At 35.4% G+C, this 57671-nt stretch carries 51 protein-coding genes, 1 tRNA gene and 2 pseudogenes (2 of these 54 running past the window's edge); 28 read left to right on the top strand and 26 right to left on the bottom strand.

Annotated features, from left to right (window positions below; genetic code table 11):
- The 7 genes in view from LEP1GSC059_RS14495 to LEP1GSC059_RS14465 are tightly spaced (at most 45 nt apart) and all read left to right on the top strand, a layout consistent with a single transcriptional unit that may run on beyond the window.
- Positions 1–631: the final stretch of a FapA family protein gene (locus tag LEP1GSC059_RS14495; protein WP_017214397.1), read on the top strand. 1355 nt of this gene lie to the left of the window's left edge; 631 of the gene's 1986 nt are visible here — the last part of the coding sequence; the start codon falls outside the window, past its left edge; the stop codon is at positions 629–631.
- A gap of 8 nt (positions 632–639) precedes the next feature.
- A complete protein-coding gene (locus tag LEP1GSC059_RS14490) occupies positions 640–993 on the top strand; it encodes a hypothetical protein (RefSeq protein WP_002177475.1) in 354 nt (117 codons plus the stop codon).
- A gap of 45 nt (positions 994–1038) precedes the next feature.
- Complete coding sequence (locus LEP1GSC059_RS14485; protein WP_017214396.1) at positions 1039–2091, top strand: hypothetical protein; 1053 nt, start codon at positions 1039–1041, stop codon at positions 2089–2091.
- A complete protein-coding gene (locus LEP1GSC059_RS14480; RefSeq protein WP_002177472.1) occupies positions 2091–2372 on the top strand; it encodes a DUF370 domain-containing protein in 282 nt (93 codons plus the stop codon). The genes LEP1GSC059_RS14485 and LEP1GSC059_RS14480 overlap by 1 nt, the downstream gene beginning before the upstream one ends.
- Complete coding sequence (locus tag LEP1GSC059_RS14475; RefSeq protein WP_081099767.1) at positions 2369–2932, top strand: guanylate kinase; 564 nt, start codon at positions 2369–2371, stop codon at positions 2930–2932. Before LEP1GSC059_RS14480 ends, LEP1GSC059_RS14475 begins: the two co-directional genes overlap by 4 nt.
- A complete protein-coding gene (locus LEP1GSC059_RS14470; RefSeq protein WP_017214395.1) occupies positions 2929–3432 on the top strand; it encodes a hypothetical protein in 504 nt (167 codons plus the stop codon). The genes LEP1GSC059_RS14475 and LEP1GSC059_RS14470 overlap by 4 nt, the downstream gene beginning before the upstream one ends.
- The gene (locus tag LEP1GSC059_RS14465; protein WP_017214394.1) at positions 3426–3767 is read left to right on the top strand and encodes a hypothetical protein; all 342 of its coding nucleotides are present in this window, start codon (positions 3426–3428) and stop codon (positions 3765–3767) included. Before LEP1GSC059_RS14470 ends, LEP1GSC059_RS14465 begins: the two co-directional genes overlap by 7 nt.
- Before the next feature lie 208 nt (positions 3768–3975).
- Here the strand turns inward: LEP1GSC059_RS14465 and LEP1GSC059_RS22225 are convergent.
- The 5 genes and pseudogenes from LEP1GSC059_RS22225 to fliI all read right to left on the bottom strand — a co-directional run.
- Positions 3976–4274 (bottom strand): annotated as a pseudogene (locus tag LEP1GSC059_RS22225) (SH3 domain-containing protein); the annotation flags it as partial.
- A gap of 142 nt (positions 4275–4416) precedes the next feature.
- Entirely contained in the window at positions 4417–4809 is a 393-nt protein-coding gene (locus LEP1GSC059_RS14460) for a hypothetical protein (RefSeq protein WP_002177524.1), read from the bottom strand.
- Positions 4810–4822: 13 nt separating this feature from the next.
- Positions 4823–5470, bottom strand: a complete 648-nt coding sequence (locus LEP1GSC059_RS14455; protein WP_017214391.1) for a periplasmic-type flagellar collar protein FlbB — start codon at positions 5468–5470, stop codon at positions 4823–4825.
- A gap of 158 nt (positions 5471–5628) precedes the next feature.
- Positions 5629–6195 (bottom strand): flagellar export protein FliJ, encoded by a 567-nt coding sequence (gene fliJ / locus LEP1GSC059_RS14450; RefSeq protein ID WP_002177532.1) that lies wholly within the window; start codon positions 6193–6195, stop codon positions 5629–5631.
- 3 nt (positions 6196–6198) lie between these two features.
- Positions 6199–7563, bottom strand: a complete 1365-nt coding sequence (gene fliI, locus LEP1GSC059_RS14445; RefSeq protein ID WP_002177530.1) for a flagellar protein export ATPase FliI — start codon at positions 7561–7563, stop codon at positions 6199–6201.
- Positions 7564–8347: 784 nt separating this feature from the next.
- On the opposite strand from fliI, the gene fliF reads away from it, so the two are divergent.
- The 4 genes and pseudogenes from fliF to LEP1GSC059_RS14425 all read left to right on the top strand — a co-directional run bounded on the left by fliF (position 8348) and on the right by LEP1GSC059_RS14425 (position 12311).
- The gene (gene fliF / locus LEP1GSC059_RS14440; RefSeq protein WP_017214389.1) at positions 8348–10048 is read left to right on the top strand and encodes a flagellar basal-body MS-ring/collar protein FliF; all 1701 of its coding nucleotides are present in this window, start codon (positions 8348–8350) and stop codon (positions 10046–10048) included.
- A complete protein-coding gene (locus tag LEP1GSC059_RS14435) occupies positions 10048–11016 on the top strand; it encodes a FliG C-terminal domain-containing protein (protein WP_017214388.1) in 969 nt (322 codons plus the stop codon). Before fliF ends, LEP1GSC059_RS14435 begins: the two co-directional genes overlap by 1 nt.
- A gap of 3 nt (positions 11017–11019) precedes the next feature.
- Positions 11020–11943, top strand: a complete 924-nt coding sequence (fliH, locus tag LEP1GSC059_RS14430) for a flagellar assembly protein FliH (protein ID WP_001096786.1) — start codon at positions 11020–11022, stop codon at positions 11941–11943.
- A gap of 6 nt (positions 11944–11949) precedes the next feature.
- Positions 11950–12311 (top strand): annotated as a pseudogene (locus tag LEP1GSC059_RS14425) (hypothetical protein).
- Here LEP1GSC059_RS14425 and LEP1GSC059_RS14420 read toward each other — a convergent pair.
- A complete protein-coding gene (locus LEP1GSC059_RS14420; RefSeq protein WP_017214386.1) occupies positions 12248–13186 on the bottom strand; it encodes a hypothetical protein in 939 nt (312 codons plus the stop codon). The pseudogene LEP1GSC059_RS14425 and the gene LEP1GSC059_RS14420 sit on opposite strands and share 64 nt — an antisense overlap.
- A 302-nt stretch (positions 13187–13488) precedes the next feature.
- Positions 13489–14034, bottom strand: a complete 546-nt coding sequence (locus LEP1GSC059_RS14415) for a hypothetical protein (RefSeq protein WP_017214385.1) — start codon at positions 14032–14034, stop codon at positions 13489–13491.
- 450 nt (positions 14035–14484) lie between these two features.
- Here LEP1GSC059_RS14415 and LEP1GSC059_RS14410 point away from each other — a divergent pair, with 450 nt between their 5' ends.
- Positions 14485–15546 (top strand): saccharopine dehydrogenase family protein, encoded by a 1062-nt coding sequence (locus LEP1GSC059_RS14410; protein WP_002177459.1) that lies wholly within the window; start codon positions 14485–14487, stop codon positions 15544–15546.
- 286 nt (positions 15547–15832) lie between these two features.
- Here the strand turns inward: LEP1GSC059_RS14410 and LEP1GSC059_RS14405 are convergent, their stop codons facing one another.
- Genes LEP1GSC059_RS14405 through LEP1GSC059_RS14380 form a run of 6 tightly spaced genes read right to left on the bottom strand, consistent with a single transcriptional unit; the run spans position 15833 to position 23575 of the window.
- A complete protein-coding gene (locus tag LEP1GSC059_RS14405; protein WP_017214384.1) occupies positions 15833–16975 on the bottom strand; it encodes a M23 family metallopeptidase in 1143 nt (380 codons plus the stop codon).
- On the bottom strand, positions 16968–17966 hold the full coding sequence (locus LEP1GSC059_RS14400; RefSeq protein ID WP_020980987.1) for an N-acetylneuraminate synthase family protein: 999 nt from the start codon (positions 17964–17966) through the stop codon (positions 16968–16970). Before LEP1GSC059_RS14400 ends, LEP1GSC059_RS14405 begins: the two co-directional genes overlap by 8 nt.
- A gap of 15 nt (positions 17967–17981) precedes the next feature.
- Complete coding sequence (locus tag LEP1GSC059_RS14395; RefSeq protein WP_017214383.1) at positions 17982–19937, bottom strand: LTA synthase family protein; 1956 nt, start codon at positions 19935–19937, stop codon at positions 17982–17984.
- A gap of 11 nt (positions 19938–19948) precedes the next feature.
- Entirely contained in the window at positions 19949–22054 is a 2106-nt protein-coding gene (feoB, locus tag LEP1GSC059_RS14390) for a ferrous iron transport protein B (RefSeq protein WP_017214382.1), read from the bottom strand.
- Positions 22041–22286, bottom strand: coding sequence for a FeoA family protein (locus tag LEP1GSC059_RS14385; RefSeq protein ID WP_002177498.1), 246 nt, complete (start codon positions 22284–22286; stop codon positions 22041–22043). Before LEP1GSC059_RS14385 ends, feoB begins: the two co-directional genes overlap by 14 nt.
- The gene (locus LEP1GSC059_RS14380) at positions 22283–23575 is read right to left on the bottom strand and encodes an ABC1 kinase family protein (RefSeq protein WP_017214381.1); all 1293 of its coding nucleotides are present in this window, start codon (positions 23573–23575) and stop codon (positions 22283–22285) included. The genes LEP1GSC059_RS14385 and LEP1GSC059_RS14380 overlap by 4 nt, the downstream gene beginning before the upstream one ends.
- Before the next feature lie 170 nt (positions 23576–23745).
- Between LEP1GSC059_RS14380 and LEP1GSC059_RS14375 the strand changes: the two genes are divergently transcribed.
- Positions 23746–25749, top strand: a complete 2004-nt coding sequence (locus LEP1GSC059_RS14375; RefSeq protein WP_002177528.1) for a helicase — start codon at positions 23746–23748, stop codon at positions 25747–25749.
- Between the two features lie 385 nt (positions 25750–26134).
- Here LEP1GSC059_RS14375 and LEP1GSC059_RS14370 read toward each other — a convergent pair whose 3' ends face one another.
- The 3 genes from LEP1GSC059_RS14370 to LEP1GSC059_RS14360 all read right to left on the bottom strand — a co-directional run bounded on the left by LEP1GSC059_RS14370 (position 26135) and on the right by LEP1GSC059_RS14360 (position 30713).
- A complete protein-coding gene (locus LEP1GSC059_RS14370; RefSeq protein WP_000454661.1) occupies positions 26135–26404 on the bottom strand; it encodes a hypothetical protein in 270 nt (89 codons plus the stop codon).
- A gap of 80 nt (positions 26405–26484) precedes the next feature.
- Entirely contained in the window at positions 26485–29025 is a 2541-nt protein-coding gene (locus LEP1GSC059_RS14365; RefSeq protein ID WP_017214379.1) for a methyl-accepting chemotaxis protein, read from the bottom strand.
- A gap of 578 nt (positions 29026–29603) precedes the next feature.
- The gene (locus tag LEP1GSC059_RS14360) at positions 29604–30713 is read right to left on the bottom strand and encodes a tetratricopeptide repeat protein (RefSeq protein WP_002177490.1); all 1110 of its coding nucleotides are present in this window, start codon (positions 30711–30713) and stop codon (positions 29604–29606) included.
- Positions 30714–31141: 428 nt separating this feature from the next.
- Between LEP1GSC059_RS14360 and ilvB the strand changes: the two genes are divergently transcribed.
- Positions 31142–32851: a biosynthetic-type acetolactate synthase large subunit gene (ilvB, locus tag LEP1GSC059_RS14355; RefSeq protein WP_002177473.1), complete on the top strand. Its 1710-nt coding sequence runs from the start codon at positions 31142–31144 to the stop codon at positions 32849–32851.
- Positions 32848–33333, top strand: coding sequence for an acetolactate synthase small subunit (gene ilvN, locus LEP1GSC059_RS14350; RefSeq protein ID WP_002146836.1), 486 nt, complete (start codon positions 32848–32850; stop codon positions 33331–33333). The genes ilvB and ilvN overlap by 4 nt, the downstream gene beginning before the upstream one ends.
- A 478-nt stretch (positions 33334–33811) precedes the next feature.
- On the opposite strand, the gene LEP1GSC059_RS14345 is transcribed toward ilvN, so the two are convergent.
- From LEP1GSC059_RS14345 to LEP1GSC059_RS14335, 3 genes are all read right to left on the bottom strand, one after another.
- A complete protein-coding gene (locus LEP1GSC059_RS14345) occupies positions 33812–34219 on the bottom strand; it encodes an acyl-CoA thioesterase (RefSeq protein WP_002177438.1) in 408 nt (135 codons plus the stop codon).
- A gap of 741 nt (positions 34220–34960) precedes the next feature.
- Complete coding sequence (gene hemW, locus LEP1GSC059_RS14340; RefSeq protein ID WP_017214375.1) at positions 34961–36124, bottom strand: radical SAM family heme chaperone HemW; 1164 nt, start codon at positions 36122–36124, stop codon at positions 34961–34963.
- Positions 36121–37863, bottom strand: a complete 1743-nt coding sequence (locus LEP1GSC059_RS14335; RefSeq protein WP_051196109.1) for a glycoside hydrolase family 3 protein — start codon at positions 37861–37863, stop codon at positions 36121–36123. Before LEP1GSC059_RS14335 ends, hemW begins: the two co-directional genes overlap by 4 nt.
- A 61-nt stretch (positions 37864–37924) precedes the next feature.
- On the opposite strand from LEP1GSC059_RS14335, the gene LEP1GSC059_RS14330 reads away from it, so the two are divergent.
- The 5 genes from LEP1GSC059_RS14330 (at position 37925) to clpX (ending at position 41949) form a co-directional block, all read left to right on the top strand.
- Positions 37925–38557: an arylesterase gene (locus LEP1GSC059_RS14330; RefSeq protein WP_002177496.1), complete on the top strand. Its 633-nt coding sequence runs from the start codon at positions 37925–37927 to the stop codon at positions 38555–38557.
- 62 nt (positions 38558–38619) lie between these two features.
- Positions 38620–38691 (top strand) — tRNA-Gly (locus LEP1GSC059_RS14325).
- Between the two features lie 34 nt (positions 38692–38725).
- Positions 38726–40081, top strand: a complete 1356-nt coding sequence (gene tig / locus LEP1GSC059_RS14320) for a trigger factor (RefSeq protein WP_002177563.1) — start codon at positions 38726–38728, stop codon at positions 40079–40081.
- Complete coding sequence (gene clpP / locus LEP1GSC059_RS14315) at positions 40078–40674, top strand: ATP-dependent Clp endopeptidase proteolytic subunit ClpP (protein WP_002146840.1); 597 nt, start codon at positions 40078–40080, stop codon at positions 40672–40674. Before tig ends, clpP begins: the two co-directional genes overlap by 4 nt.
- Before the next feature lie 12 nt (positions 40675–40686).
- Complete coding sequence (gene clpX, locus LEP1GSC059_RS14310; RefSeq protein ID WP_017214373.1) at positions 40687–41949, top strand: ATP-dependent Clp protease ATP-binding subunit ClpX; 1263 nt, start codon at positions 40687–40689, stop codon at positions 41947–41949.
- 8 nt (positions 41950–41957) lie between these two features.
- On the opposite strand, the gene LEP1GSC059_RS14305 is transcribed toward clpX, so the two are convergent.
- The 4 genes from LEP1GSC059_RS14305 to LEP1GSC059_RS14290 form a co-directional block, all read right to left on the bottom strand.
- On the bottom strand, positions 41958–42485 hold the full coding sequence (locus tag LEP1GSC059_RS14305; protein ID WP_051015939.1) for a hypothetical protein: 528 nt from the start codon (positions 42483–42485) through the stop codon (positions 41958–41960).
- A gap of 10 nt (positions 42486–42495) precedes the next feature.
- A complete protein-coding gene (locus LEP1GSC059_RS14300; RefSeq protein ID WP_002177469.1) occupies positions 42496–42894 on the bottom strand; it encodes a hypothetical protein in 399 nt (132 codons plus the stop codon).
- A 1027-nt stretch (positions 42895–43921) separates the two neighbouring features.
- Positions 43922–46213 (bottom strand): inorganic phosphate transporter, encoded by a 2292-nt coding sequence (locus LEP1GSC059_RS14295; RefSeq protein ID WP_002177427.1) that lies wholly within the window; start codon positions 46211–46213, stop codon positions 43922–43924.
- A gap of 156 nt (positions 46214–46369) precedes the next feature.
- Positions 46370–47416, bottom strand: coding sequence for a serine/threonine protein kinase (locus tag LEP1GSC059_RS14290; RefSeq protein ID WP_002177497.1), 1047 nt, complete (start codon positions 47414–47416; stop codon positions 46370–46372).
- 110 nt (positions 47417–47526) lie between these two features.
- Here LEP1GSC059_RS14290 and LEP1GSC059_RS14285 point away from each other — a divergent pair, with 110 nt between their 5' ends.
- The 7 genes from LEP1GSC059_RS14285 (at position 47527) to pgsW (ending at position 53624) form a co-directional block, all read left to right on the top strand.
- The gene (locus LEP1GSC059_RS14285; protein ID WP_002177514.1) at positions 47527–47925 is read left to right on the top strand and encodes an RNA recognition motif domain-containing protein; all 399 of its coding nucleotides are present in this window, start codon (positions 47527–47529) and stop codon (positions 47923–47925) included.
- Positions 47922–48311 carry an FKBP-type peptidyl-prolyl cis-trans isomerase gene (locus LEP1GSC059_RS14280; RefSeq protein ID WP_002177436.1) on the top strand — a complete coding sequence of 130 codons (390 nt, stop codon included), beginning with the start codon at positions 47922–47924 and terminating at the stop codon, positions 48309–48311. The genes LEP1GSC059_RS14285 and LEP1GSC059_RS14280 overlap by 4 nt, the downstream gene beginning before the upstream one ends.
- Positions 48312–48419: 108 nt before the next feature.
- Positions 48420–49541: a sensor histidine kinase gene (locus tag LEP1GSC059_RS14275; RefSeq protein WP_017214369.1), complete on the top strand. Its 1122-nt coding sequence runs from the start codon at positions 48420–48422 to the stop codon at positions 49539–49541.
- 61 nt (positions 49542–49602) lie between these two features.
- Entirely contained in the window at positions 49603–50859 is a 1257-nt protein-coding gene (locus tag LEP1GSC059_RS14270; RefSeq protein ID WP_002177552.1) for a SpoIIE family protein phosphatase, read from the top strand.
- Position 50860: 1 nt separating this feature from the next.
- Positions 50861–52084, top strand: coding sequence for a poly-gamma-glutamate synthase PgsB (gene pgsB / locus LEP1GSC059_RS14265; RefSeq protein WP_020980945.1), 1224 nt, complete (start codon positions 50861–50863; stop codon positions 52082–52084).
- The gene (gene pgsC, locus LEP1GSC059_RS14260; RefSeq protein ID WP_017214367.1) at positions 52072–52530 is read left to right on the top strand and encodes a poly-gamma-glutamate biosynthesis protein PgsC; all 459 of its coding nucleotides are present in this window, start codon (positions 52072–52074) and stop codon (positions 52528–52530) included. The genes pgsB and pgsC overlap by 13 nt, the downstream gene beginning before the upstream one ends.
- Positions 52527–53624 carry a poly-gamma-glutamate system protein gene (gene pgsW, locus LEP1GSC059_RS14255; RefSeq protein WP_017214366.1) on the top strand — a complete coding sequence of 366 codons (1098 nt, stop codon included), beginning with the start codon at positions 52527–52529 and terminating at the stop codon, positions 53622–53624. The genes pgsC and pgsW overlap by 4 nt, the downstream gene beginning before the upstream one ends.
- A 57-nt stretch (positions 53625–53681) precedes the next feature.
- Here the strand turns inward: pgsW and LEP1GSC059_RS23740 are convergent, their stop codons facing one another.
- Both LEP1GSC059_RS23740 and LEP1GSC059_RS14245 read right to left on the bottom strand, forming a co-directional pair.
- On the bottom strand, positions 53682–54539 hold the full coding sequence (locus LEP1GSC059_RS23740) for a hypothetical protein (protein ID WP_017214365.1): 858 nt from the start codon (positions 54537–54539) through the stop codon (positions 53682–53684).
- Positions 54540–54752: 213 nt separating this feature from the next.
- A complete protein-coding gene (locus LEP1GSC059_RS14245; protein WP_017214364.1) occupies positions 54753–55736 on the bottom strand; it encodes an alpha/beta hydrolase in 984 nt (327 codons plus the stop codon).
- 555 nt (positions 55737–56291) lie between these two features.
- Here LEP1GSC059_RS14245 and LEP1GSC059_RS14240 point away from each other — a divergent pair.
- Complete coding sequence (locus tag LEP1GSC059_RS14240; protein ID WP_001164880.1) at positions 56292–56768, top strand: cyclic nucleotide-binding domain-containing protein; 477 nt, start codon at positions 56292–56294, stop codon at positions 56766–56768.
- A 70-nt stretch (positions 56769–56838) separates the two neighbouring features.
- On the opposite strand, the gene LEP1GSC059_RS14235 is transcribed toward LEP1GSC059_RS14240, so the two are convergent.
- On the bottom strand, positions 56839–57671 hold the 3' portion of the coding sequence (locus tag LEP1GSC059_RS14235; protein WP_020980971.1) for a PAS domain-containing hybrid sensor histidine kinase/response regulator. It continues 2221 nt past the right edge of the window; only the last 833 of its 3054 coding nucleotides appear in the window; its start codon lies off the right edge, out of view — the gene reads right to left on this strand; it ends in the stop codon at positions 56839–56841.

Genomic DNA, 57671 nt, shown 5'->3' with positions numbered 1-57671 from the left:
CACCGAAAAGGACGTTATGGTTCAAGAGGGAGTTTTACATTCTTTTGTGAGTGCTGGAGGAAAAATTCTCTGTAATGGAAAACGAGGCCAAATTGTAGGTGGAACGGTTCGGGCTTCCGAGCTGATCGCTGCCAGAAGTATCGGTTCTTCTGCAAATCCAGCGACTGAACTTGTTGTAGGTATTGATCCTAAGGTTCTAAAACAGATTGCCGACTACGAAGCCAAGATGCACGAAAGTCAGGCCAAACACGAACAAGTTTTCAAAAGTTTAAAAACTCTTCAGGCCAGAAAAGAATCCGATCCGGCTTCTTTTACGGAAGAACACGAAAATCAACTTTCTAAAATGCAGAAGGCAGTGGATAAACTCGATTCTAGAGTCAAAGAGTTTGAAACGGAAATTAGTAATCTTAAAAATTATATGGAAGAAAAGTCGTCTCACGGTAAGATCAGTATCGAAAAAGTTCTCTACGGCGGAGTGACTATGAGAATCCGAAACTCTGATTTTAAAACTAGAAACGAGATTAAGAACAAAACTTTCGTAGAAGAAAATGGAATGATTCGCCAAGTTCCTTATGAAGATCCTGAGCCGGATAAAAAAGACTGGAGAAAAAAACGAAATCGTGGTAATTAAACCTTAGAATGAGGTTGAGCGATACTTTTTTAGGTTATGGTCAGGCTCCGGATATGATCCGGAAGCAGCAGGTGGAGAATCCTTTCACCATGCCTCATATGATCTCCGAAACTTCTCGGATGGTCAAAGAATATAACGACACACGCAAATACGCCGTTGAATTGTATACCGACGTTTTTTCTCTTTCTCCTGAATCTAGGGAAAAAATGGCTTCGGCAAGAAATCAGAAAATAGATCAGATCAAGGATCGATTGAAAACATACAAATCGGCCTCGGACGATAAGTCTTATACGTATTCTTCCAATGGCCAAAAGGCGTCTAACGTTCCGTCCAATCGAGGTAAAATCGAATTTTTTGCTTAAACTTTTTCCGAAGGAATGTTGTTGGAGACGTACCGGGGGAAAAGTATGGAACTATTTGCAGTATTGGCAATCAACGCGGTTGTTTCCGTTGTTTTATATTATACGATTACTTCAAAAGTAACCGAAAGAATTCGTACCCATATGTTGGGAAAGATTAACGGAGAAATTAGAGATTTTATAGACGAGTTGGAAACCGAGTCTCTTAGACAAGTTGATCTTATGGGAGCGAGAATTCTCACTTTTAAAGAGATCACTTCTAAGGCTGAAGAACTGGTCAAAAGAATTGAACAGGCAACTTCTTCGGATATTCTCGAAAAGATCCAAATTGTACATAAAGATTCTGTAATTAATGTTGAAAACAAAGAATCTGAGAATTCATATTCCCTCAAAAATGGAAATCATACTGGAATTTCTAGTTTTGTTCAACAAGGAATCGGTCATATCTATAAAGAAAATCTGGATCTGACTAGGGAGGATGTAGAAGATTTTTCTAATTTGCAGAAGGTTTCTAATTCTAAAATCCATACTTCTTATATTCAAAAATCAGAAACTACTCCTAAGGTAACAAAAAGAGAAGTTGTATCCAAAAATAAATCGGAGATTCTTTCACAAGGTTCTACTTCCAATCTGGTTTTAGAGACGATCGGTAAGGGTGTTCGTAAATTTTTTGGCATTCAAGAAATCAAAACGGTTCGTGAGGAAGATGAAACGTTTGGGAACGATTTTTTTCCGGGAACTAGGAATTCCACTTTGGATATTTCATTGGATGAAAATCCGTTTACGCCCGTTTCCGAATCGAAGTTGAGCGAAACCTCTTCTCTTGTTTTTAAGGACAATCTAAAACCGAAAGAAGCTGACTTTGGTAGAATTTTACAAGAAAATATTGTAGGTTATCAGCCTATCAAACCGGATTCTACAAAAATTTCCGCCGAAGCAGCGTTACTCGAAATTGGAGAAGATTCTACAAAAATAGAGAAAGTTGTTTTCCTTTTAAAAAGAAAATATACTCATGAAGAAATTTCGGAAGTTTTGGATCTCGCTCTGGGTGAGGTGGATATTATTGAAAGGTTCAGGTTGGACAGAAATAGGAGGTTCTGATGTCCCAATTTAGCGTACTCAACGTAGGATTCGGGAATATCGTTCTGGTTTCTAAAATCGTAAGCATCATTCATTCGGATTCTGCATCTGCTAAAAGAATCCGAAACGAAGCAAAGAGCAACAACAGCCTAATTGATGCGACTCAGGGTAAAAAAACCCGTTCGATTATAGTGACGGACAGTAACCATCTTATTCTTTCCAATCTTAGAGTTGAATCTCTGACTAGAAGAATTGAATCCAGAGATAATTCGATCGCTTCTGAAGAGGAAGATTTAGACTGAACTCTCCTAAACTTTTTGTTCTCTCCTCGGTTGCAGGTGGAGGAAAATCAACGCTCATTCAAAAACTCAGGGAAAGGCATCCCGAGATTTTATTTTCGATTTCGTGTACGACCCGCGCTCCTCGTCCCGGCGACAAAGAGGGCATAACGTATTATTTTCTGACAAAAGAAGAGTTTGAAAAAGGAATTTCCAAGTCAGCATTTTTAGAATGGGCCCTCGTTCACGATCAATACTACGGCACCCCGTTGAAATTCATAGAAGAAGCGTTTCAAAACGGTTCCTCCGTGATCATGGACATAGATGTTCAAGGTGCAAAGATCATCAAGGACAAACTTCCAGACAAGATCGTTACGATCTTTATTCTTCCTCCGAACGAAGTGGAATGGGAGAGACGTCTTAGAGGTAGAGGAACCGACTCCGAAGAAAACATTCTGAAACGAATCCGGAACGGCAAAGCCGAACTGGAAAGACAAAGTGAATTCGATTTTAAAATCGTGAACGACGATTTGGAGAAGGCGCTCGTCGAGTTGGAAGGGATTATTCTAGGAAATTTAAAATGAGAAATAAGAAAAATCGTATGTTACTATCTTTTTTAATAATTTTATTTTTTCTTTCTTTTGTATCCGTCAATGCGAGTTGCGTTTTCCTTGCGCATCGGGATGTCGAAGGTCTGTATTTTTCAAAGAATGAAAATTCGAAATTTATCCGTCCTGTGATGATTCTTTCGGAAGGAAACGGATATTCCGTTCAAGTGTTTAACTATCTGTGGAAGATGGATTCTTTCGGTTTGGGAAAAATTGACCTTTCGAAAACGTTTCAATTTGTCGATGTCAATGATCGAGATGAGGATTTAAAATTTCGTTCGTTTCAAATCGATCCGGCAAAAGCTACGGTCTGGATCGAATACGACGAAGAAAAAATCGAATTCATTCGAACCAAGGATCCGATTCTTCTCGGCGTTTTGTCTCAGATCAAAAAAGGAATCAACTTTACGATTCCAGTTCATCCGAAGATGAAAACTTATCTAAGAGACGAATTGTCGTTCGAGGCGCTTTGTTAGAAAAAAGAGGGGAAGCGGTAGAAAAATGCAAAAGACATTCCTTTCAATTTTTTTCAGGTCCTCCCGATCCGCATCAACCGAAAAATACCTTCTTGTTTGCGGCGAAACACGCATACGATCCTGAATTTTCAGACTGTGTCCAACATTTAAATCCGAAAAAATTATACTTAGCCGACGACCATGATCGGGGATATTTATACTACGACGAAAAGGGAAAAATCGTCGGCATGCTCATGTATGGGGACATGTATGTGGTAGAGGATTATCCTTTGGAAAAGGCTTTGCGTATTATGAGATCCTCGGAAAGAAAACAGAAAGGATTTATGTCAGAATAGTCGGGAAATTGTATATTATAAAATAATTATGCTTTTAAGATTTAAGAGTCATTCGACTTTGAATCGTTTGCGAAAAACATCCATTCTATTTTTTTTATCTTATTTTTACTCCGTTGTTCTGGCGTAAAAAGAACGTATGTTTTCCCGGAAGAACAAAACATGGAACGTTTGAGTGGAGTGTACGATTTAGAAAATGAAAAATACAACGGGAGATCGATTCAAATCCTATATTCTTATCAATTTCTAATTTAAAATTACTATTCTCTTTTGCAATGGATGAGGGTATCGATCGGTTACATTTTCTCCAAATATTCTTTTCTTCTTTTTCTAAAGCTCCAGAGAAAACCTAGCCTTCTAATCCATTTTTGGTGATAATTTTAAAAAATGGCGCGTTAATTGTATTGTTGTTTATAATATTCTCTATTTTATGATTAGAAATTTCACCATTCCAAGAAACGATTTCACCTTTGCTTAACTCACCGATTGAGGAGTTTCTCTAATTTTCATCCCGTTTAAGATGGAAAATAGTTTAATACTAGATTCTCCTGAAGTTTGCAAAGAGTTTAAAAGTAAGATTGTTAAAAAGAGTTTTTTAAAATTAAAGCTTCACCTAACACATAAAATACGAAGTGATTGTTTTAAACTCACGTTATCTGCAATCTGGAGAATCTACTAAAATAAACGGCATGGTGGTCGGAGTTCCGTTTGCTTTGAGTTCTCGGTCTTTCAGATAAAAGCCACAAACGGAAACGTAACTTCCTACTTGGACGTTGGAAATTAGAGAAGTTGAATCCGAATCCAGAGCGACCGGTTTACCAGAAAAATAAACCAAAAAACGAATCGAATTTCCTTTATATAAAATTTCCGAAACGGTTCCAGATATTTGAATCGTTTTCCCGAAGGCTGCAGATGGATTGGAGACTAATTCGTAACCGTTTACCTTGGGAGGCGGGGAATTTGTTTTCTTTTTGGATTCAATAGAGGTTTCAACTAACACTAAAAATACGAAAAGAATAAAAAACGATTTTATTTTAAAATTCATAGTTTCTCCAAATTTATGGATTCGATTCTATTGCATCGTCTGGAATACCTGGGGTTTTGATTCCACTATATCTACTGAGCCATTTGTTTGTAATCATAGCGCGTCTATCCGCAGGAAAAAGTGTTAAAAGATAAGTAGTGATTGTAGGTCTTCCGTCTTCTTCTGCGTCCTTATCCATCTGAATAAAAACGTCTATAATATCTCCATCGGGCCAGTTTACAAGCATTCCAATTGCGGATTCGGGAGGCATGTTTCCTACTTTATCCGCAAGAACCTTAACTAGTTTTTGGCGACTATTTTTTTCGGAGTCTGCAGATTTCATTTCTTTTTCTTTTGCAATGAGGCCCTTGCGCATTTCTTCCAACTTTTCCATTTCGGCTTCAAGTTTTCCTTTTTCGGCGATCAGTTCTACTTTTCTTTTTTCAAGTTCGTCTAATTCTTCCGCAAATCTTTCTTGAGCTTTAGAAAATTCTAATTTTTGAAGTTCGCTGGGAGATTCGTTGTCTTGATTTACGAGAGCAGGTTCTTTACGAAGAAATGGAAAAATTTCAGAGGCGTTGATGATTTGGAAATAATCGAAAACGAAAAAACCGATCGCCAATAAAAAAAGAATGAGAAGTACTAGATAGATAGCTCTTGCTTTGTCGCTTAAGGATGCCATGTTAAACCTTTAGATCGATTCGATTCCCGTTGATTTTATTTTCCAAATCTTCCGCTTTCTTTTGAAAATCGGTAATTTTCTTCTGAAGGCTAAGCATAGAATCTGTCGTTTGGTTAGAATTTCCAACTGCGACATTTAAGATTTTCTGAAATAAAGATTCATTTTTTATATCTGTCGTATAGTTTTTTGATTTCGGATGCGCCTGAATCGTCGTTAGGCGATTCGGGGTTTGATCCAGTATCGTATGTAAAGACTCTCGGAATCGATTTAGAGGATTCATTGATTTTTCTCCGTTCAATGGATTTTAGTTGATTGTAATGTTCTTCGAGTTCGAACTTTTCTTTTTTAAAATATAATTTTTTGTAATCTTTATATTGATTCTCTTTAAGAATCTCTAAAATTTTACGATCTTTTTGAGCGAGTATTAGTTCTGCTCTTTTAGAATCTAACTCTGATTTTCTATTTTCTATGTCGGATTCTAAATTTTCGTTTTGGGTAATGAGAGAGCGGATATAACCTTGATGAAGTTGGTAATCTCTTAAAGAGGCCCCTTGAAGAGAATAAGATTCTCCCGTAAGAAGTTCGATTTGTTTTTCGTTTTCTAAAATGGAGTTGCGGATCTGGTTGATTTCACCTGTAACTTTCGAGAATGCCTTTAGTTTTTCATCTTCTTTTTTTTTGCGAAGATTTAATACCGGTTCTAGACTAAATTGAAAACGTTTCAAAATCTAGAATTCCTCTTCTTCCTGTTCTTCCTCTAAAACTTCTTTCAGACCTTGTAAAGCTTGAGAATAAGTACTACGTTCCTGAATTTTCTGTTTTAAATAACGATCTATTTTGTCTTTTTTACGAATCGCAAGATCTACCTTTGAATCGGAACCGGAAACATATGCGTTTAAACGGATCAATTCTTCTGAGGAGTTATAAACGCTGATCAGTTCTCGGATCATTCCCGCTCTTAGGTTTTGATCTTCTGAAGCAATCCTTGCCATTACTCTGGAAAGGGAAGCGGGTATGTCGATTGCAGGATAATGATTTTTTTCGGCGAGTTTTCTATTCAAAATGATATGTCCGTCTATATAACCTCGAACAGCATCTGCGATTGGATCTTCCATTTCATCTGCTTCTGTTAGAACCGTATAAAATCCTGTGATAGTTCCTCCCGATTTGGAAGTTCCAGAACGTTCAACAAGTTTTGCTAATTTAGAAAAAACTGATGAACTAAATCCTCTCGTAATAGGAGGTTCGTGATTAGAAGCGGAGATCTCACGATTGGCCTGCGCAAATCGAGTTAAAGAATCCATCATAAGATTTACGTGTTTTCCTTGATCTCTAAAATATTCCGCGATGGAAGTTGCAAGTAAAGCGCAGTTTACCTGTTCCATTTTGGGTGCGTCGGAGGTTGCGGCTAAGACGACGGATTTTTTTAGTCCTTCTTTTCCGAGATCGATTTCAATGAATTCGTTTACCTCTCTACCTCTTTCTCCTACGAGAGCTATTACGTTTACGTCTGCGTCGGTATAACGCGCGATCATCCCGAGTAGACTGGATTTACCTACACCGGAACCGGAAAAGATTCCGACTCTTTGTCCTCTTCCGATTGTGAGAATTCCATCGATGGCTCGAACCCCGGTCATGAGAATGTCTCGGATGATCGGGCGATCTAAAGGATTGGGAACCTCGTTATCTGGAGCGCGTTCTTCTTTAGTGATGATATGACCTTTTTTATCGATCGGTCTTCCTACCCCGTTTAAAACTCTTCCAAGTAGTTCTTTTCCAACGGGGATGGCAAGTTTTCTGCCGGAAGAAAATACAAACGCTTCCGGATAAATTCCTTCTATGGGGCCAAGGGGCATAAGAGTATAAACGTGGCCTTCAAAGCCTACGATCTCACATTGGAGATAACCTTCTTTTCCACTTTTTTGGACGTCCATTAATTCCCCAATTTTAGAATCGGGTGGGCCTTCTGAATAGATTACGTTTCCAGAAACTCGAGTGACTTTTCCGGATTTCCGGATCGTTTCGGTTCGATCCATGATTAGGAAATATTTAGACATTACGTCTACTTTCTCATGAAATTTCTTTTCTATCATAAGGATTATCTCTTGGTATCTATAATTTACAAGAAAGTCAAGTATCTATGAGAAAATAAAAAAATTATGTCACTATAATTCAGTTTTTAGAAAAAAGCGGAGATCGTAGCTCGGCTAAAAAATCTTCGGTTTCAGTTTTTGATTTTCTTTGGTTTTTTAATCTGAAGAGATTTTACTACAATCTATCTCAAAAAATACTTTGTCTTTGCTTCAATGTCGCCTGATTATTCTAAGATGGCTTCTACTCAGACGACATATAGAAATAGCACTCAAAATTAACGATCGAATTTATCAAAGATGCAGAGATTTTCAAAAATTGTGTCTAACCAGAATTGTTAGATTTTTCGAAGGAATTCTAATTTTCGAAACTAACCATCATAATATGATTTTCATGTGTTCCTAATCGTAATAAAAATTACAATCTTATCGATCTAAGATAAATTTTTTAAAAGTTTTTCTAATATAATTTTTCCAGACTTGATTAGAGTTGTTGAAAGTGTCGATTAACAAAACTGCTTCAATCGACCGTTTTTATAAAACAGATGGGGAATTCATTTTTTAACAATTCTATTGATTTGAGTTCAAATCGTAAGAGTATGGAAACATCTACACAAAAGTTCAGTACTAAAAACATCTCAAACACATTCAAAATGGTGAATGTATTATTTATTTCGCTTAACATTTGTGTACCGAAATAAAATTTTCTAAAAAAATTGAAAAGAGATTGTACTCTATTTCCGATATTTGATTATGTCCCGTATTGTAAATTCGGTGGAGATCCGTTATGCCAGAGCAGTTACAGAAAATTTTAAATAACATCCGGGAATTTTTCACAACCCTGGATACTACTAAAAAACTTATTCTGGGAGGGGTGGCTCTAACCGTTTTAATTGCGATCGGAATTCTCTCCACGATTTCTCTTCAAAAAAACAGAGTGGTTCTGTTTAAGGATTTAACCAGCAAGGACTTTGCAGAAGTCACTAAAAAACTGGATTCTCTCGGTTATCAATATGGTAGTTCCGATACGAGCGTGATCACAGTCGACCCAGAACAAAGACAAGAGATCGTCACAAAACTCGCTCAAGAAAATTTAATTCCAGCCGGAGTTCAAGGTTGGGAACTTTTTAACGTAGACAAATTTACCGAAACTCAGTTCGACAAGGACATCAAAAAATACCGTGCTTTAAAAGGTGCAATTGAACAATCTCTTATGACTCTGCGTTCGGTGGACAAGGCCTACGTCAATATCGCCTTTCCGGAAGACGAACTTTTTAGTTCTAATTCATCTCCAGTAAAAGCATCCGTTATTTTACATTACATTCCAGGAGTGGAATCTCTTTCTAGGAAAGAAGTCAAAGGGATTGTAAATTTGGTTTCCAGAGCGGTTCCTAAATTAAAACCGGAAAATGTGAGTGTAGCCGACGCCGATGGTAAAATTATCAGCGACTTTGAAGAAGACTTAGAAAAAGAGAGACTTGAACTTAGGATCGTTCAAGAAAAATTAAGGATTGGAGAAGAACAAAGAATCCAACGTTTGATCGATATGAGAAACACACTTCGCTGGCTTTTAGGTGGAGAAGACAGAGTAGACATTACACGTTTTGAATATAATTTAAATTGGGATAAAGAGTCTTACAAAGATAATTCGGTTTCGCCGGTTGTTGCAATTCCAGATAATCCAAACACTCCTTATTCTGAACTAAAACTCGTAGACGGTTATTCACTCAAAGTTTCTTCGAAAGAAACCAAAGAAGATTTTAAAGGTAGAGGTTTTACTCCGGACGGTCCCGCAGGAACTGAACCAAACATTGCTCCCGGTTATAAAGATACGGATTATCAAAAAGCGGAATATAGCAAAGCCGAAAACATCAATAACTATGAATTTAACAGAAGAGTTTCTGAAGTTCAAAAACAACCTTGGAAAGTAGAAAAGGTAAACTTATCCGTTGTTATAGACGGGGTCTGGGAAAAGAAAGAGAAAGAAGACGGGACCGGTTACGATCGTAAATACGTTCCGGTTTCGGAAGATGAACTCAGACAGATCCGTAAAAATTTAGAATCTGCAGTCGGAATCGATAAGGCCAGAGGAGACCAAATTTCTGTTGTCACAATCCCAAAAGACAGATCGGCTCAATTTTCTGCGGAAGACGAAGAACTGCGTAAACAAAAAGCGATCCGTCAGATGATCATCGCGTCCTTAATCATCATTTTACTTTTAATCGTAAGCATACTGGTTTACAGAGCGGTCAAAAAAGAAATCGCAAGAAGAAGAAGACTCAGAGAAGAAGAACTTGCAGCCCAACAACAGATGATGAGAGAAGCAGCTCTTCGAGTTATGGACGAAAGCGGCGCCGAAGTGGAGCTTTCTCTCGACGAAAAATACAGAAGAGAACTTCTCGAAAACGCGATCAACCTCGCCAGAGAAAAACCGGAAGAAGTCGCACAACTTCTCCGCACTTGGCTCTCTGAAGAGGAAGCAGGTTGATGAACAACCTGTCTTCCAGACAAAACAGGGCTGGAAGTTTACTCCGAATTTTAGGAGAACATCTTCCTCCGGAAGTTTACAAACATCTAGGTCCGGAAGAAACTGGAAAACTTTTAGAAACGTTTCATAAAACCGGAAAACCAGATTCGAAAGAAGAGAGAAAAATTCTCTCTTCTTTTTTAAATTCTCTTTCTAAAATTCAAAAAGAAGAAACCATAGATCCAGAAAGTTTAAATCTTATCCGGGAACTGGAAGCGCTTCTCAAAGAAGAAAAAGAAGAAAGAGACCTCTTACAAGAACTGAAGACAAAAAACTCGGAAGAAATTTCCAGGATCGTTTCGGGCGAAAAACCGAACATGATCGCGCTCGTTCTTTGTTTTGGAAATCCAGACGCGGCGGCGGCTGTATTAAATGATTTTCCAGAAGTTATAAAAGAAGAAATTCTGATCCAAATTCACGATTTAGATCTTTCTAGCGAATATGAAAAAAATCGTTTGGAAAGATTTTTAAAATTCAAATTAGAAGCAATTGCTCTCGAAGAAAAAAGTCTACCGATCCATAACCCCAAAGGAAAAAAAGCGGCTGATCTTTTAGGTAGGTTGCGTCCAGGAGATTCTCAAAAAATATTTGCTCGAATCCGCGAGAAGCGCCCCGGTTTTGCCGAAAATATAATGGAACATTTCTTTCGAATGGAAGATCTATTATTTTTAGAAAGAGAACCTTTGAATCGTTTTTTTTCTTCCTTCCATCCGATCGTTCTTTCGTGTGCTTTAAAGGGTACGGAAACGGAGATACAGTCTAGAATTCTTGAAAAATTAGAACCATCTCTCTCCGCTTCGATCCGTTTGGAATCTGATTCTATGGGACCGATCAGTCTTGCAGAAATGGAGACTGCTCAAAACGGAATTTTGGAAAGACTACGGGAAGAGATCGAGGAAGGAAGTATTAAATTTTGGAGAGCGACTTAAGTCATGGCCAAACTCGTCTTTAAACCCATACAAATTTCGGATATGAAAGATCAGGTAGAATTAGCAATTCCTGATAAATATAAAAAATTTCATAGGGACGAAGACGCAGAAGAGTTTGAGGTAGATCAAGAAGGAAATATCATTGAACAGTACCAAGGACCTTCGATCGAAGAAATTGAAGCGGAGTTAAATCGTTACCGAGAAGAAAACGAAGAACAGGTTCGTAAACTTTTAGAAGACGCCAGAAGAAAGTCAGAAGAGATCGAGGAAGAAGGACGTAAACGCGCCTTTCAGATGATCCAAGATTCTAAAGAAAAAGTAAAGTTAGAAGAAGATACTGGTAAAGCCAAAGCAGAACAGATTCTTGATAGAGCCAAGATGGAAGTCGAAAGGATGATCAAAGAAGCCGAAATGAAGGTGGCTGAGATTGAACACGAGGCTTACTTAAAAGGTTACGATGCCGGTCGAGAAGTTGGTTTTAAAAAAGGTCAGGGAGAAGTTAGACGTTTGATTGATCGTCTGGGAACTATCGTAGGTAAAGCGATAGACATTCGGGAAGAAATCATTCAAGCTTCGGAAAAACAAATGGTGGAGATGATTTTAATCATCGCACGTAAAGTCATTAAAGACGAAATTATTGAAAGAAAAGAAATCGTTCTCAATAATATTAGGGAAGCATTAAAAAGAATCAAGGACCGCGACCGAGTGGATATTCGAGTCAACTTTGCGGACTTGGAACTTACAACCGCTCATAAAGACGAGCTGATCAAACTTATGGAATCTCTCCGCAAGGTTAATATCTATGAAGATTCTAGAGTGGATCGAGGTGGTGTTATCATCGAAACAGACGTGGGTGCGATCGATGCTAGAATTTCTACTCAGCTCAAAGAAATTGAAGAAGCGATTCGAAATGCGGAACCGATTTAAAATACGGTGAATTTTGAACCCTATTTTTTGAAATGGAAAGTATTCTTAAAAGTAAATAAGCAAGAGAAAGCATTTAAAATTTTATCTAAGATAGAAGAGACCTTTGATTATAAAATCGTAAGTCTTACTTATGAAAAATATTGGAAAGACAAATCTCTTTACGAAGCTAGTTTTAGAACTTACTTAAATTCTAAAAATATAGAGAATGCCGTATTTCAGTCTTTATTACTTTCTCAAAAACTAGGGTCCGATTGGCAAATTATTGGGCCAATTGAAATACAATCAAACTTGAAGGAATTTGCAATCAACCAACTTTTTTAGGTTTAAATTGGGTAAGCTTTATAATAGATACCGAAAAAGATACATAAAGAATGTTGAATAGAAGCATAAAATAAGGAAACTCTAAACCTTCAACTCCAGCTACATCGTAAAAAAAACGATTGGATTGTTTAATTTGATAACCATTTTCACTTTCATAAATTATAAATTCATAATACGCATAGTGGTCGTTTGATAGTTGGTGTGTGGAATATCCCACATAGTAGATTTTATTCCCGTCAAAATCTATAAATTCAAATATATCTACTGCATTAAAAAAGCATACTCGGTTATATTCAGCTTTTCGCTGATCAAAGGTATAATTTTTTTGAATGAAATCGTGAATCTTTATACCCTTGGAAATATTCAAACGAAATGAAGTTTTATTTAAGGCTTTGCGCCAGTTTGTTTCATCCTGATTCTTGGATAGGTGTATAAAAATATCGTCTAAAAAGTATTCGATTCTATCTTGTGTGGCATCGTAATCAAATCGTTTTGAGCTAGTAAGTTGCCAGTCACGATCTTTCGATTTCAGATTACAGGCGGGAAAAATATTTGGTTCAAGAGACAATTCAGATTCCAATTGTTTTACTTCTTTGATTGAATTTGGTATTGATGGGCGCGAAAGATAATAACCCCAATGAGATTGACTCCAAAATAAAATCATTACTCCGATCGATAAATATACAGTGGTGATAATCCTATGTTTGGTTGTATCAAAATAAGTAGAAGGAATCAGTTGGTTTAAAAATGCGGCTGCAATTGCTGGAACTAAGTATATTAATATTACCCAATCCAATGAGTCGGTAGGATGATACTGCAGATTGTATAATTCTTCTGAAAAGGTGGCAGTCAGTAATAAAAGAGAATGTAGAGGTATAAAGAAGAGTAAATATCTACTGATCTGAGCAAAAATCTTTTTCATAATTTCTAAAATGAAATTTAATTTTCCGATAAAGACACAATTAAAAAAGAATAAGTGGTCATACAAAGTAAATTATAAATATAAAAACTTGCTAAGAATCTTAAATGTGTAAATTAGAGCTATTCTTTTTGAATTTAAACAAGTCTCAAAAACGTAAAACGAGAATAGAGTAAGACTATTTTATTTTTTTAGGTCAAATTGAAATACTTTTTATAATTCGTTTTTGAATTTAACATCAATTTTGAATGGGATTTAAAATCGAATTCTATTTTTTACGAATCTAAGTTTGGAAATTCAAAAAACTATTTTTGAAATAAATATAGAATTTCATTTTCCATTTCTTCAAAGAATGAATTGGATAAATGATTTGAATTGATCTTCAAAATGTTTTTGAGTTTAAATTCTTCTTTTAACGATCCTTCATACCAATGAATCAATAACCCGAATTCGTTACAAAGATTTATCGAGAAAAATTTCAAAATCAACTGATGCCAAAATTCCGTTTCTGATAAATTAGATTCTTTTGAAGTATTGGTTTTTTGATTAAATTCAGAACGAACTTTTTCCGAAAGCCACCGATCGATTTTGGTTTTACTCCAACCTTTTTTTTCCAATTTAGAAATTGTAGATTGATGAGATGTGTTTTTTGCTCTGTTACGTTTTCCTAATGCAGTTTCACAATCGCAATTGTTTGTGGTAGGCCGAAAATAGAAATAACGATTTGACGTCTGACTTAAAATGTTTGGATTTATAATTTCTTCAAAACCTAAATTGTAGTTTTGTAAAACTTCATGCGTTTTAATTAAATTTACGTGATTTGGTATGGTCGCAGTGATATAATAACACATGGAAGATATTTTAAAAATTGAATTGATCCATACAAGTTGTTTTTATTTTAAAACATTGTTAAATGTAGTAATTAATTATTGTTTATGGGTTATAGGTTCTTTCGAAAGTTTTGTTTGTTGCAAAACATATAAATTTAAACCGTTCTTAAGATGGTTTTAAATTTAAAATCACTTTCAAAGTTTTTAAAGTATGTATATAAAAAATGATCGTTCAATTGAGTTTCTGTATGAAATGGCGATTGAGTAGTTATTACAAAAAGTAAATTATAAAAATAGAATTATTTTTAATGGTAATTGTGTTTTATTTAAATTTAAATCTCTGAAATTTGAGTTTAGATTTAAGTTATGCAATAGGGGACTAATCCTAAAGTCATTGGAATCGATTTTAAGATCGTTTTCAAATTCCTGTCTAAACTTGACTAATTCTTGTATTTAAGGTAAATTTGGTTTATGGCCGCTAAAAAAAAGAACTGGCTTCTATATGGAGCTAATGGTTATACGGGGAAATTAATTGCTAGAAAAGCCGTGAAAAGAGGACAAACACCGATCCTTGCTGGAAGATCCGAATCTAAAATTCGTTCTGTTGCCGAAGAACTAGGTCTTCCGTTTAAAATATTTTCTTTGGAAAATCTGAAAGAAATTCAAAACCAGATTTCAGGAAGTTCTTTAGTTCTAAATTGTGCCGGTCCATTTATAGAAACAGCCATTCCAATGGCAAAAGCTTGTATAGAATCTAGAGTTCATTATTTGGATATTACCGGAGAAATTCCGGTATTTGAAACGTTATATTCCTTATCCCCTAAAGCACTTGCAAAAAATATAATGTTACTTCCGGGAGTGGGATTTGACATAGTACCCACGGATTGTCTTGCGGTAATGCTCAAAGAAAAACTTTCTAAAGCACATTTTTTAGAATTAGGATTTACCGGTTTTACTGACTTATCCAGGGGAACTTTAAAAAGTGCACTGGTTCAGCTTCCTTATGGATCTAAGATAAGAAGAAACGGAAAAATCGAAACGATTCCACAGTTGAGTTTAAAAAAAGTAGTGGAGATTAACGGGCATTATGCGGAATTTTTTGCGGTTCCTTGGGGAGACGTTTTTACTTCATTTATTTCCACGGAAATCCCAAACATCACAGTATATTCTTCTTTTCCGGAATTACAAACTAAGATTTTGAAATTATTACGACCTGGTATTTTTTTCTTAAAAAATACCACAATTTTAAAAGGAATACAAAAAATTGTAGAAGTAACTGCAAGTGGTCCAGATGAACAAAAAAGAAAAAAGGGAGAAGTGCTTCTTTGGGGAGAAGTTTGGAGCGAAGCGAATTCTAAGAGAGTTTCCATTCGTATGCGTTGTACGGAAGCGTATGAATTTACCGTTGAATCTGCGTTAGCTGCCGTTTCTAAAGTAGAAAAAAAGAAATTCCATGCAGGTTTTACTACTCCTGCAAAAGTATTTGGCTCTAAGTTTGTATTAGAAATTCCGGGAACTAAAATTTTATCTTAGATTTTGAATATAAGTTAGAGTTAAGTTGATTCCATTTTTAGATTTCTTAATCAAAAATTGGAGTTTCTTTACTTTTGTAAAAGTGGCGAGAGAGAAAAAATGTAAAAAAAGTAAATAAGTTTTTTAGAATATATTGTTCTGCTTAAGTGATTCTAGGATTTAAAAATATATTTATTTTTTATAAAATATTGATTGTTTAATTTTATCAAGCGCCTTGTAAAAACTTGGAAAATAGTTTTCTACGAATTTGTATTCGGAAAGTTTATCTATTGATTACGTTCAAAAATCAATCCACTCCGTTTCTTTTGAAAAAAAACTGAAGCAGTTTGCGAACTTGAATGGGAATAAGACCGTTTCCTAAAAATTCACCGTCTACCCAGATTTCAAAATGTAGATGAATATTTTCTGCGAGACCTTTCGCTTCTTCTAATAAACCTGAATTTCCAACGGTTCCGATCGGTTCTTCTTGTTTAACTTTTTCGCCTACTTTTATGTTTTTATAAATCGAAGAAAGATGATTGAAGCTAGTCATTACACCGTGACCGTGATCAATCCATACCTGCCTTCCTCCAAAATCTTTTTCTACATAAGTTACAGTTCCTTTTTGGGATTGGGTAGTATGGTATTCATAATCGGACAAAGTCATAGGGGAATATAAATGATCTGCTCTAACTACAACTCCATCCGCGGGAGAGATTGCCTCGTCTTGGAAATTTAAGTTTCGAACTTGGCCATCTATATCTCTTTTTTTGTATATATCGATTCCCTTATGAACTCCGTTTCGATAAGTTCTAGGAGCGTTCGGCAGTTGAGAGTCAAAATCGGGAATGAGTCCACCCGGAACTGGAAAAGAATAACCTCTAAACCTAGGTTCAATTCCGTTTAAAAGTTTTTGATTTAAAAAAAGTTTAAGATCGCTGACTACAACTTCACGATTTGTGGAGTCCGGAAAAAAAATTCTCAAAACGGATGCGTCTATATTTTCAAGTTTATGAAAATTATATAGTTCTACGTTTTGATTTGTAAAAATGGTTCTCCAGTCGTCTCGGATTAAAACTTGGATCTCGTATTTTTTTACGGCTCTTTCTTTTCTAAAAATAGGAACTGTAATTTCTAAACCGTTGATCAATCTTTTCGAACCGAAGTCCACGATGATCCATTCAGGGCCGGAACGATTGGCAGAATACCAATGTGTGTTTGGATCTGAATCAAAAAGATTAAATCCACCGTATTCAGCGGAAAATGAGGACGATACGGAATAACTAAAAGGTGCGGCCACCCATCTACCAAAATCAATAAAATCCACTTCTGAACCTAAATTTCCGTAGGCGGTAGGCGCACTTATGACAGAAGTAGAAACAAAAGTCGTCAGAAATAAAATTCGTAAAATTGAATATTCTAATTTAAAAAAATAGAATTGATTAGACATGGAAAGGTTTTCCTGGTCTTGGGTTCAGGAAAGTTGTTTTTTCTGTTTCCCAGGAATCTAAATATTTTGTGTCTTTTTGAGTCAGATCTGGACGAAGTGCGATCGGATTTCCTTTGAGGTCCGCATATAGGGATCTTCTGCCGAAAAATCTTCCGTTTATTTCTTCTGGCCAAGGTTTTTTTCCGCCATTCCCTTTCATTTTCCAAGAGATAAAAGCATTTTCACAAACACTTTTTAGTTCTTCCGGATTTGCGGAGATTACATGATCGGGACCGTTTAAATTTTTATCTAAAGTAAAATGTTTTTCAATCATACAAGCTCCTAAGGAAACTGCAACAGATGCGGCAATACTTCCGGCGGTATGATCCGAAAAACCGATTGGAAAAGTATAAAGATTTTTGAATGTTTCCACAACTTTGAGATTAGCTTTTTCGGGAGGAGTGGGATAAATAGAAACGCAGTGTAAAAGACAAAGTTTATCTGTTCCTTCTTTTTCTAAAAAGGAAATGGCTCTGCTCAGTTCAAAAAAATCTGCAGCCCCCGAAGAAAGAATTACAGGTAGTTTAGATTTTGCAGTTTCTGAAAGAAGGGTTTTGTTGGTTACGTCTCCGCTTGCAATTTTGATTACTGGAACTTGTAGATTTATAAGCAGATTTAGAGAACTGATACAAAGAGGAGTAGAGAAAAAAATCAAACCTTCTTCTTCTGCGGTTTTTTGAAATTTTTTATGCATCGTTTCGGATAGTTCATATTTTTTGAATATATCTACCAAAATTTTTGCTTCCGGATTGTGAATGTCTATAAATTCCTCTGTGACATAGGATTGAAATTTTACCGCTTGAGCTCCAGCTTTTCTGGCGGCTGCAATTGTCTTTTTACCAATTTCTTCATCGTTGTTGTGATTGAGGCCAATTTCTGCTACAACAATTGGAGGATGTTCAGGACCTATGTTTAATTTGGATGCGATTGAAAATTCTTTTGAAAAGTTCATAGTTTACTTCGTGTTTTATTTTTGAGTTGGATATATAAGATTTCGGCTCATTAGCTCATAACTTAAGTTCCAAAATGATTTTGCTTTTAGATGATACATTTCGCATTGAACCGGATCGTTTTTACATTCTTCGGTTTCTCCGATTCTCGGAACAATAGAGAAAGAGGAGTTTCTAATTTTGTCTGTAAAACTATAGAAGATCCAATTGTTTTCAATCCAACCGAATAAATTTCCAAAAGCGAAATAGGCTCTTCCGCCTTGAATTTGTTTGTCTAAAAGATTTCTACCCATTGCGGAGAAATGTACTTTTTTACCCACGATTCCTAAAATTGTGGGAATGACGTCTAGTTGGGAAGAAATTCTATCATCTATCTTTGCGGAAATTTTTCCGGGAGAATAGATCAAAAAAGGAACATTTCTATCTTCGAAATAATCTAGATTTCTATGATGTGTGTGGTCTCCCACAAATATAAAAACGGTGTTTTGAAAGTAGGGGGCTTTTTTAGCTTTTTCTAAAAATAGATAAATCGATTTATCCGCGTAACTATATACGTTGAAGTAATCTGCTTCTTCAAGTTTGGAGGAGAATATCTCGTCTTCTGGAGTGGGAACCTTATAAGGATAATGAGTGGTTAGAGTCAAAGTAGCCGCAAGAAAAGGAGTATCTTGTTTTATTAGAATTTCATGAAATTCGTTTAACAAATCTCCGTCGTAGTAACCCCAGGGACCAGGTTTATATTTATTTAAAGAATCGAAGTATTCTTGGCCTAAAATGGTATCAAAACCCCAGTGCGAAAAAAGAAAACTCATATTATCAAAGTTTACGTCTCCACCGTGAACAAATAAGGTTTTGTAACCGATCGATTTCAAAATGGTTCCGAGCCCACTAAAACGGCTTAAGATTCTGGGAGTTCTGACTACGGTCAGACCAGGACCGTCTGGTATTCCGGTTAACGTGGATAAAAGACCGTTTGTGGTTCTTCCCCCGCTTGCGAAAAAGTTGGGGAAGTAGGTTCCTTGTCGGATTAAATTTTCGAAATGTGGGGCGATCAATTTGCCTTCGGGAAGAATTTGTCCGTTTGTATAAGCGTATTTTCCGGTCCAACTTTCCAAAAGAATTAAAACAATGTTAGGCGGTTTTCCTGGATTGGTTTTTTCGGTTTCTCTCAATAAAGGATATTCTTCCGAAATAAATTTAGAAGTCGGATATTCTATTTCTTTTCGAACAGAAATGACCGCATCTTGATAAGTGATTTGTAAATTGTTCGGAATCGATTGATTTTTAATATCCATAACGGAGGTAAAAATTCCGTTTAATACCAATTGATTGACTATATAAGTCTCTGAAATCATTGCGTCGCTCGCACGGAGCGGTCTGGATTGAAACCCACCTCGCACGAGCAAAAATAAAATTGGAACAATAAAAGGAAGTTGTAGTAACTCTGATTTTTTTTGAGTCGGGTTGAATATATATAATTTTTTTTGAATGTACTGATAAATCGTAAATGGAAGTAAAATTCCAATTAACAAACAAGAAATGATCGCTAAAATTGTATGGCCTACAAAAAAAGCTTTGAAAATGATCCAAAACTCAGTACCTAAAAATATAAAACCTTCGTAACCTAAATGTTTGTTTGTTTCTCCAAAATATAAAACGTCTCCGATTAAATGAGACATTGCCCAAAAATATAGAACGATCGGAGAAATTCCCCAAAAAAGAGAGTAAGTCCGGAAACGATTAAGAGGATAAATCGAGGACAAAATCCAAAAGGGTCCGATTAAAATTGCACAGACAGAAAGGTCAAAACGAATTCCGACTAAAAATGCCAATATAATTTCAAAAAAAGACACGGAAGAAAATTTAGAAAGGAAAACGATCGTAAAACTAATTCGATACGTAGTCAGTAAAATCAAAAACAAAATTGTAAAACTTAGGATAATTTTAAAGTTAGATGGGATTTTTTGAAACATTCTAATTTTTTCTAAGATAATAATTGCCAGATTTGGAATACTATAAAAGAAGTAGAATATGCTAAAATTGTCATATATGTAAATAGAAACAGAGGCCAAAAAACGGAATTTGTTTCTTTTTTTACCACTGCCAAAGTGGACATACACTGACAGGCGAACGCAAAAAACAGAAGTAAACTTACAGAATTACTAAATCCCCAAACTGGTTTGCCGTTTTCATCTGTATCTTTTCGAAGGGCTTCTTTAAGATCGTCTGTGGATTCTTCCCCGCCGACTCCGTATATGATGGAAAGTGTGGAGACCATAATTTCTCTTGCAGCAAAAGAAGTGATGATCCCGATTCCCATCTTCCAATCAAAGCCGATCGGTTTTAAAACAGGTTCCATAAATTTACCACTACGTCCTGCGTAGGATTCTCGGATTTGTATTTTTTTGAGTTCTGCTTCTGTAAGGTTTGGATAGAGGGAAGAGTCGATTCTGGGATAATTTGCCAAAAACCAAAGTAAGATAGAAATAAACAGAATGATCTGTCCTGCGGTAGATAAAAATGCTTTCAACTTTTTGAATACAGTAAGAGTCAGACTTTTGATCGAAGGAGTGTTGTAGGCCGGAAGTTCCATTAAAAAATAGGAAGAATCCGATTTAAAAAAAGTCTTTTTGAAAACTAAAGCCGTGAGCATAGAGGCAATCATTCCCAAAAGAAAAAGTCCAAACATAGTAAGCGCTTGAACGTTAAAAATTCCCCAGATATTTTTTGAGGGAAAAATTGCTCCGATCACTAAAATGTATACCGGATAACGCGCAGAACACGTGATCAAAGGAGAAACTAAAATCGTTGTTAGTCGATCCGATTTGTTTTCAATTGTTCTAGTTCCCATAATTGCAGGAACTGCACACGCTGCGGAAGACAATAATGGAATGAAAGACTTACCCGAAAGACCGAACTTTCCCATAAAACGATCCATTACAAAGGAGGCCCTTGCTATATAACCGGTTTCTTCCAAAATACCAATAAACAAAAACAAAAGACTGATTTGCGGAATGAATACTAAGACGGCTCCGACTCCTCCTATAATTCCTTCTTGGACTAAAGAACGAAGAGGACCTTCTTCTAAAAAACCTCCTACAAAGGTTCCTACATTTCGAACGCAGGATTCTATCCAATCCATAGGCATTTCAGACCAAGTAAAAAGTGCCTGGAATACCAAAGCCATAATTCCTAAAAAAGAAACTAGTCCCCAAAAAGGATGTAGTAGAATTTTATCCGCTTTAGAAAGAACCTTTTCGTTCGGAATCGGATCACCTACAATCGCATTACTTAATATTTTTTTAATATAGATGGATTTTTGGGTTAACTCTTCCAGATAAGTGAAACGTTTGCCAAAACGCTCAAATTTTTCACGGATGAGTTTTGAGGGAGTTTCCGAAAAAAGAGAAAGTCCAGGAAGACCTTTTTGTAAAACTTCGCCAGAAAGTTCTTTAAGAGAATTGGTCAGAACGAACTTTAAAGAATTGGAATGTTCTGTGGAAAGTGAATTTAAAAGATCGTTTAAAAAATTTTCTCTTTCCGAGTCCCACGGAAAGGATCGAGTGGGAAGGCAAAACGCTTTTGGAGAAACGATTCGGTCTTTGAGTTCTTTGATTCCTTCTCCATTTTTAGGATTTACGTATTGAAATAAAATTCCGAATTCGTTTGAAAGTAAATCTAACCTCAGTTGAATCCTTTTTTTTTCTAAAACGTCTTTCATCGTGACTGCTACTAAAACGGGAACGTTTAACTCTAGTATTTGAAGTAAAAACTGAAGGCTTCTTTCTGCAAGGGAAGCGTCCATTACAAAAAGTATACGGTCTCCCGCTTCGTGACCTATCAGAACTCTACTTGTAATTTGTTTATCTTCTGAATTTCCTCCCAAACTAAACGCACCGGGAAGATCCAAAATTTTTACAGATTGATCTAAGTGATGAAATGTACCTTCTGCTTTTTCAACTGTGACACCGTGATAGTTTCCGGTTTTTTGTCTAAGCCCTGTTAGTCGATTGAATAAAGTCGATTTTCCACAATTCGGATTTCCTGCCATCAAGATCCGAGACGTTTTAGAACTATCAGAATGACCCACGGATTTCTCCTACTTGAATCAATTCCGCTTCTATCTTGCGGATTGCTATTTCTACTTCACCCGCTCGTATTACCATCTTGTTTTGAGAAGAATATTTTTCAAGAACCAGAACGAAAGTGCCCGGAAGTAGTCCTATGTCCAAAATGTTTCGGAATAGTTCTTCTTTACCCGGTTTAGAAAGTAAGGAAACGATGGGGGCTTCTTGTCCCTTTTCTAATTCGTCTAACATCATATTAGAAATTTATCACGATCTCGAATCAGGTCAATTTCTGGAGCCATCGTTTTTACGTATCTGTCGAAGTATAAAATTTGTTTGATTAAAAGTCCGAACTCTTTTGGAACTTTTAAACCGTTTTGAATTGAAATTTCTCGGAACTCAAAAAGAATTGCGTTTAATTTTTTATCGTCCAAGGATTCTAAATCTCCCATCTGAACCTTCAAGACCATTTCGGTCATTTTAGAAAAGACGGTTTCCAAATCTTTTGATAGTTTCTTTTCGTCCACACCTTTGGCGGTAGAATCCATCTGTATCAAACCTTTGGCGATCTTTTCGGTTCGGTTTAAACTAAGCCCTTCTAAAAAGATCATCAGACCTTCCCAAACGTGGGGAGAAATTCTACCTACGATACCGAAATCTATAAAACCAACTGTACCGTCTCTAAGAATCATTAAATTTCCTGCATGTACATCCGCGTGAAAAAAACCACTTCTAGAAAGTGTGGAAAACCAAATTTCAAGGGCATCTGTCAAAGTTTTTTGAGGATTGGAAGAATACCTACGGATTGAATTTTCGTCCGTGATTGGAGCCCCGTAAAAACGTTCTAAGGTGAGAATTTTTTTCGTAGATAATTCTCTGTAAACCTTGGGAACTCTGGCTCTGGTTTCTCCCATAGAAAGAAGTTCCTTTTCGAACTCTTCTATATTATTTGCTTCTTTGTAAAAATCAATTTCTTCTAATATAGACGTTTGGAATTGTTCCACCATGTCTGCAATACCGGATTTACTTAGCCCGGGAGCAAATTTTTCAAAAAGAACCGAAACAAAGTAGATAAGGTTTAAATCGGCGGATAACGTAGATTCTATATCTGGTCTTTGTACTTTAATTACTACGTCTAATCCGTCTTTGGTGATTGCGGAATGCACTTGTGCGATAGAAGCGGAGGCGATTGGAATCGGTTCCACACTTAGGAAATGATCTGAGAGTTTTCCACCTAACTCCTTTTGGATGATAGTTTTTATCGTAGAATAAGGGATTGGACGAACCTGATCCAAACACTTTTGCATTTCGTTAACGAACTCGTCTGGAAAGAGGGAAGGAGCGGAGGCAATCAATTGACCTAATTTAATATAGGTGGCGCCTAACTCTTCGAATGCTTCTCTAAGTCGAATCGGAAAAGTATCATCACCCAATACAAGGTCTTTTAAAAGAAGAACGGTTTTTGTGGAGAATACAAAACTGCTGTTTAGAATTCGAGAAGCGCCGCCAAAACCAATTTTCAGGGAATCAAAAAAACCGGCCATAATCACAAATATTTTGGGCTTAGATTCAAAATACAACTACAGAAAAGAAGTCTGAAAAAATGGATGAATTCACCCGGATGTCTGCGAGTCAAACTAGCTTTTTTGTTTACGAACGAGAGCAAATTCTGATTATGGCTACATAAAATACCCGTCTCGGCGTATCTTCTCTTATGAGTAACGATTCAGTATTACTTCAGGAACTCGATAAACTGGAACAGAACGACCTGAAGAAAGTCGCTGGTCTTTGGAATCTTACAAAACTTCCTTATAAAGAAAAAAATAAAAACGTAACTTATCTCTACGAAATTTTTCAAAACGATTTTTATCTAAAAGGAGTTCTTGAAAAACTTACTCAATTACAGGTTACGATTTATTCTAGTATTCTTAAAAATAAGAATGTACTTACTCTGGGAGAAATTTCTAGAAAGGTAAACATCCCTCCGATTAACGTAGAGATGGAATTGAACCTTTTACGAAAATACCATCTCGTTTATCAGAGAAAAAATAGAGAACGTCTTACTAATAATTTAGATAAATATCATGCATTTGAGGAAATTGCCGATCTGGTTCCTCTTGAACAGAATCTAAAGGGAGACAAGTATAAGATCTCTTTGGAAAAATACTTGGATCGAAAAAAGACAACCGAAATTTCAGATGAGTGGAAAGCGGTCGTTAAAGCTCCAAAACAATTAGACGGAATGAAGAAATTTTACGCTCTTGCTTCTTCCGAAGAAGGGATCGATCTAAATCTTCAATCTCTTTCCGAATTAGAAAGAGATACCTTGGTGAGAGTTTATCTAAGCGGTGGTGTTTCCGAAGCGGAAGATATACGCAGTTATGTTGTTACCAGTCGAGGAAAATACGAACTGATCATACCTGCTTTGATTGCCAAGGGCCTTGTAGTGGACGTTTGTTTTGTGGACGAAAAATTCGTGCGGGTGTTCGTAATTCCGGACGAAATTTTAAAATACGTTCAGACACATCCGATTTTACCTTCCGTAAAAAAAGGAACCAAACAAAGGACCGAAAAACTCGCAACCAACGATCTCGATTTTTTTCTCAATACAAAAAAACTCATATCTTACATCAGTCGCAAGGGATTGGTTCTTGCAAAATCCGGAAAGGTAAAACAAGCGGATCATAAAAGAACCGAACAAGAACTTCTCAATCCTGATATAGGGATTTTTCCGGAAAAAAGTCAGATTTATCAAATGGAATTGATTCTCCCAGTATTAAAACTTTTGAATATAGTAGATATTAAGGGAGAAAATATTGTACTCAGAGAAGAAATGAACGAGTTTAACGGAAAGGATATTTTCGAAATTATGAAACTCGTCGTACATGAAGTGAATGAAGCTCGAATGAAACGGGTTGTTCCTGCAGAAGTTTTTATTGCGACCGAAATGCCTTTTTACGATAAGCCTATCTTAGACAAATGTGTCAGTCTGATCATCAAGGCAAAACGAATTCATCTATCTGTAATTTTTTCTAATATCATTCGAGAACATTTAATACTTTCTCCCGGATTTAGGACTAAAAATTTTCAGTCCGACCTTGCAGAACTACGCAAGGAAATTATGAGTGTGATTTTTTATCTGCATTTGTTTGGTCTTTTAGAAGTAGAATATCCAAATCGGTTTCTTTCTCTTTCTAGGCTGGGAGAATATTTTTTTCAAACAGGAGAACTTTCTCATAAGACGGAGAAAGGTGGAATTACAATCAATCCGGACTTTACGATTATCGCGTTTCCGGATCGTGTTTCGATTTATGGTCTACATCTTTTAAAGGCTTTTACCGAACTCAAAGATTATGATCGAGTTTATACTTTCGTTTTGACTAAGGAAGCGTTTCAGTTGGGAATCCTTTTAGGATATAAACCTGTAGAGTTTATAGATTTTTTAAAAAGTTCTAGTAAAGCCGATCTTGCTCAAAACTTACTCTTTTTGTTAGAAGATTGGGGCGGAAATCTTCCAGTAGTAGAAATTACCGAAGACTGTGTTCTCGTTCGAACAAAGGATCAGAATACAATGGAACTACTTTTGGGACAAATCAAAGGAAAAAAAATCGTTTTGGATGAAATTGGTCCTACGGCCGTACTGGTAGATAAAAACCGAGTTCAAGACGTCATTACCGTTTCCGAAAAACTGAATTTAATCGTAAACCTAACTCGCTGACCCTCTACTTTAAAGTCAGTTTGTCCCAACATCTTCATAAAATCCTAAAAGAGCTAAAATTTTAAAGAAGCCGATTCTATTGGAATAGACGGGTCTCTTAAATATTTTTCCGATCGATTTATAATTCGTATTAAGATCAATAATTCGGTTTTCTAATTTTTAGTTTAGATCATTTTCTACCCGAATGCCAAAATCTTAAAACCCACGTTGTTTTGTTCGATTGCTGAGTTTAGAAAATTAAAATTTCAAAATATTAGAAATATGAAATATAACAAACTCTGATTTTTCTCTTTGAGAAGCTTTTTCGAAAATTGCTTAGGAAAATTTTTGATTTTAAGTCTGAAAAAAGTTATTTTTTGTTTTATTCACAAGATTCTAAAATAGACTATTCTTCTACTTTGATTTTAGATTTGAATTCCCATTTACGGTAAGGTGCTATGGCTTGGAGTCTTTCGTCCGTAACAAAAAAGAGAGCGTCTCCATACTTAACCAGCCCTCCTTTGTAGTGTGCATATTTGGTCTTATGATCAATAAGTCCTATTTCTCGGACTTTACTCCAATCGTCGCAGGTTTTGAGAGTGGGGACTTTTCTAAGATGCAACTCCTTGATCTTATTGTCTTTTACTGAGTCCCTGAGTACTTTTTCCCATTCCATAAGCGCAGAGTAAAACGGAGGGTGGAAAAATCAAGGGTTTCTTGTGCTTTTTAAATACTTTAAGTTAACCATCTTTAGAATTAAAGTTTAAAAAATACTACTTCGTGTTTTAAATCTTCGGCTAATTTCGCTAAGCCAATCGAATTGGAGCTAAGTTCTTCTGAAGAGGCCGCAGAGGATTGATTGAGCTCGTTGATTGTAGCGGTCGTTTTCGAAATTTCCTCAATCGCATTTTTCTGTTCTTGAACCGAAATTTGAATTACGTCGGCTCTATCTTTGACTTCTTTTGTGGTGAGATTCATCTGATCATTTTTGGAAAGTTGGTTTTCCATAAATTGATTTACTACCTTCATCTGGTGGTTGATTTCGGAAATTCCTTCTATGATACCACTGATGACGTTTACCGTATCCGTGATGTTTTGAATTCCGGCTCCGATTTCAGTTTCATTATTTTTAATAATACGTTCAATATCTTTAATACTGTTTGTAGTCTTATCTGCGAGTTTAGAAATTTCATCTGCCACGACAGCAAACCCTCTGCCCGCGTTACCGGCTCTTGCAGCTTCAATTGCCGCATTTAACGCCAAAAGATGAATCTGTTCCGAAATTGTATTGATGATTTCTATAACTCCTGAAATATCCTCTGAACTATTACTGATCTTAGTGATCGAATGATTGGTCAGTTCCAAGGAATTTCCTCCCTTTTTTGCTTCTTCTGTAATTCTTTCCACCTCTGACATCGTCTTTTCCATGTTATGCGAAATTTTATGAATTGAATCCGAAAATTGATTCATATCAGAAGCGAGTTGATTCAACAAGGAAACTTGTTCATTGGTTTGGATTTCCACTCCGTTCATACCGGCGACTATCTCTTCGATTGAAGACGAAATTTCTTCCGAAGAGGCCGCCTGGTTTTGCGTGTTTGCAGAGATAAAATTCAGGGCTCTAGACATCTCATCAGAAGAGCCTGCAAGATTTTCGGATGCGGTAATAATCTTATTTAAGATCTTTTTTACCTTTTTATTGAACAGATTGATCGAAACGCTCATTTCTCCGATTTCATCCATTGAAAAAACTTGAAGTCCTTTGGTAAGATCTCCTTCCGTCATAGATTCTAAAATTTTTCTACTTTCTTCCAAAGGACGAATCCTTTTTCTAAGAATTAGATAGATCAGAATTCCGATAAAAGAAAGACCAAAAAAAGAAATCCCGGTCATAACGTAAACACAAATGATTGCTTCTCCCGCGATCTCTTCGTTTTCAATTGAAGTAAACGTGATAAAATCGTATTTTTTATTTTTATGAAAAATTATATATCTATATTTACCTTCGGAAAGAAACCGAATTGGAACATCATAATTATAATTTTTAACTTGTTCATAAAGAGGGATATCTTTTAGTTTTTTCAAATATAAAGAAGAATTAATATGATTAATTACTGTTTCTTCACGATCCATAAGACCTATATGACCAGACTTCCCGATCTTAATCGAACCTATGATTTTTTGAGTAAGATCCGTTATTTTGAGAGAATACGCGATAAAAATGTCCGAGTTTTCAAAAATCGTTTCCACAATTAAAAGGATCGGAGTTCCAGAAATAGGGGAAGAGATGGGTTTGATAAAGAAAGTTTTATGTTTAGAAATCGTTTCTAAAACTATTTCTTTTGAAGGAAGTTGAAAGTCCTTTAAAATAGAATCTGCTTTTGGGCTCAGAGTTTCGGTTCCCGTTAAAACTTTCCAAGATTGATTTTCCGGTTTGATAAGCGAAATGAATTCATATTTTGGAGAACGTTCTAAAAGTGTTTTCAAAAAATTCTGAGTTTCGTCTTTTTTATAATTCTTAATTAAAGAAATAAAAAAAGGATCACTTTTAAGTTTTTCAGAGTCCGAGCGAACTTCTTCGAAAATGGATTCAGTAAAAATACTGAGAGTTTCGTTCATATTATTCATTTGATTGAAATAAGATTTTCTAATTCCGGAATAGTTGAGTTTAAAAACTAGACCTGAAACGGCGATTGCAAGAACGAAAACAATGAAAATAAAGGTTATCGTAAGTGAACGAGTTAGGCGGACCTTATTCAAAGAGGAAATGTTAATATGATCGAACGCCCCCGATTTGATTAGGTTGGAAGTTAATTGTTCCGAAGCAAAAAAAGTATATACCCCTACAAAAAGACACATAATGAGAGTAAGAGATCCCAGGTTGTAGTAATCTGCTGTTTCTAAAATTATAAATTGACTGAGTAGAGAGATCACTACAAAAGCAGTGACTAGTATTCTAAGACCTATGTCTATGGAGTGAAAAAGAGGAATTCGAAATACCGATTTTTGTGCATTGACTACGATCTGTTTATCAGTGATCCCTTTTTCTAACATAAAAAGATATTTATGAATGGGCTTTAATCTATATGTATCCGAAATAATTGCGAACAGAAGAGTAAAAATTGCGGTGATCAAGGTGATACGAATTGCAATCTTAAGTTGATCGGAATCCATTTCCAAAAATGTACTAAAAAATACAATGGCTATACCTATCGTAAGAGTAAATCCAACTACTTCGGTTATTAAAATAAAATGAAGAATGAATTTACGAATCGAATTTGTAATGTTGTCGTTCATGATTTTTATTCCGAAAGTATACGTTATATGTGTTGTATAAGTTTGTAGATTTACTTTAATTAATACAAGGACAAAGCAAAAAATATTAGATAAAATGAACGTTAGTTGCTATTTATATAAAATATCCCTTGGGAGATAAGATGCTTTCTCATTTTTTGAGAAGTAAATAGATAAAGTTGTATATAGAAAAAATGAGATTTTTGTCCTTAACTTTCGAATGACTTGTGTGATATAAAATAATTGCAAAAAATAGAATATAATGAAAATATATTACTTGAGGCTCTGTAAAGAAATACAGAAACATTGTCTCTAAACTAAAATTATTCCGAAATTTATTCTGTTGTATTTGGATCAGTAAGAATTGAACGGATCAAAAATTGATTTTTGCGTTAAAAGATCGCTAATCATTTAGGAAAACGGATGCGAAAATTAAAATGCGATTTTAGTTTTCAAAACTCACCAAATAAATGATATGAGTTTTGTTTTTGTGGAATTAAAAATAATATCCTTAAGTTAGGACGGAAATTCTAAAAGATACCTTCCCCTTGAGATAGTATTATCATGAAAGAAAATGGAAGTTATTCGCCTCGAATACTTTCAAGTTTATGTTTGATTTCTTCGTTCAGAGGTTGTTTTTTTTGAAAGTCTTCCAATAATCGAATTGCTTCCGTAGGTTTACCCATTTCAACGTGTAGATCAGAAAGTTCTAAAAGAGGTCTTGGATCCATCGGAAATTTTTTATGTAGGTCTAGATAAATTTCTTCTGCTTTATCTTTTTTACCAATTAATTTAAGAGAAGAAGCTTTTCCAAGAAGTGCAAAATAGTCTTCTCCTTCTGCTAAAATTTTGTTAAAACATTCCAAAGCTTTGTCGAATTCACCCATACCCCTTAAACTATCCGCATAACGGTTAATAATGAGTTTATTGTCTGGATCAAATTCTAGAATTCTTTCCCAATATTGATTTGCTTTGTGGAAATCTTTTTTACCTCGATAACTTTCTGCAAGACCGTATAACGCAAAAAAGTTTTTTCGATCTAATTCCGCAGCCCTATGGTAATACTGAATTGCTTCGTCATAGTCTTTGATTTTACGATAGGAATTTCCTATTTCGGTTAAAATTTTAATATTGTCCGGTTGAATTAAAAGTAGTTTTTCCCACCAATGGATCGCGTCTTTATATTTTTGACAGGCGAAATAAAGATGACCTAAACCCACGATCACATACTGATCTTTAGGATTGATCTGTAAAGCTTGCATATAATAAATTTCTGATTCTTTAAAGTTCTTTAATTTTCTGTGTGCGTCCGCGACTCGGCTTAAAATCGAAGCGTCCGTGATAGTGATGTGTCTGTATTCTTCTGCTACTTCGATTACTCTGGAAAGAAGATTCATTTCGCGATAACAATTCATCAATCCCATGAGAGAAAATTTATTAGAAGGATCTTCTTGGATACATTTATGATAATATTCGATAGCATTCTTATAGTCTTTTTTCTTAAAAAACAGATCTCCCATTCCCACTAAGCCATAAGTATTGTGTGGATCTTTTTCCAGAAGTTCTTTTAACTTTGCTTCTGCTTTTGGAAACTGGTGTGAGTCTAAAAGTTTATAGGCTTCTTTAGCGAGTCCTTTGATGACGGCAAATTGTTTATCCTCTTCTTCTTTTTCCACGTTAGGATTTTCCATTTGATTCTCTCTTTTAAAGTTTGTTTTCTTCCAAATTTAGAATTCGCATTATTATTTTTGACGCACTAGATTGATTGAATATTCTTTTGAGCTTAAATATTCTGTAAAGAAAATAAGAACGTATGATTCTACTCTCAAAATAAAAAGTGATTTGAATTTAGAAACTAGTCCATTTTGTCTATTGGATTTTGGAAAAAAATTTCTGCTTTTGTTTTTATAAAAATTTTTTGATTCAATAGAAGAAGAGTAGAGTTCATTCTACAAATGACGTTTTGTGTGGATTCAATTTTAAAAGATTCATTCACTTTTAAAGTTTCTAAAACAACCTAAAACCACATTTTTCTCAAAAAGAGTTGAGGATTTGAAAATACGGTTCCTCTTGACAGTAGCCTTTCCGTTATCTTTATGGACGTTAAGGGGGAGAAATCATGTCTGCAGAATCAGGAAGAGTAACCGGTGCCAGATTGATGGTGGAACTTCTGGAAGAATACGGAGTGGATGTCGTTTTTGGATACCCTGGCGGAGCCATTCTTCCCTTTTATGATGAAATTTATAAGAGTAAAAAAATCAAACATATCCTGGTAAGACATGAACAAGGTGCGGTTCACATGGCAGAAGGATATGCAAGAGCGACAGGAAAGTTAGGGGTTTGTATTGCAACATCTGGACCGGGAGCAACTAATCTAGTTACCGGACTTACTGATGCAAAGATGGATTCGGTTCCGATTCTAGCCATTACGGGACAGGTGGCTACGAATGCGATAGGAACGGACGCTTTTCAAGAAGCGGATATTTTTGGAATTACCATACCGATCACAAAATACAATGCTCTGATAAAATCGGCAGACGATATAGCAAGGCATTTTGAAGAAGCCACCTTAATTGCGTTAGGTGGTCGCCCAGGACCAGTTTTATTAGATTTTCCTAAAGATGTACAAACAGAACTGACTAATGTAAGAAAAGCTTCCCGATTAAAAATTGCTCCTCATCATTATAAAAAACCAACGGTTAGCGGAAATTTAGAAGAATTTGCGGAAGCGATCAATCGATCTAAAAAACCTCTTTTGTATGTAGGAGGAGGTGCGATTAACGCAGGTGCTTCTAAAGAAATTTTAGAATTAGCTACTAAAGGGGGGATTCCGGTGACAACAACTCTGATGGGGCTAGGGTCTTTTCCGGGAACTCACTCCTTAAGTATTGGAATGTTGGGAATGCACGGAACCGCTACTGCAAATAAAGCAGTATTAGAATGTGATTATATACTTAATTTAGGAGCTAGGTTTGATGACCGGGTTGCAAAAATAGGAGAATTTGCGGAAAAAGCGGTTCGAGCGCATATTGATATAGATACAGCGGAGTTTAATAAGCGAATTCAGGTGGATTACCTTTTACACGGGGATTTAAAAGACACGTTAAGTGCTATTTTACCGTTTGTAAAAAAACAAGAACGTAAGGAATGGCTTACTCATCTTCAAAGTCTAAAAAAAGAACATCCCTTGGATTTTGACAATTCTGGAAATGAAATTAAACCACAGGATTTTTTGGAACGTCTTTATAAAAAAACTCAAGGGAAAGCAATTGTTTCGACGGACGTGGGCCAACATCAGATGTGGGCCGCTCAATATTATCTTATGGATGAACCAAACAATTGGCTCACTTCTGGAGGATTGGGGACGATGGGTTACGGACTTCCCGCCGCGATTGGAGCAAAATTTGGAAGACCGGATAAAACTACCATTTGTATTTCGGGTGACGGGTCGATTCAAATGAATATTCAAGAATTAGCAACTATCGCAGCGAATAAATTGGGAGTAAAAATTCTAGTATTCAATAATAACTTTTTAGGAATGGTTCGTCAGTGGCAGGAATTATTTTACGAAGAAAGATTCTCAGAGTCTGAGTGGAATTTTAATCCTGATTTTGTAAAACTCGCAGAAGCGTATTCTATTCCCGCGATGAAAATTTCAGATAAATCGGAAATAGATAAAGCGATTGAATTTTTCACAAAAGACGATGGAGCCGTATTTTTAGAAGTAATGATACCAGCAGAGGAAAAAGTATTTCCGATGATACCAGCTGGAAAGTCTCAAAAGGAAATGATCGAATTTAAAGATTTCGCCGGATTAAAAAAAGTATGAAACATATTCTAAAAATTCTGGTAAACAATCATCCCGGAGTTATGAGTCATGTATCCGGACTATTTACTCGCAGAAGTTATAATATAGATTCGATTGCGGTAGGTGTTACCGTAAATCCAGAAATTTCAAGTATGGTGATCGTAGTCAAAGGAGACGAGGCTACGGTAGATCAAGTCAAAAGACAACTTTTAAAACTTCCGGATGTTTTGGAAGTGGAAGATCTTGCATATCACGATTGTGTAAGTAGAGAACTCGTTTTACTTGTAGTAAAACTTACCGAAGCGACTAGAACGGAAATTCTTTCTGTATGTGAGGTCTTTGAAGCAAAAATAGCGGACTTAACACATTCTTCTTTAACGATAGAGTATTCAGGAAATTCCCGCAAAGTAAATGCGATCGTAGAAATCATGTCCAAATATGGGATCGAAGAAATTGTTCGTACCGGACAAATTGCAATTCGTTACAGAAGTGTCGGGTCTTAAACTTTACAAGTCGTTTCCTAAAATGTAGGAACGCATACAGAAATTATGATATAACCTATCTTAAAAATATTTTATCTTTGTTTAAAATACCGAACTCTAAGATATTTTTGAGATGACTTGTATTAAAAAAAATGCTCAAAAACTATAAATTGTGCATACGACGATTTTTGTAGGAATTCCCGCAAATCACGATTTTACAGATATGTTTGGAAATGTGGGAACTGCCACTTATAGAAAATTTTTGCTTGTTTTATTACGCCGAACCCACGTTATTTTAGAGCTGTAAAAGATGAATTGTAACATCATTCTATAAATTCCGAACTATAATAAATGTGGTAGTTCCCACAGTTACGTCTTTTTAGACTAATTACGATTTTATAAAGTTCTCTTTCTCTAAGAAATGTAGTAGTTCCTACATTTTCAAAAAGATTTTGTTTTATCGATAAATCCAATTGATCTTAAGGTTTTAGAATAAACTTTAAACTGCTCTTAAAGAAACGGACTGTTTCCAAGGTCTGTTTCGATTGGAATCAAAAAGAATACAAAATGAATTCGAATTACAAACAACTCTGCTGTCTGATTTTCGGATCAGTTTCTGAATAATTCTGTAACGTGCGTTTGTAATGGTCCTAAATTCGGTTTGAACTAAAATCGAATCCGGAAAATGGATCTGACCTCTATAATCGCTTTCCGACCAAAGCACAATTGGTTCGATATGAGTAAGATCTAAGTTTTGAGAATTCAATTCGATTTCTCTGAGAGCTTGTTTTCTGGCTTCGTTCAAAAAGAGTTGTACATTTTCTAGATTTAGGCTTCTGTCCTCGTTACAATGATGGTTTTCAACGGAAATTTCAAAGTAATGTATTTTTGTATTCGTCGTTATCATCCTATTTTCCCTAACTGTTAGAATAAAAAGAATTGCGCCGTAAATTTGCTCAATGGATTTTTTTTCGGAAAGTTTTGAACAAATATAGATAGTTTGGGTACAAAACAGTGCAAAATCTATTTTTTTATGTATTGATATACAGGTTTGATTATAAATCTGGTATATATTGAAAATTGTATACAATTATTTTTGAATATTACCCAGGTACGTTTAAAGATTGAAAATAGGCCGAATTTACTTTTATCAGTGGATTTATAGTTTAAATTAGGTCATTTTAATAGAATTTTATCTAAAAAGTCAGCATCTGTTGTTTCAGTCGTAACTTTTTTAAACTGTTTCTACAAAGACTGTGTAAAATTACTGAAAACTTAAATTTTGACTGCTCGATTCAAATGATAAAATAGAAGTGCTTGTTTCTTGGAATCAAATAAGAAAGTGTTCAAAAGAATTGTAAAATAATATGAGTTCGACGTAAGAAAACCCGGGCGACTTCGTGCCATAAGCAGCCTTACCGGGCTCTCAGCTCCGGTCAAGTTATTGTGAAATTATAAAATCAAATTCAATTTTCATAAAATACCAATAACTTGACTCCACAACGCGACCTGTCGAACGACCTAAAACGCTTTCGTAAAAAGCGTTTTGCTTTAGTTCGGGGGAGTGAGACGCTGAGTTCAGGAAAGCGTTTTGCTTTAGTTCATTCATCGATTCCCTTACGCCGAACTCATGTTAAAATAGATTCGATTAATAAGAGGTTAGTTCTAAAATTTTAGAATCTAAAAATAAAACTGCTTCTGGTTTCCATTGAAAAATCCCATTTGAAAATTCGCAGAGTCCGGATTCTTGAAACTTTCTTAGCCGCAGATCTAAAATGTGACTTTGATCTGGAATCAATTCATAAAAACTTTTCATCGAAATTGGTTGGAATAAACGAAATAAAGATAAAACCAATTCTTCATAGAAGTCTGGTTTTGTATATTCTTCGGAAAAATACTTTCTTTTATAAGTATCTACGTTTTTAGGATTAGAATATCTTCCAGAAGGAAGAAAGCCGTGCGCTCCCGGACCAATTCCCAGATAGTATTCCATCGTCCAGTATTTGAGATTGTGTCTGGAAAAAAAACCAGGTTTAGAAAAATTGCTAACCTCGTACTGAAATAATTCATAAGGCGAAAGTAAGTCAGGTAAAAGTTTTAAAATTTTTTCTTGGATCTCTTCTTCTGGACCCGGAGAAATTTTATCCATTACCTTTCTGGAATATTCCGTTCCTTTTTCCACGGTAAGCGCGTAGAGGCTGATATGTTTTCCTCCAACAGACAAAACCTTTTGAATGTCTCGTAGTATTTCCTGAATCGTTTGACCCGGAATTCCATAAATTAAGTCTGCGGAAAAATTGGAAATCCCTGAGTTTTTCACAGTTTCTAAAACTTTTTCATAACGATCCGGGTCGTAATATCTTCCTAAAAATTGAAGTTTTTCCGGATCAAAACTCTGAATTCCCACGGATATACGGTTGATTCCGGCTTGTTCAATGGACTTTAAAAAATTTGGAGTAATATCCTCCGGATTGCATTCTATAGTAATTTCTGAATATTCTGAAAAATTAATATTATTTCGTAAAAAAACGATTAGATCCGAAATTTTAGAAACTTCTGCTCTGGAAGGGGTACCCCCTCCGAAAAAAATAGTGTCAAATTCTAAGTCAGAAAAGAAAGGATTGTCCGAAATTCTTGTTATAATTTCTTCTTTGTATCTTTGGAAAAGTCCGGTTTCGTCCGGGATTTGATTTTTACCGTTTCCTACGGAATAAAAATCACAATATTCACATTTTTGAATACAATAGGGATAGTGTATATAAACTCCGGGTCGTCCGACCTTAGAGATCGGATTTCCGGAATCGTGTATCATGGTTGTTGGGACGCGGTTTTTTCGTTTTCACCTTTTAAAATTAGATCTACGACCGGAATTGTAGATTTTCTTTCTAGTACTGAATACAAAAGAGCCTTTTTAGATTCTAACGTAGGGGAAAAGGAAAATAAAATTTTAAGGTTTGGAAGAATATTTAATTTTAGAAATGGACTTCCGTAATGAAGTGCAACTACTTCTAAGTTAGAATAACGTTTTGCAAGTTTTGCGGCGAGTTCTAATTCTAATTGACTGAACGTAACTACTACAATTCGTTTGAACTTATTTTGTTTTATTAGCGTTGGAATTTTTGAAAAGTTTACATTTAGAATATTCTTTTCTTCTAATGCAGTTTCAAATTCTTTTCCACGGACTGAAAATATTGTCTCTTCCATTTTGACTGAACTAGGATCAAATAAAGAAGGAAAAGAGACGATCGAAGCTCTGGAAATTTCCGTGTTTAGGTTAGGAGAAAAAATTTCTGAAAAGTTTTTTTCTCTTTGTGCAGTTTGGTTTTGAAAAAAGTCGATTTCTTTGATTTCTAAATCGGATAGTTTTTCTTTTGATTCCAATTTTTTAGAAGAGAATTCGTAGACAATTCCATGTTTTAATTTTAATAGAATTTGTCTGTATACTGCTTCTTTTAAAAGATCCCTTTCTCCTTTTTGAAAAATTCCATTTTTATATGCGGTCAAAATTTGATTTTTCATATCTCTGGTGGTTTTTCCCCAACTAGTCATGAGAAGTATATCAGCTCCTGCTAATATAGCAAGAACCCCAGGATCCTTATCTTTATAATGTTTATCGATTGCATCCATTTCCATTGCGTCTGTGATGATCACACCTTTAAATCCCATTCTTTCTCTTAAGATACCTTTGAGAATTTTAGAGGAAAGTGTAGCCGGAAAATCAGGGTCTAACTTAGGATATACGATATGAGCGCTCATAATAACTTCTGCGCCTTGTTGGATCGATTCTTGAAACGGAATGAGCTCCATTTTTTCCAATTCTTCTAAAGTCTTATCAATCTTTGGAAGTCCTAAATGGCTATCTACGTTTGTGTCTCCGTGACCAGGGAAATGTTTGATTGTAGGAATAGCTCCGCCGATTCTTGCTCCTTTTTCGTATCCAATTCCTGCGATAGAAACCATTTCTGGAGTACTTCCCATAGAACGAGTGTTGATGACTGGGTTATCTGGATTGTTATTGATATCTAAATCGGGAGCAAAAACAAAATTTAGTCCTAGTTTTCTAAGTTGGTAAGAAGTTACAAAACCTACCTTATACGCGTAGTCAGAATTTTTGGTTTGTCCTAAAGCCATTGCACCCGGAAACTGAGTGACTCCGTCTCTTACTCGTAAAACTCTTCCACCTTCTTGATCCACTGAAATCAAAAGAGGTAATTTGGAAAATTCTATACTCTTCTTTTGTAACTCTAAATTCAGATTTGAGATTTCTTCTTTTGTGCCTAAATTGATTCCGAAAAGAATAATTCCCCCAGGTAGAATTTCTTCGATTTCTTTCTCTGCAGTTTGATCTAAGATTTTGCCGGGGATTGACACGTGGATTACCTGTCCCGACAATTCTTCGGGACTCATCTTGTTTACGATTTCTTTGGCTTGGAATTCTAAATATCCATCCAAACTGTTTGCTTGTAGATCTTGTTGATAAGAACTTACATAATAGAGTATGGTTAGGAAACCCAAAAGAAGTAGGGACACAAAAAGAAAACGTCGGATCATAGTTTGACAGAATAAGAAAACCGGAAATTCTGTAAAAACAAATTCCGGGAGTAGGCGATCTATGTTTTTTTTCAAGATCCTGATTTTTATTTTAGGTTGTTTCTTTTTTACTTCTATTCATTCGGATTCTAAAACGATCCGAATATTATTTTTTGGAGATAGTCTTACAGCGGGTTTTGGTCTTAATTCTCCCGAAGAAGCGTTTCCTGCGCTTTTAGAAAAAGAACTTTCTAAAAAAGGAATTATTTCTCAAACGATCAACGCGGGTGTAAGTGGGGATACAAGTTCCGGAGGGCTATCTCGTTTGGATTGGGCAATGTCCTCCGAATTTGATTGGTTCGTCTTAGAACTAGGAGCCAACGATTCCATGAGAGGAATTTCTCCGGATCAAACCGAAAAAAATTTAAAAGAGATCATCTCTAAAGTGAGAAAGAAAAATTCGAAAGCAAAGATTCTTCTCTTGGGTATGAAGACTTTTCCAAATTTAGGAAAAGAATATAGAAAAAAATTCGAAGCCGTTTTTCCTAAAATTGCAAAAGAAGAAAATTTAATTTTAGTTCCTTTCTTTTTAGATGGAGTTGCAGGAATCAAAAATTTAAATCAGAAAGATGGAATTCATCCGACTGCAGAAGGACATCGTATTCTTGCTAAAAATCTAATTCCGTTTTTTCAAAAAATTTTGAAGAGTAAATGATTCTCCAAAAAGTGTGTTTACACCTTACTTTTCCTATAAATGATGGATCTACCTAAATGATCGCGGGAATAGCTCAGTGGTAGAGCACCTCCTTGCCAAGGAGGGGGTCGCGGGTTCGAATCCCGTTTCCCGCTTTTTCTTTTATATCACCCTTCCCCAGGTCGATTCATGGATTATAAAACAAAAAAAAATTCTAACGCTACCGTTGATATTAAACTTACATTCGAAGCTTCTGACATAGAAAAAGCTTTTGATAGAACGTATGAGGAAAAACAAAAAAAAGTAAAAATTCCAGGCTTTCGTCCGGGAAAAGCTCCTCTTAACATGGTCAAACGTCATTTAGGTGATAGTGTGGCAAGTGATGCGATCAATACTTTGATCGTAGACGGAATGACTTCTATTCTTTCGAAGTTGGAACATCCAATGATTCGATTTCCTAAATTTGAAATTCAAGATTATCAACCGGGTAAAAATTTGATCGCTACTGCGGTTTATGAAACTACTCCGGAAATCAATTTGGGAAAATATAAAAAAATAAAAATCAAACTTCCAGAAGTTTCCGTTTCTGATTTAGACGTTTCCGAGGAAATAGAAAAGATTCGTAAAGATCTCGCTCGTAAACAGTTAAAAGAAGAAGGCCAGATTGCAGAGTCCGGGGATATTATTGATATGGAATATACGGTTTGCGAAAAAGGTCAGGAACTTCAAAATCCAGGTAATACATCTAACGATTATCATTTAGGTCATGAAAATAATCTGAAAGGTTTTGATGAAAATCTCTATGGAATGAAATCTGGAGAAAAAAAAGAGTTTGTACATAAGTTTCCGGAAGACTATTCTCAAAATGAAGTCGCAGGAAAGACATTTGAATATTCTGTTACGATCAAGGCTCTTTATGCGAACATACTTCCCGCCGTGGACGATGATCTTGCTTCCGAGTTTGACGGTTCTGAATCTTTAAACGTTCTCAAAGATAAAATTCGTAAGAATTTGAAAGAAGGTTTTGAAGATAGAGTTAAAAACAAAAAGTTAGACGAGATTTATAAAGAAATTATAGACGATTCCAAATATGTTTTCCCTGAATCTTATCTTAAAGAAGAAACAGAAAACGTATTTCACAATATGATTCATGAATTCAAACTTCCTCATATTACAATGGAAAAATACGCGGAGATGGTTCAAAAGGATATAAAGGAAATTCAAGAAAGTTTTCAAAAATTGGCTGAAACTCGTCTTAAACATTATTTTACACGTCAAAAAATTGCAGAGACCGAAAATATTTCTTATTCTGAGCAAGATTTTGATGCAGATTTAGAAAAACTTGCATCAAGTTATCAAATTTCACTGTCCGATCTTAAAAAAGAACTGGAAAAAGGAAAACTCATGGAACAATATCGGGAGAATTTTTTCGCAAAAAAAATAGATAATACACTCTTTGGTCTTGTAGAAAAGAAATATACTGACAAATTGAACATTGGGCAGATAAAAGATTATCTTAACCAAAAGGAAGAAGTGAAAGCATGAGCGTAATCCCGTATGTGATCGAACAAACGAGTAGAGGAGAAAGATCGTACGATATATTTTCCCGGCTTTTAAAAGATAGAATCATATTTTTAGGGAATGCAATCAACGACGACTACGCAAACGTGATTACGGCTCAATTGTTGTTTTTAGAAGCCGAAAATCCAGAAAGGGATATTTATCTTTATCTCAATTCTCCGGGTGGATATGTTTCTTCTGGTCTTGCAATTTATGACACGATGCAGTATATTAAACCGGATGTAAGAACGCTTTGTTTAGGTCAGGCTTCTTCTATGGCGGCCTTACTTCTTGCGGGAGGGGCGGCTGGAAAACGTTCTGCGCTTCCCAATTCAAGAATCATGATGCATCAACCGATGGGTGGAGCTACTGGCCAGGCGAGTGATATTGAGATCCAAGCAAGAGAGGTACTCAAGCTGAAAGAAATTCTCAATTCTATTTATCATAAACACACAGGAAAAAGTGTGGAACAGATTCAAAAAGATACAGAAAGAAATTTTTACATGACAGCAGAAGAAGCGAAGAATTACGGAATCATTGATACAGTAATTCAGATCGATCGTAAACAAACTGAATAAAGGAGCTTCCACTTGGCTAAGAAAACACCGGGAAACAACGGTAAACAAAAACTATTCTGCTCTTTTTGCGGAAAGGAACAGGATGCGGTAAAACGTTTAGTCGCTGGACCGGGTGTTTATATTTGCGACGAGTGTATTTCTCTTTGTAATGAAATTATTGCAGAAGATCACGAACATTCCCACGAAAAATCGGAAATTTTCAGCGAGGTTCCAAGTCCGGCGGACATCAAGACCATTTTGGACCAGTACGTGATCGGACAAGATCACGCAAAAAAAGCGCTTTCTGTAGCGGTTTACAACCATTACAAAAGAGTGAATCTCAAAGAAAAGAAGTCAGACGTAGAAATCGAAAAATCGAATATTTTATTGATTGGACCAACCGGAAGTGGTAAAACCCTTTTGGCTCAAACTCTTGCCAGAATTATCAAAGTTCCATTTGCGATTGTGGACGCTACTGCTTTGACGGAAGCCGGATATGTGGGAGAGGACGTAGAAAACATCATTCTCAAATTGATCCAAAATGCGGACAACGATATTAAAAAAGCAGAAATTGGTATCATATACATAGACGAAGTAGATAAGATTGCGCATAAATCGGACAGCGCATCTATTACTAGAGATGTGAGCGGAGAAGGTGTACAACAGGCGCTTTTAAAAATTATCGAGGGAACGGTGGCTAACGTTCCTCCTCAAGGTGGAAGAAAACATCCGCACCAGGAATATTTACAAGTAGATACTAAAAACATTCTATTCATTTTAGGTGGAGCTTTTGTAGATCTTCCTAATATCATCAAGTCCAGAACTGGGATTAAAACGATTGGTTTTGGTTCCGAAGAACAAAGAATTCAATCGGAAAACAAGGATACTTTGATGGGACAAGTGATTCCGGAAGATCTGATTAAGTTCGGGTTGATTCCGGAATTTATAGGAAGACTTCCTATCGTTGCTACTTTGCAAGAGTTGGATGTGGATATGCTTCGGCAGATTTTTCGTGAGCCTAAAAATTCAGTTCTCAAACAGTATACTCGTCTTTTGGAACTCGAAAACGTGAAACTTACTTTTCATGACGAAGCGATTGATAAGATTGCAGAACTAGCGATTAAAAGAGAATCCGGTGCCAGAGGATTACGCGCTATTGTGGAAAACATAATGTTGGATTTGATGTTTGATATCCCTTCTCGTAAAGATATCGAAGAAGTAATTATCACTGCAGAAGTGATCGCAAACAGAGTGGCTCCTACTTTGATTCTCAAAAAAGAATCTAAGATCGCTTAAATCTAAAATTAAAGATTCACTTCTTGAAAGGTGATTCCGGTAAACTTTTCAGAAATCAATTCTTTTTTGGTTTGTGGACTTACAAGTAGAATGGGACTTTTTTCGTTACCGGAGCCGAATTGTAAGTCCGTTTTATAAAAGCCTCTATATAGTGGAATAAAGCCATCTTTTAAGAATACGGGTGTGGCTCCTGTTATGGATTCGTAAAAACCGCAAACTTTGCATAAATTTTTGAATTTAGTTTTTCTACGAACCGAGTCAAATGCTACCGATCGACGTGGCAGAAATGTATAGAAGTCCGAAAAGTTTTTTAATTTAACCAACTCAATATCATTCTCATAATGAAATCTAAATATAAAATCTCTCACTTTTTGAGAGACGATACAAATTCCGTCATATGTGTATGAAAAGTCAAAATACGATTTTTTAAGTTCAAAAAGAGGGTTATCCCAGTTTAAGGATTTTCTATAACCACAAGACGAACAAATATGCAATTTTGTTAATGTTTCAAATAGATTAGAACCAGAGCCATACATATAACTATCATTATCTGTAATATTTAAAGAATAGGCGATTATCATGGGTTATATGTTTTTTCATCAACCTAAAACTGTCTATTATTTCGGATCCAGTCTCTGGAAGGATTTCTAAAATATTTGAACTTTTCATAAAGTTTGTGAGCAGCTTTCCGGAATCCAAATATTTTGATTTCCGCTTCGTCGATTTCTGCAAATTGTCGGTAGGGGTTTGTATTAGTTCCGACTGATCACCGCACCGTTTGTGCAATTGCCACTTAGATTTTTCTACGTTTTTTAATGCAAAGATTTTTTCGGCCATTTCCGGATCGGTAAATCCAGCATCAATATAGGATTTTTTTAATATACTTTCGATTTCTAGATCGTATTTGTTTTGATCTTTATTATAAAGTTGGATTTCGAATAGCATCTTTCTCTTTCTAGGATTTTTTATTCTAACATAAATTCGGTTTAATGAATTCATTTTTCTGAAAAAAGTTGGGATTTGAATTTTACAAATCGATTCTTAAAATGTGGGAACTACCACATGAACATTAGTAGGGGAAATCTGTTTTAAACTTCAATATGGATCAATGTGACTTAGTTTGTAGGAACTACTACATTTTATTAAAAATTTCTAAAGAATTATCATAATTCTTTGAGGTTTTGAGACAAGTCTAAATACAAAACGACATAGTGTTTTTACACGAACTCAGTTTAAAATAAGTTTTTTATTTATCCAATCAAAAATATATATGAGCGTTCCTGTGAGTTTATAAAGTGCAACCACAGGCCGGGCTCTCCTCTCCGGTCAAGTTATTTTAAGTATATTTTATTATTGTAATGTATCAATATATTGACCATGCGTCGATTCTTGATGTAGTATTGGTCTGTTTAAGCGAAATTATTATAATGTGAATTCGATGTGAAAATTTTTGTTTTTGAATTTAATTGGAATGCCCTAAAAGTAGTAGTTCCGACCAAAATTAAAATTCGTATTACACTGATTGATATTCTTGTAATCAGCTTTCAAGGATAGTTTTATCATATTTTGTATAATGGTATTAGCTTTTGTGGTAGATTTACAAACTTAAAAATCAACGAAAGGTCTTGGACTTTAAATTTTAAATCTCATGTTCAGAACTATATATAAAGTATTCGTATTTTGTTTTAAAACAGGTTTTTGTAATGGAAGTTTACGGCACTTAATTTTATAGAACTCAGTAAAGTCGTTTTCTCATTAATTTTACAGTAAAACTTTTATAAAATGTAAAGTTTCCACAATCAGAATAAAGAAAAACAAATACAAGTTGTGTTTATAAAAAAACCGCATCATTCTTTTGGAACGAGGCGGTTTTTCTAAAGAAAAGTTTTTCATCCGAAACAGATTGTTTTGGTTTTGTATCGGTTTATCTTGTCACGATTTACTTTTGTAAATCGTGACAGAACAAAAAGATTTATTTCTTCTTTCTCTTTTCTTCTGCTTTAAAAGCGAGAAGAGATTTACTTTGTAATTCTATTTTTTTCCTTTCGGTCCAAGGAATTGCCACGCTCAATTCTTCCGCGAGAGAAAGAAGATTATCGTTGATGTCTATCAGTTCGTCTATGATCACGAAGTAGGAAACGCTGGATTTGAGTTTGCTATCTCCTTTTTTAATCCGTTTCATTTGACTTTTGTAGATGTTCTGTTTGATCTTTTCTAAATTTTTGGTTTTCTTTTCTGATCTGGCTTTTTCTAAAAGATCCGGAAACTTGTCGGAATCTGCAATTAGTTCCATCAGATTGGTAGCGGATTTTCTAAGTTCCTTTACTTCTTCTTTTTCATCTTTGGAAATTTCGTGAAAGGAACTGATACCGTTTGAAGAAGTTCTAAGAATATTCCAAATGCTTTCTGTAATTCTATCTAAGTGATTGATAGATTCTGTGATAGGATGAATCGAAGAAAGATCTTCTTCTTCTAAATATTTATTTGCAATTGATAAAAAACTGGAAAGAGAGTTTTCTCTCATCTTTTTTAAATCTTTAAGAAGTTTTTGGGTTTGTTTGAAATTTTTCTTTTTACCGTTGATATAACCTGCACAAACGTTATTCAAAGCTTTTCGAGCTACGTTTAAACTTGCAAGCATAGACGAAATTGTTCTGGAAAGAGCTCTTTCAGGATGTTTTCTAAGAGTGATTAATTTTTCTAGATTTTCGTCGTAAGCTTCTTGGCGTTTTTTGTGGATTCTTCCAAAAAGGAATATTAAAAGTGCTGCAACTAATACTAAAACGATTACCGAAGAAAATCCAAAAATATACAAAATGGAACCAATTAAACCAGCAGTTGCAGAAGCGATAATGGCTGTAAAAAACCAACCTCCCACAACGGTAAGAACTCCGCTGACTCTATTTACTGAATTTTCTTTGTTCCAAGCCCCGTCGGTAAGAGAGGTACCCATCGCCACCATAAAGGTAACGAATGTAGTGGATAAAGGAAGTTTGTAGAGAGTTCCGATCAAAATCAGAGCACTTGAAATTTGAATGTTCACGGAAGCTCTTAGTAAATCGAACGCCTCGGTTTCGTGCATTCTGACGATTTCGAAGGAATTTTTTTGTTCAAAACGTTTTCCGATAAAACTACGTACTTTTGCGGGAAGAATTGCTTTGATTGGAGTGTAGATTCCGAGTGCGATTTGAACAAAAACACGCGCTACTAGACTAGTATTAAAACTTTCTAATGTTTCACCTTGAGAGCCTAAGGTGACTTCGGTTTGTGTGACAGATTCTGCCTTTTTAGAAAACCAAAGTGAAAAGAGCATAACACAGGCCGCACCTAAAAGTATAAAGTTCGGGGTCTGAACGCTTTCCGCAAGTCCGGTCGCTAAAATGCTAGCGTCCCCTCCTGTCTGTTGGATCAAAGTCCAAGTAGTAAAACTTGCTAAAGGAACTCCTATAAAATTGACCAAGTCGTTACTTGCAAAAGCCATTGCAAGAGAGCCAGTTCCGACTAAAACTAAGAATTTTAGAATATTCCATTCTAATAATACTAGAATTTGAAATAGAACGGAAAACCCTACGAAACTAATTAGAAGAATATTTGTAAAATTTTTGTTCAGATAATCTATGATTTCTTTAGGAATAAACGTGGAACCTTTCATTGCAGATAAAAGAGTGAAAAATATCACGGTAGTAATGGAAAGTCCTCCAAAAAGTCCTCCAAAGTATTTCATTGAATTCTTTAAGTTGAACGAAAAAATGAATCGGAACACGAATTGCAAAATGATTCCGGAAAAAAATGCTACGATCACACTCGTTACGATTCCAAATATGATTTTAAGAGCGCTTTCAGAATTGATAATCTGAAATGCTCCTTGCAGAGTACCGGTTTTTAAAAGTGCGATTGCAAGTGCTGCCCCTAAAAGTTCGAATACTAAGGAGACCGTAGTAGAAGTGGGAAGTCCAAGAGTGTTGTAAAGATCTAAAAGTACTATGTCCGTAAGCATAACTGCTAAAAATAGGAACATCAAATCTTGTAGTGCAAATCCGCTTGGATGAAAAATCCCTTTTCTGGCAACTTCCATCATACCGCTGGAAGAAAGGGCACCTAAAATGATCCCAATTCCAGCAACTATCAGAATGATTCTTTTTGAAGATGCTTTGGAACCTACGGCGGAGTTGGTAAAATTTACCGCATCGTTAGAGACACCTACTAAGAGGTCGCCTACGCCTAGGATTGCCATGAGAACGACTATGATTAAAAAAAAGTCCATGAACGCTTCCGTTTATTGTTTTGTAGAATCTACAATTTTCGCTTTGACTCTTGTTTAGAGTTCTTCTTGAGTCTTTTGAATCTAAGAAACCGGACAACTGAAATTTTGTCTGGAATCAGTACTGAAAAATTACTTTTCTGTTACAAAATCAATCGGTTAGTCTTCTAAATCCCAAAAAAAATCCCGATTGGTAAGTTCTTTTTCTTCTGAAATCGATTCTGTAACAGAAAAGAAATTTTTACTTCCAGATAAATTTAGAATTAGATTCAGTTGTTCTTTTAGTTCTAAGGTTTCTTTTTCCCAATATTCGTTTCCTGCAAAATGAGGAAACGCGGTTGGAAACGAAGGGTCGGAATGAAACCGGTTGGCAATCCAAGCGGAATAGTGAACAAATCTCATTGCTCTAAGAATTTCTACTAGATCAAACCAAGAGTCGTCAAAATCTCTAAACTCTCTATAACCAGAAAGAATAGATTCTCTTTCTGCAAGCGCTTCTTTTCCTTTGGAAAGTAACATCCAAAAGTCTTGAACCGCAGGGCCTTGCAGACAATCGTCGAAGTCTACAAAGAACCAACCTTCTTTTCCAAAGAGTAGATTTCCTTTATGACAGTCTCCGTGAATTCTATGCAATGGAACCGATTTTATACTTTCTTGGAATAAATCTAAAATTCGATTTGTGGTTTCTAAATATTCTTTTTTGCAACTGGAAGGAATCCATTCTCCTTGGAGTAAGTTTTCTAGTGGGTCGGTTCCATAGGTTTTAGAATTGAGTGTGATCCTATGTTTGAATGATTGGGATTGGCCTACGTTATGAATTCTGGCAAGAAGCCTTCCTATCATTTTTAGATTTTCGGGACTCAGTTCATCGGGGGATCTGCCACCGATACGGGGCCAAAAAGAATAGAATATTTTTTCCTGAAACGAAGATAGGCTATTTCCATCTTGAAATAAGATAGGAGAACAAACCGGAATTTCTTCTTCTTTTAGGTCTTGTAAGAATTTATGTTCTTCTAAGATTTGTGTCCGATTCCATCTGCCTGGGCGATAGAATTTAGAAATAATATGGGAGCCATTTTCTAGTCTGAGATCAAAGACTCTGTTTTCTAAACTATTGAGAGCCATACAATGGCCCGAAGGTTCATAACCTGCTTTTTCGACCAAGGTAAGAATTTCACCGGGGTTGAGTTGAAAAAAGTCCGCCACAATTCCATGTTCTTGTTTCCTGTTTTCTTGGAAATTTTTTTATAAAGAACATAGAATCTGAGCGTTTTGTTTCGATACAGATGGAATTTAGTTTTCAATAGAATTAGATTTTGCAAATTGATTCCCGAGAAGGAAAAATCATGAAGATATCAGTAGGAAATCTGCCTCAGGAGCTGACCGAAGACGAACTAAAAAAGATTTTTTCGGAATTCGGAACCGTTCAAGAAGTGCATATTAAAAAAGATAAAACCACAGGCCGTTCTTTATCTTATGGATCTGTCGAAATGGAAGATTCCGCCGGAGCAAAAGCAATTGCGGGATTGAATAAAAAAGAAATCCAAGGAAAACAAATCGCCGTGGTAGATTCCGAGGAATTAAAAAAAGAATTCGAAAGAAAACAATCCCTAAAGAATGGAGGATCCTCCGGTAAAATTCAAGGAAACCAAGCAAAGACTGGAGGTTTTTCTGGATCTGGTGGGGTTAGAAGAACCGGGGGAAGAGGAAAATGAAATTTACACGTTTAATATTCATCTTAGTGATTCTTTGCATTGTAGTAGTTCCTACATTTGCGGAAGACTTAGTCATCAAAGAGATTCGTATCGGGACTGGAAAAGAAGCCTTTTCAGGTTCGAACGTTACGGTTCATTATGTAGGAACACTGACCAACGGTAAAAAATTTGATAGTTCCAGAGACAGAAAAACCCCTTTTACTTTCAATTTGGGAGCGGGGGAGGTAATCAAAGGTTGGGACAGAGGAGTTCGAGGAATGAAAGAAGGTGGGATTCGCAAACTTACAATTCCTCCAGAATTAGGTTATGGTTCCAGAGGAGCCGGGGCTGCAATTCCTCCGAACTCTACTCTCATTTTTGAAGTTGAATTATTGAAAGTGTACTGAGTTTTTTTCTTTTGTAGTAAATTTTACCGAATTTTGACATAGGATTCGGTCCTCTTTCCAGTTCTAATCTATTTCAGAAAGGAGAAGCCTTCGATAGCTTAGAACTGGATGCCTTACAATTTTTTTGAAAATTTCCCTTTACCAGCTTGTATTTTAGAGCCGTCTCTTTTGATCCAAAAAGTGAATTTTGCTTTTTGCAAAACCATAGGTTATTCAAAAGAAGAACTAGAAGGAATTCTAAATTGGGATCAAATCTGCGAATTTAAAGACGCAAAATTCCATTTTGCCGATCCATCCCTTTGGCCTTGTACGAATCTACCGAATGAAAATCCTTCCCATTCTATTTTACTTTTTACAAAGGATGGGATTCAAAAAGAATGTTCCGTTTCCTTTGCTTTTGATCGCGAAGAGTTGAGAATTTTTGCCTATTTAGAAGTTCCTCAGATTTTTGATAAACCAGCCGTAAGATTTGATTCCCTAAAAACTTCTGAAGCAGAGAAGAATTGGGAAAAACCAAGCGTGGCTTGGGTTCAAAAAGAAAAATTAGATGCGATCGGAACTCTTTCCGCTGGGGTTGCACATGAAATCAACAATCCTCTGATGGGAGTGATCAACTACGCTGAAATGATGGTTAACGGTATCGAAAACGGAAATCCTCTTCGTAAATATGCAGGAATTATTTTACGGGAAGGAAATCGAATTTCTGAAATCGTGAAAGATATGCTTACATTCACTCGAATCGAAAAAGAAGAAATTAAAATTTATGATATTAAACCTATTTTCGATTCCGCATTTGGTGTGATTAAAACCTGTATCGATAAATCAAAAATCGAAACGGTTGTATCCGATTCGGAAGCCCCTATTTTTGCTGCTTGTTCCGCTGGGAAGTTGAGAAAGATTTATTTTAATTTACTTACAAATGCAAAAGATGCAATCGAAAGTAATTCCGACCCAAACCAAAAAAGAGTTGTGAGAGTTTCTTGGGAAAAATTGAAAAAAGAAAATAAGGATTTTATACGCACCGTCATAGAGGATACTGGAATCGGTATTCCGGAAGAAAATAGACATAAACTTTTTGATCCTTTTTATACTACAAAGGACATCGGAAAAGGTACTGGTTTAGGACTTACGGTTTCGTATAACTTAACTCGCGAAATGGGCGGAGAACTTTCTTTTGAAAGTGGGAACGGAGAGACTCGCTTTTATCTGGATCTTCCAGAATCGATTTGAAAGATTCTTGACTTTATAGGAGGACGATCACATCCTAATAGACTCCTTTTAAATCCGCTATATGACCGGTTCCAGGCGATCAGAACAGAAAAGTTACGAGCCCCGTTATTCTATTCTGTTTCAATCTGCGATAGACTCGATTGTTTCTTTAGACAGAGAATTTAAAGTCATTTTAGCAAACCCGGCCACCGAAAATACGTTTGGATTTCCCATTTCTGAATTGGTTGGAAGTTTAGTAGAATGTCTGCTTCCTTTTTCTATTCGAAATCGATTTTATAAAATTCTAAATGGTGTATCTAAACTTCCTGATAAAAAAAGACAAAAACCTTTCGGGCCGATCCGTTTGGCTCGAAAGGATGGTAAAATTTTAATTTCCGAAATTTCTGTTTCTACCACCGGACCTGTGGAAGACTATCGTTATCATATAGTCATCCGAAACATATCAGAAAAACATAGAATTCTAATGGAATTGAAACGAGCCAACGAGTCTTTAAAAAAGATGGATCGTGAAAAAGAGGAACTTCTAGAAAAACTCGAAGAGAAAGTCAGGCAAAGATCTAGATTGCTCGCTAATTATTACAAAGGAATGAAAGAGGAACTGAATCTTGCAAAAAAATTACAGACCGAAATTTTGCCGGACATTCCTTCTTTTGCAGGAATTAAAATTCATTCCACGTATCTTCCAATGATGGAAGTAGGAGGAGACCTTTACGATCTATTTGAAATCCGTCCGGGAGTATTACGAGTATTTATTGCGGATGCGACAGGGCACGGTATACAAGCCGCACTTCTTACGATGACACTCAAAGGAATTTTAGAATCGATCAAAAAAAAAGATGCAGATCCGGGAAATATTCTCACGGAATTTAATTATCAATATTGCAAGAACTTTGGAAATATAGGAATGTTCTTTTCTTGTTTTCTCGCCGACATAGATACCGTTTCTAAAAAGATCGTGTATTCTTCCGGAGGTCATCCTCCTCAATTTTTTCTTTCTGAGAATTTGGTTTTGGGTTTAGATCGAACCGGGTCCTTACTTGGTTTAGATCTGAACAATCAATACGACGTTTTTAAACTAAGTTATCAATACGGAGATCGTTTATTTTTATTTACGGATGGAATTTACGAGGAATTTAATTCCGACAAACAGCAATTTGGCGAATTTGCGGTTCAAGAAATTTTGGCAAAAAAATTTCTTGAACCTATGGAGGAAACGATTCCGGCGATCTTACAGAAACTGATCGATCATTTAGGCCAGCAAAAAATACAAGACGATATAACAGCGATTTTAATCGCTTTGGATTCCCCCAGCCTTTGAAATGTCTTTTTCTATTTTAAGTTTTTTATTTTTGGTCTTTTGTGCGTTTCTTTTTTTAGAGAAAAAAAAACACGACCAAATATTCAAACGAATTCCGATTCGAATTCATGTCAACGGAACCAGGGGAAAATCTTCCGTAACCAGATTGATTCATTCCATTTTAGTGGAGGAGGGTTGGAAAGTTTTTGCAAAAACTACAGGATCTACCGCCAGTCTTTTATTTCCAAATCGAAGCGAAAGTTTTATATTTAGAAATAAAATTTCTATCAAAGAACAAAAATCTTTTCTTCGTTTTGCAGTAAACAATAACGCACAAGCGATCGTTTTGGAGTGTATGGCAGTTCAACCCCAGTACCAGAAAGATTCGGAAGAACTATTGATACGCGCCACTCATGGTGTAATTACAAATATTCGTCCGGATCACTGGGAATGGACGGATACAGAAGATAAAATTTTAGAAGGTTTTAAAAAAACAATTCCTAATAATGGAATTATAATATATGGAAAACATTATGTATCTGAAAATTTAAAACCGAATTGGAATCCAAGTCAAAAATCGAAATTAAATTTAAGTCTTTTGGAAGCTGCTTCTTTAAAAAATACAGAATTGATTCTTGCAGAACCAGAACTTTCTAAAAATCAAATTGAAACTGCGTTTCGGTCCATACGTTATCCGGAACACTACGAAAATGTGGAAATAGCTGTTCGGGTCTGCGAAAAATTAGGCGTTTCTTCTAAATCCATTTTGCGAGGAATATCAAATGTGGTTCCCGATTCGGGAGCGCTTAAAATTTTGGAAAAAGAAATAGAAGGTAAACGTCAGAGGTTTGTATTTGCGTTTGCTGCCAACGACGTGGTCTCCTTTGAAAAAATTTTAAGATCCGACCAAAAAGAATGTAATAGATTTGATTCCGTAATCTTGGTTTTTAATTCCAAACGAGAAAGGCCGTTTAGGACTGTTGAGTTCGGTAAATTTTTAACGAATTTTTCTTATCTTTCAAAAATTTATTTTTTTGGTTCTTGGCAAAAACTATTTCGATCTGCATATAAAGGGAATGCGGATTTAATTTTTTATAAGAAAAATATTATATTCGATTTAGAAGAAATTTTTTCTAAATCCAATTTATGGATAGGTGCTGGAAACTATCAGGGCTCTGGAAGGATTTGGTTGGAAAAGTTGGTCGCAGATCTAAACGTGGTCGAGCAGAAAGATTGGAAACCTTAACGTTAGCGATCGGAGTTGGTATTCTATTTGGTTTTTTTCTTTGGGAAAAAACCGGGCTTCAACCTGGAGGTTGGGTGGTTCCGGGTTACGTGGCTCTTTTTTTATCAGAACCTTGGTTAATTCTGATTCTGATTTTGAGTTCAGTTCTGACGCTTTGTATTTATAGAATTTCCGAATTTTGGTTTTTAAGTTTTGGTCAAAGAAAGACTGTTTTTATTTTGGTTCTTTCTATTTTAATTTCAGGATGTGTTCATTTTATTGCAGAGTTTTTTTTAGAATCTAAAAACAATTTTGAATCTAAGACGATAGGATATATTGTCCCAGGATTGATCTCTCTTTCCGCTGAAAGACAAGGTGTTCCTAAAACCTTATCTGCGATTCTTATTTGTTCCGTTTTGGTTCGTTTGTTTTTGATCTTTTTATTCGGCGAAATTTCTGTTCTATGAATAGTTTTTTAAAAAACAAAACTTGGTTTGTTCTTCTTTTTTTGAATGTTGTAAGTATAGGATTTGTTACAGCTTTGGAATTTTTTCCGCTGGTCTTGTCGGTTGCAAACTTAAAAGAAAAATACGAGGCAAGCCAAAAAACGTACAAAGCATTTTTAAAAATCAAAGAATTAAAACTCTCTAAAAAAATTCAAATCGATCCTAAATTGGATCCATATTTGTCCGGTTTGATTGGTCCAGAAATTTCATCTGTCACTAGTTCTGCCGGAAAACTTTCGGCTAAACAAACTTCAATACATCCTGACTTTGGGGCTTGGTTTGTAGATCGTTTCCAAGAGGCGGGGTTAAAGAAAGGGGATACGATTGCCGCTGGAATCTCTGGTTCTTTTCCGGCGTTGAACATAGCTTTTTGGATTGCCGCGGATATTATGGAATTGAATGTGATTTCGATTTCAAGCACGGCTTCGTCCCAATATGGGGCTAATGATCCTGAGTTTCTATGGCCCGAAATTGAAAATTTATTATATAAAGAAAAAATAATATTCCAAAAATCTGTTTTTATGTCCACTGGAGGCGTTTCCGATTTAGGAATAGGTCTTGGGCAAAAAGGTAGAGAGTTGATTTTGGCTTCTATTTTAAAAAACGATTATAAGTATTTGTCTTCGGATTCTTTTGAGGATTCACTTTTAAAAAGGATGAGCGTATATAATAGTAGACCTGTTTCTTTGTATGTCAACATAGGGGGAGGGACCGTGTCTTCCGGAACCAGCTTGAGTAAAAAACAAATTCCTAAAGGAGTCGTTTTATCGGAAGTAGAATCAATAGATTTGCCGGATTCAATTTTAAAAACTTATCTCGATTTAAAGATTCCTGTGCTTCACGTTAGTGGAGTGGAAATGATTTCTAAAGAATCGAATATGAGATATTCACTCGGAAAGATTTCGGAACCTGGAACTTCAGATTTAATTTTCCCTAAAAAATACAACCGCTGGCTTGCTGGATTTTTTTTCATTTTATTATCTGGGTTTATTTGGATGTTATCACCTTGGATCTCGCTTTCTGATTATACGAAGGAAGATACAATTTTACTGTGAAGTAGAGATCGATTGCAATTTAAAAAGTAAAACGTTAGTTTTATTTGAAAATTTGATCTACCGGAATAGGTCGAATTTTATAAGAAACTGATCTAACTCTCCTTGAAATGGAATTTGATTTAGTGATCCCCTTCCTGAGCCGCAAAGATAAAGATTCCGAAAATTTGAATCGATTGTGGGATTTAAGATACTTGAATTAAGAGATCCAAATTGGTGTAACCAAATCCAGTTCTTTTGGTGGTTTAAATTTTGCAGCCCAATCTTTTCGGTAGAAATTTTAGAAACAAATATTTCTTTTTCGCCGGTGGGGCGAGTATTTTTATCTGTAAGATCTTCATTTGTTTCTCCTGCGATATAGACTGCTTGTCTTGTGTGGTCTATATTTATTGCGCTGATATTTGTAATTTTTCCTAATTGAGCAGAGCCGAAATTTTTTACTATTACGGAGTTAATAATTCCATTATCGGTTATATTAAAATTAGCTAAAATTCCGTAATGTCCTTCTTCGACTTCTTGTGTACTATTATTTACGTTGCTATCTCCTACTACATAGAGATTCAATTTCTTGGGATGATTACGCCTTTCTACCGCTATGGAGTTACCAGTATAAGATTGAGGAGACTTTCCACCTAATTGGGAAACGAAATGTTCGGTGCCATTATTCGCATCGTATCTGAGTATAAATAAACTGTAAACGTTTTGATTTCCTGAATTGATAGTACTTCTTTCTTTGTCTACATCCGCATCCTTAGCGTTACCTAACATATAGATATGTTTTCTTATTATAGGAGGTTGATTTTTTTCACTGTTATCCGAGAAAATATCTAAGGCAAGATCAGTTGGCATAATATCCGCCTGTGCAATCGAAGTTTGTTTGAGCCAAACTCGATTTTTATCCTTAGTATTAATTTTCATTAGGAATAAACTTTGGTTTGAAATAGAAAGAGAATAATATAGAAGCGATTCATAACGTATCCTTTTTACAATTGGGCGTTAAAAAAAATATTGTTATTTGAAGAAGAAAATGAAAATGAAAACGAATAGGTGATTTTATCCTATATGCGAAGGATAACGTAGATTTTATATTAGAAATAATTTGTTTCCAGTATATTAGAGACGAATCAAAGGTCATTGAAACTTAGAAAAAAACCAAGAAATGGTTTCGTCCCTTTTTAAATCCGGAAGAAGGATTGCTTCGTAGTGATTTTTATCTGGTAAGGTAAGAAACACAATTTTTTTTAGTTTTTTCTTAAAAATGTTGATCGCAGCGTCTGGGAGTAGTTCGTCTCCTTTCCGAAAATTATATTTTCCGGCCCGAATTACGAGAACCGGAGAATGGATTTTAGAATAGGGAAGTATTTTATTTTTATTGAATATTCTAAAGCTTGCAATTGGTCTGCGTAAAATTTGGAATGGAATATGCCAAGGTTTGAACGCGCCCCCCATACTTTTTAATTCAGAATCGATCACGTAAATCGGAATATTGCATTTGTATTGAACGGAATCGTTTTCGTTAATTTCTTCTAATTCATAGTTTAGAAAATCCTCTATGTATTTGTTCCAAGAACTGAAAATTGGAGATTTTTTAGCGAGTTCTAAATACGTTTCTCTGGATGGAAATGATTTTCCTAGACGTTGCAGAGATTCTTGGATCATGAGTAAACTAGAAAATTTTCTTTTGAAAGAAAGTTGTCCTCCTCCATCTATCAGACAAATTTTATCCGTTCTTTCTGGGTAGTTTTTTCCGAACGCGAGAGAAATCCAACAACCTAAAGAATGTGCGAGTAAATTTGCTTTTTCAATCTTTAGGAAATCTAATAAATATTTTAGATCTTTTGCATGTAATTCTTGAGAATATTGGATTTGTGGTTTAGAAGATTGGCCTCTACCTCTCAGGTCATATGTGATTATTGTAAGGCCTTGTTTGACTAAGTCTTTTGCAAGAGGAGTGAAATTTTTAAGATTTCCTGTAAGACCGTGAATACAGACTACTGGAGAAAGGGAATTTTTAGAAATAGGAAATTTTCCAAAAATTTCAGCCGCTATAACTTGAGAATTTCCGATTGGAATTTGGATCGATTTTGGATTTGAAAAAGAATGGAAACTTTTCATTCTTTTGTATTTCAGTTTTAATTGAAATATGTCCACGATTTTTTATTTTGGATCTAATTGAATTATAAAGAAATAGAAGCTCAACACGTATTATAATATTCTTAATTATATGTTTGTTTCTTTTTTTACAAAAATAAATTGTAAGTTTGTTCAAAAAAGTCATAAATTTCAAATGGGTGAGATCTATATCTATACATTTCGTAAAAAATCGTAGTTAGTTTTCAAATTTTTTGTAAATAATTATGATTTTACGATCCAAGATATTCGTATTTCGTCTAACGGATTTTGACGATTAAACAACTTCAGGTCGAATTATTTGGGTTTGAGAAATTCTACTTGTTCGAAACACAAATGGTTTTATTTTCTGAACAGGAATTTTAGTTTTTGGACGAATCTTTGATAAGAAAATTTATATAAAAATCGATTGGGACGTGCTTAAATTCAAAAACGAATGGTATTCCCGTCTAAAAATGCGAGGACATTTTTGTATATCGATACATCTAACCTGCTTGCATTTATTTAAACTGAGATTTACATTCACATTTCGAGAATACTATGCAACATACGAAAGAAGAAATTTTAAAACAGATTTATCTTTTCTCCAATTTTACGGAAGACGAATTAAGTTCTATTGCAGAGAAAACGGAATATAAAGTTTACGAACAGGGCGATTCGATTTTTCATGAAGGAAACGAAGCGAAAGCCTTTTTCGTAGTGATTTACGGAACTCTAAAAGTACTTACTTCCACCGAAAAAGGGGACGACGTCAACGTGACTACGATTGCGACGGGGGATCATTTTGGCGAATTGCCGTTTTTAGATCCTGGTAAACGTTCGGCATCCGTAGAAGCGATGGAAAGATCTGAACTTTTAAGAATTCCTTACGATCATTTAAAAGCAGTTTTTGAAAAGGATTCTAATGCTTCGTTAAAATTTTACCAAGCGATTTCTCATTTTTTGGCGAAACGTTTGAGAATGTTAACTCACGATTTAGCCTATGCGAGAGAACTTAGAAAAAGATATACGATTTGATTTTTTAAAACCATATTTCTAAAATTCAAAGGAGTTTGGATGAATATAAATTCAAATTCCTAAATTTACTTTAAGACTGAAATAAAAGAACGATTGTGGATTCTATGTCTTGAATCTGGATCGGTTTAGAGATATAGGCGTTCATACCGGCCTCTAAACATTTTTCCTTATCTCCTTCCATCGCGTTAGCCGTCATTGCTACGATCACTGGTTTTGATTTTTCAAAATCCTTTCTGATTTGAAACGTAGTTTGATATCCATCTATTTCCGGCATCTGAATATCCATAAAGATCAAATCGTAATTTTTTGTTTTCAGTTTTTCGATTGCTTCTAAACCGTTTAACGCGCTGTCTGCGTTATATCCCAATTTTATAAGAAGCCTAAGGGCGATCTTTTGATTGATTACGTTGTCTTCTACTAAAAGAATTTGAAGCGGAATCTTTTCGGAGAGAAGTTTTTTATTTTCATTTTGTTTTTCTTTTTTAAGAACTTTAATTGGAAATGCTTTTTCGAAATTTTTACTGAGTTCTTCTAAAAGAATCGGTTTGAACATCATAAAAATTTGAAACCCAGGTCTATTGAATAGGCCGTTGGTGACCAGATAATAGGAGTCTTTGAGTTCCTTTTCCATAAAAAGAATGATCGTAAGTTTTAGAGAGGGATTTTGTTTTTTAAGTTCGTTTAACATTTCGGGTAAATTCATATCCGGAAAGTTTAAATCGGTAAGAAACACACCGATTCTTTCTTCTTCACCGATCATTCGAATTGTTTCTTTGGCAGTTCTAGTCATCTTAACTGAAAAACCGTTTCGCTCGCAGAACTTCTTGATCTGTTCTTTAAAGTGGAATTCTTGAATGGAAATGACCGCGCTAGTCGCTAAGTTTTTAGAATGTAGTTCTTGAA

Origin of the sequence: Leptospira noguchii serovar Panama str. CZ214 (assembly GCF_000306255.2) — a bacterium.
Lineage (GTDB): Bacteria > Spirochaetota > Leptospiria > Leptospirales > Leptospiraceae > Leptospira > Leptospira noguchii.
This window is presented reverse-complemented; position numbering and strand designations above follow the sequence as displayed.

Coding starts and splice junctions, on each gene's coding strand:
- LEP1GSC059_RS14490 (WP_002177475.1), top strand. CDS start 640: ATGAGGTTGAGCGATACTTTTTTAGGTTATGGTCAGGCTCCGGATATG.
- LEP1GSC059_RS14485 (WP_017214396.1), top strand. CDS start 1,039: ATGGAACTATTTGCAGTATTGGCAATCAACGCGGTTGTTTCCGTTGTT.
- LEP1GSC059_RS14480 (WP_002177472.1), top strand. CDS start 2,091: ATGTCCCAATTTAGCGTACTCAACGTAGGATTCGGGAATATCGTTCTG.
- LEP1GSC059_RS14470 (WP_017214395.1), top strand. CDS start 2,929: ATGAGAAATAAGAAAAATCGTATGTTACTATCTTTTTTAATAATTTTA.
- LEP1GSC059_RS14460 (WP_002177524.1), bottom strand. CDS start 4,809: ATGAATTTTAAAATAAAATCGTTTTTTATTCTTTTCGTATTTTTAGTG.
- LEP1GSC059_RS14455 (WP_017214391.1), bottom strand. CDS start 5,470: ATGGCATCCTTAAGCGACAAAGCAAGAGCTATCTATCTAGTACTTCTC.
- fliI (WP_002177530.1), bottom strand. CDS start 7,563: ATGATAGAAAAGAAATTTCATGAGAAAGTAGACGTAATGTCTAAATAT.
- fliF (WP_017214389.1), top strand. CDS start 8,348: ATGCCAGAGCAGTTACAGAAAATTTTAAATAACATCCGGGAATTTTTC.
- LEP1GSC059_RS14435 (WP_017214388.1), top strand. CDS start 10,048: ATGAACAACCTGTCTTCCAGACAAAACAGGGCTGGAAGTTTACTCCGA.
- fliH (WP_001096786.1), top strand. CDS start 11,020: ATGGCCAAACTCGTCTTTAAACCCATACAAATTTCGGATATGAAAGAT.
- LEP1GSC059_RS14420 (WP_017214386.1), bottom strand. CDS start 13,186: ATGAAAAAGATTTTTGCTCAGATCAGTAGATATTTACTCTTCTTTATA.
- LEP1GSC059_RS14415 (WP_017214385.1), bottom strand. CDS start 14,034: ATGTGTTATTATATCACTGCGACCATACCAAATCACGTAAATTTAATT.
- LEP1GSC059_RS14410 (WP_002177459.1), top strand. CDS start 14,485: ATGGCCGCTAAAAAAAAGAACTGGCTTCTATATGGAGCTAATGGTTAT.
- LEP1GSC059_RS14405 (WP_017214384.1), bottom strand. CDS start 16,975: ATGTCTAATCAATTCTATTTTTTTAAATTAGAATATTCAATTTTACGA.
- LEP1GSC059_RS14400 (WP_020980987.1), bottom strand. CDS start 17,966: ATGAACTTTTCAAAAGAATTTTCAATCGCATCCAAATTAAACATAGGT.
- LEP1GSC059_RS14395 (WP_017214383.1), bottom strand. CDS start 19,937: ATGTTTCAAAAAATCCCATCTAACTTTAAAATTATCCTAAGTTTTACA.
- LEP1GSC059_RS14385 (WP_002177498.1), bottom strand. CDS start 22,286: ATGATGTTAGACGAATTAGAAAAGGGACAAGAAGCCCCCATCGTTTCC.
- LEP1GSC059_RS14380 (WP_017214381.1), bottom strand. CDS start 23,575: ATGGCCGGTTTTTTTGATTCCCTGAAAATTGGTTTTGGCGGCGCTTCT.
- LEP1GSC059_RS14375 (WP_002177528.1), top strand. CDS start 23,746: ATGAGTAACGATTCAGTATTACTTCAGGAACTCGATAAACTGGAACAG.
- LEP1GSC059_RS14370 (WP_000454661.1), bottom strand. CDS start 26,404: ATGGAATGGGAAAAAGTACTCAGGGACTCAGTAAAAGACAATAAGATC.
- LEP1GSC059_RS14365 (WP_017214379.1), bottom strand. CDS start 29,025: ATGAACGACAACATTACAAATTCGATTCGTAAATTCATTCTTCATTTT.
- LEP1GSC059_RS14360 (WP_002177490.1), bottom strand. CDS start 30,713: ATGGAAAATCCTAACGTGGAAAAAGAAGAAGAGGATAAACAATTTGCC.
- ilvB (WP_002177473.1), top strand. CDS start 31,142: ATGTCTGCAGAATCAGGAAGAGTAACCGGTGCCAGATTGATGGTGGAA.
- ilvN (WP_002146836.1), top strand. CDS start 32,848: ATGAAACATATTCTAAAAATTCTGGTAAACAATCATCCCGGAGTTATG.
- LEP1GSC059_RS14345 (WP_002177438.1), bottom strand. CDS start 34,219: ATGATAACGACGAATACAAAAATACATTACTTTGAAATTTCCGTTGAA.
- hemW (WP_017214375.1), bottom strand. CDS start 36,124: ATGATACACGATTCCGGAAATCCGATCTCTAAGGTCGGACGACCCGGA.
- LEP1GSC059_RS14335 (WP_051196109.1), bottom strand. CDS start 37,863: ATGATCCGACGTTTTCTTTTTGTGTCCCTACTTCTTTTGGGTTTCCTA.
- LEP1GSC059_RS14330 (WP_002177496.1), top strand. CDS start 37,925: ATGTTTTTTTTCAAGATCCTGATTTTTATTTTAGGTTGTTTCTTTTTT.
- tig (WP_002177563.1), top strand. CDS start 38,726: ATGGATTATAAAACAAAAAAAAATTCTAACGCTACCGTTGATATTAAA.
- clpP (WP_002146840.1), top strand. CDS start 40,078: ATGAGCGTAATCCCGTATGTGATCGAACAAACGAGTAGAGGAGAAAGA.
- LEP1GSC059_RS14305 (WP_051015939.1), bottom strand. CDS start 42,485: ATGTATGGCTCTGGTTCTAATCTATTTGAAACATTAACAAAATTGCAT.
- LEP1GSC059_RS14300 (WP_002177469.1), bottom strand. CDS start 42,894: ATGCTATTCGAAATCCAACTTTATAATAAAGATCAAAACAAATACGAT.
- LEP1GSC059_RS14295 (WP_002177427.1), bottom strand. CDS start 46,213: ATGGACTTTTTTTTAATCATAGTCGTTCTCATGGCAATCCTAGGCGTA.
- LEP1GSC059_RS14280 (WP_002177436.1), top strand. CDS start 47,922: ATGAAATTTACACGTTTAATATTCATCTTAGTGATTCTTTGCATTGTA.
- LEP1GSC059_RS14275 (WP_017214369.1), top strand. CDS start 48,420: ATGCCTTACAATTTTTTTGAAAATTTCCCTTTACCAGCTTGTATTTTA.
- LEP1GSC059_RS14270 (WP_002177552.1), top strand. CDS start 49,603: ATGACCGGTTCCAGGCGATCAGAACAGAAAAGTTACGAGCCCCGTTAT.
- pgsB (WP_020980945.1), top strand. CDS start 50,861: ATGTCTTTTTCTATTTTAAGTTTTTTATTTTTGGTCTTTTGTGCGTTT.
- pgsW (WP_017214366.1), top strand. CDS start 52,527: ATGAATAGTTTTTTAAAAAACAAAACTTGGTTTGTTCTTCTTTTTTTG.
- LEP1GSC059_RS23740 (WP_017214365.1), bottom strand. CDS start 54,539: ATGAAAATTAATACTAAGGATAAAAATCGAGTTTGGCTCAAACAAACT.
- LEP1GSC059_RS14245 (WP_017214364.1), bottom strand. CDS start 55,736: ATGAAAAGTTTCCATTCTTTTTCAAATCCAAAATCGATCCAAATTCCA.
- LEP1GSC059_RS14240 (WP_001164880.1), top strand. CDS start 56,292: ATGCAACATACGAAAGAAGAAATTTTAAAACAGATTTATCTTTTCTCC.